Source organism: Pedobacter lusitanus (assembly GCF_040026395.1).
Classification (GTDB): Bacteria; Bacteroidota; Bacteroidia; order Sphingobacteriales; family Sphingobacteriaceae; genus Pedobacter; species Pedobacter lusitanus.
This window is the reverse complement of record NZ_CP157278.1, coordinates 2,710,556-2,768,226: the sequence shown is the minus strand read 5'-3', so window position 1 is coordinate 2,768,226 and position 57,671 is coordinate 2,710,556. Positions and strand designations below refer to the sequence as shown.

Annotated in this window: 51 protein-coding genes and 5 tRNA genes (2 of these 56 running past the window's edge); 36 read left to right on the top strand and 20 right to left on the bottom strand. The window is 38.3% G+C overall.

What is annotated here, in order from left to right; translation table 11 throughout:
- From PL_RS11740 to PL_RS11725, 4 genes are all read right to left on the bottom strand, one after another.
- A protein-coding gene (locus PL_RS11740; RefSeq protein ID WP_041883070.1) for a RagB/SusD family nutrient uptake outer membrane protein crosses the window boundary here: on the bottom strand, positions 1–189 show its 5' portion. 1,599 nt of this gene lie to the left of the window's left edge; only the first 189 of its 1,788 coding nucleotides appear in the window; its start codon is at positions 187–189; its stop codon lies off the left edge, out of view.
- A 27-nt stretch (positions 190–216) separates the two neighbouring features.
- Positions 217–3,771, bottom strand: a complete 3,555-nt coding sequence (locus PL_RS11735; protein ID WP_052496378.1) for a TonB-dependent receptor — start codon at positions 3,769–3,771, stop codon at positions 217–219.
- Positions 3,772–3,941: 170 nt separating this feature from the next.
- Entirely contained in the window at positions 3,942–4,991 is a 1,050-nt protein-coding gene (locus PL_RS11730) for a FecR family protein (protein ID WP_041883068.1), read from the bottom strand.
- A gap of 63 nt (positions 4,992–5,054) precedes the next feature.
- Positions 5,055–5,639 carry a sigma-70 family RNA polymerase sigma factor gene (locus tag PL_RS11725; protein WP_041883066.1) on the bottom strand — a complete coding sequence of 195 codons (585 nt, stop codon included), beginning with the start codon at positions 5,637–5,639 and terminating at the stop codon, positions 5,055–5,057.
- A 612-nt stretch (positions 5,640–6,251) separates the two neighbouring features.
- Between PL_RS11725 and PL_RS11720 the strand changes: the two genes are divergently transcribed.
- Both PL_RS11720 and PL_RS11715 read left to right on the top strand, forming a co-directional pair.
- The gene (locus tag PL_RS11720; protein WP_041883065.1) at positions 6,252–7,004 is read left to right on the top strand and encodes a hypothetical protein; all 753 of its coding nucleotides are present in this window, start codon (positions 6,252–6,254) and stop codon (positions 7,002–7,004) included.
- Positions 7,005–7,175: 171 nt separating this feature from the next.
- The gene (locus tag PL_RS11715) at positions 7,176–7,928 is read left to right on the top strand and encodes a hypothetical protein (RefSeq protein ID WP_041883063.1); all 753 of its coding nucleotides are present in this window, start codon (positions 7,176–7,178) and stop codon (positions 7,926–7,928) included.
- A gap of 44 nt (positions 7,929–7,972) precedes the next feature.
- Here the strand turns inward: PL_RS11715 and PL_RS11710 are convergent, their stop codons facing one another.
- The gene (locus PL_RS11710) at positions 7,973–8,245 is read right to left on the bottom strand and encodes a helix-turn-helix domain-containing protein (protein ID WP_041883062.1); all 273 of its coding nucleotides are present in this window, start codon (positions 8,243–8,245) and stop codon (positions 7,973–7,975) included.
- Positions 8,246–8,646: 401 nt separating this feature from the next.
- Between PL_RS11710 and PL_RS11705 the strand changes: the two genes are divergently transcribed.
- A complete protein-coding gene (locus tag PL_RS11705) occupies positions 8,647–10,173 on the top strand; it encodes a glycosyltransferase family 39 protein (protein ID WP_041883060.1) in 1,527 nt (508 codons plus the stop codon).
- Here the strand turns inward: PL_RS11705 and PL_RS11700 are convergent.
- Entirely contained in the window at positions 10,163–10,738 is a 576-nt protein-coding gene (locus PL_RS11700; protein ID WP_041883058.1) for a thymidine kinase, read from the bottom strand. The two genes, PL_RS11705 and PL_RS11700, sit on opposite strands and share 11 nt — an antisense overlap.
- 101 nt (positions 10,739–10,839) lie before the next feature.
- Here PL_RS11700 and PL_RS11695 point away from each other — a divergent pair, with 101 nt between their 5' ends.
- Positions 10,840–12,063, top strand: a complete 1,224-nt coding sequence (locus tag PL_RS11695; RefSeq protein ID WP_041883057.1) for a hypothetical protein — start codon at positions 10,840–10,842, stop codon at positions 12,061–12,063.
- On the opposite strand, the gene rodA is transcribed toward PL_RS11695, so the two are convergent.
- From rodA to PL_RS11645, 10 genes are all read right to left on the bottom strand, one after another.
- Positions 12,056–13,321, bottom strand: a complete 1,266-nt coding sequence (gene rodA, locus PL_RS11690) for a rod shape-determining protein RodA (RefSeq protein ID WP_041883056.1) — start codon at positions 13,319–13,321, stop codon at positions 12,056–12,058. The two genes, PL_RS11695 and rodA, sit on opposite strands and share 8 nt — an antisense overlap.
- A gap of 4 nt (positions 13,322–13,325) precedes the next feature.
- Positions 13,326–15,266, bottom strand: a complete 1,941-nt coding sequence (gene mrdA / locus PL_RS11685) for a penicillin-binding protein 2 (protein ID WP_041883055.1) — start codon at positions 15,264–15,266, stop codon at positions 13,326–13,328.
- Positions 15,266–15,781, bottom strand: coding sequence for a hypothetical protein (locus tag PL_RS11680; protein WP_041883054.1), 516 nt, complete (start codon positions 15,779–15,781; stop codon positions 15,266–15,268). The genes mrdA and PL_RS11680 overlap by 1 nt, the downstream gene beginning before the upstream one ends.
- Positions 15,771–16,610, bottom strand: a complete 840-nt coding sequence (gene mreC / locus PL_RS11675) for a rod shape-determining protein MreC (protein WP_041883052.1) — start codon at positions 16,608–16,610, stop codon at positions 15,771–15,773. The genes PL_RS11680 and mreC overlap by 11 nt, the downstream gene beginning before the upstream one ends.
- Before the next feature lie 105 nt (positions 16,611–16,715).
- Positions 16,716–17,738, bottom strand: a complete 1,023-nt coding sequence (locus PL_RS11670) for a rod shape-determining protein (RefSeq protein ID WP_037440490.1) — start codon at positions 17,736–17,738, stop codon at positions 16,716–16,718.
- Positions 17,739–17,822: 84 nt separating this feature from the next.
- Entirely contained in the window at positions 17,823–19,349 is a 1,527-nt protein-coding gene (purH, locus tag PL_RS11665; RefSeq protein WP_041883051.1) for a bifunctional phosphoribosylaminoimidazolecarboxamide formyltransferase/IMP cyclohydrolase, read from the bottom strand.
- 73 nt (positions 19,350–19,422) lie between these two features.
- On the bottom strand, positions 19,423–20,001 hold the full coding sequence (gene purN, locus PL_RS11660; protein ID WP_041883050.1) for a phosphoribosylglycinamide formyltransferase: 579 nt from the start codon (positions 19,999–20,001) through the stop codon (positions 19,423–19,425).
- Between the two features lie 297 nt (positions 20,002–20,298).
- Positions 20,299–20,880: a DUF4276 family protein gene (locus PL_RS11655; RefSeq protein WP_348621751.1), complete on the bottom strand. Its 582-nt coding sequence runs from the start codon at positions 20,878–20,880 to the stop codon at positions 20,299–20,301.
- Entirely contained in the window at positions 20,877–22,121 is a 1,245-nt protein-coding gene (locus tag PL_RS11650; protein WP_041878282.1) for an AAA family ATPase, read from the bottom strand. The genes PL_RS11655 and PL_RS11650 overlap by 4 nt, the downstream gene beginning before the upstream one ends.
- Positions 22,122–22,208: 87 nt before the next feature.
- Positions 22,209–23,609 carry an aldehyde dehydrogenase family protein gene (locus PL_RS11645; RefSeq protein ID WP_041878280.1) on the bottom strand — a complete coding sequence of 467 codons (1,401 nt, stop codon included), beginning with the start codon at positions 23,607–23,609 and terminating at the stop codon, positions 22,209–22,211.
- 426 nt (positions 23,610–24,035) lie between these two features.
- Here PL_RS11645 and PL_RS11640 point away from each other — a divergent pair, with 426 nt between their 5' ends.
- The 4 genes from PL_RS11640 (at position 24,036) to PL_RS11625 (ending at position 30,243) form a co-directional block, all read left to right on the top strand.
- On the top strand, positions 24,036–24,914 hold the full coding sequence (locus PL_RS11640) for a LytTR family DNA-binding domain-containing protein (protein ID WP_041878279.1): 879 nt from the start codon (positions 24,036–24,038) through the stop codon (positions 24,912–24,914).
- A gap of 97 nt (positions 24,915–25,011) precedes the next feature.
- On the top strand, positions 25,012–27,762 hold the full coding sequence (locus PL_RS11635; RefSeq protein WP_348621748.1) for a TonB-dependent receptor: 2,751 nt from the start codon (positions 25,012–25,014) through the stop codon (positions 27,760–27,762).
- 26 nt (positions 27,763–27,788) lie between these two features.
- The gene (locus PL_RS11630) at positions 27,789–29,093 is read left to right on the top strand and encodes a parallel beta-helix domain-containing protein (protein ID WP_052496044.1); all 1,305 of its coding nucleotides are present in this window, start codon (positions 27,789–27,791) and stop codon (positions 29,091–29,093) included.
- Positions 29,094–29,160: 67 nt separating this feature from the next.
- Entirely contained in the window at positions 29,161–30,243 is a 1,083-nt protein-coding gene (locus tag PL_RS11625; RefSeq protein ID WP_041878293.1) for an SO2930 family diheme c-type cytochrome, read from the top strand.
- 530 nt (positions 30,244–30,773) lie between these two features.
- On the opposite strand, the gene PL_RS11620 is transcribed toward PL_RS11625, so the two are convergent.
- Positions 30,774–30,989, bottom strand: coding sequence for an addiction module protein (locus tag PL_RS11620; protein ID WP_041878277.1), 216 nt, complete (start codon positions 30,987–30,989; stop codon positions 30,774–30,776).
- 364 nt (positions 30,990–31,353) lie between these two features.
- On the opposite strand from PL_RS11620, the gene rpsT reads away from it, so the two are divergent.
- From rpsT to PL_RS11580, 8 genes are all read left to right on the top strand, one after another.
- Positions 31,354–31,608 (top strand): 30S ribosomal protein S20, encoded by a 255-nt coding sequence (gene rpsT, locus PL_RS11615; RefSeq protein ID WP_041878275.1) that lies wholly within the window; start codon positions 31,354–31,356, stop codon positions 31,606–31,608.
- Positions 31,609–31,666: 58 nt separating this feature from the next.
- On the top strand, positions 31,667–32,365 hold the full coding sequence (radC, locus tag PL_RS11610) for a RadC family protein (RefSeq protein WP_041878273.1): 699 nt from the start codon (positions 31,667–31,669) through the stop codon (positions 32,363–32,365).
- Positions 32,366–32,447: 82 nt separating this feature from the next.
- Entirely contained in the window at positions 32,448–34,847 is a 2,400-nt protein-coding gene (gene pheT, locus PL_RS11605; RefSeq protein WP_041878270.1) for a phenylalanine--tRNA ligase subunit beta, read from the top strand.
- A 54-nt stretch (positions 34,848–34,901) separates the two neighbouring features.
- Positions 34,902–35,192, top strand: a complete 291-nt coding sequence (locus PL_RS11600; RefSeq protein WP_041878268.1) for a hypothetical protein — start codon at positions 34,902–34,904, stop codon at positions 35,190–35,192.
- Positions 35,193–35,223: 31 nt separating this feature from the next.
- Entirely contained in the window at positions 35,224–35,514 is a 291-nt protein-coding gene (locus tag PL_RS11595; protein ID WP_041878266.1) for a cell division protein ZapA, read from the top strand.
- Positions 35,515–35,769: 255 nt separating this feature from the next.
- Positions 35,770–37,332 carry a ribonuclease Y gene (gene rny / locus PL_RS11590; protein ID WP_200890686.1) on the top strand — a complete coding sequence of 521 codons (1,563 nt, stop codon included), beginning with the start codon at positions 35,770–35,772 and terminating at the stop codon, positions 37,330–37,332.
- A 66-nt stretch (positions 37,333–37,398) separates the two neighbouring features.
- Positions 37,399–37,923: a DUF962 domain-containing protein gene (locus PL_RS11585; RefSeq protein ID WP_041878265.1), complete on the top strand. Its 525-nt coding sequence runs from the start codon at positions 37,399–37,401 to the stop codon at positions 37,921–37,923.
- A gap of 364 nt (positions 37,924–38,287) precedes the next feature.
- Complete coding sequence (locus PL_RS11580; protein WP_041878263.1) at positions 38,288–41,599, top strand: TonB-dependent receptor; 3,312 nt, start codon at positions 38,288–38,290, stop codon at positions 41,597–41,599.
- A 106-nt stretch (positions 41,600–41,705) separates the two neighbouring features.
- Here the strand turns inward: PL_RS11580 and PL_RS11575 are convergent, their stop codons facing one another.
- Entirely contained in the window at positions 41,706–42,044 is a 339-nt protein-coding gene (locus PL_RS11575; RefSeq protein WP_041878261.1) for a HepT-like ribonuclease domain-containing protein, read from the bottom strand.
- Entirely contained in the window at positions 42,031–42,342 is a 312-nt protein-coding gene (locus PL_RS11570; protein ID WP_041878259.1) for a nucleotidyltransferase family protein, read from the bottom strand. Before PL_RS11570 ends, PL_RS11575 begins: the two co-directional genes overlap by 14 nt.
- Positions 42,343–42,545: 203 nt before the next feature.
- Here PL_RS11570 and PL_RS11565 point away from each other — a divergent pair, with 203 nt between their 5' ends.
- On the top strand, positions 42,546–43,685 hold the full coding sequence (locus PL_RS11565) for a DUF4369 domain-containing protein (protein ID WP_041878257.1): 1,140 nt from the start codon (positions 42,546–42,548) through the stop codon (positions 43,683–43,685).
- Between the two features lie 168 nt (positions 43,686–43,853).
- Here the strand turns inward: PL_RS11565 and PL_RS11560 are convergent, their stop codons facing one another.
- Complete coding sequence (locus tag PL_RS11560) at positions 43,854–45,605, bottom strand: lysophospholipid acyltransferase family protein (RefSeq protein ID WP_041878255.1); 1,752 nt, start codon at positions 45,603–45,605, stop codon at positions 43,854–43,856.
- 298 nt (positions 45,606–45,903) lie between these two features.
- Here PL_RS11560 and PL_RS11555 point away from each other — a divergent pair, with 298 nt between their 5' ends.
- The 19 genes from PL_RS11555 to rpoB all read left to right on the top strand — a co-directional run.
- Positions 45,904–46,794, top strand: coding sequence for a ComEA family DNA-binding protein (locus PL_RS11555; protein ID WP_052496042.1), 891 nt, complete (start codon positions 45,904–45,906; stop codon positions 46,792–46,794).
- Positions 46,795–46,796: 2 nt separating this feature from the next.
- The gene (locus PL_RS11550) at positions 46,797–47,324 is read left to right on the top strand and encodes an adenine phosphoribosyltransferase (RefSeq protein WP_041878253.1); all 528 of its coding nucleotides are present in this window, start codon (positions 46,797–46,799) and stop codon (positions 47,322–47,324) included.
- 161 nt (positions 47,325–47,485) lie between these two features.
- Positions 47,486–48,658 carry an acyl-CoA dehydrogenase family protein gene (locus PL_RS11545; RefSeq protein ID WP_041878251.1) on the top strand — a complete coding sequence of 391 codons (1,173 nt, stop codon included), beginning with the start codon at positions 47,486–47,488 and terminating at the stop codon, positions 48,656–48,658.
- Positions 48,659–48,831: 173 nt separating this feature from the next.
- Positions 48,832–49,026, top strand: coding sequence for a 30S ribosomal protein S21 (rpsU, locus tag PL_RS11540; protein WP_041878250.1), 195 nt, complete (start codon positions 48,832–48,834; stop codon positions 49,024–49,026).
- 152 nt (positions 49,027–49,178) lie between these two features.
- Positions 49,179–50,063 (top strand): tyrosine-type recombinase/integrase, encoded by an 885-nt coding sequence (locus PL_RS11535; protein WP_348621741.1) that lies wholly within the window; start codon positions 49,179–49,181, stop codon positions 50,061–50,063.
- Between the two features lie 15 nt (positions 50,064–50,078).
- Entirely contained in the window at positions 50,079–50,426 is a 348-nt protein-coding gene (gene hpf / locus PL_RS11530) for a ribosome hibernation-promoting factor, HPF/YfiA family (RefSeq protein WP_041878247.1), read from the top strand.
- Between the two features lie 175 nt (positions 50,427–50,601).
- Positions 50,602–50,674 (top strand) — tRNA-Thr (locus PL_RS11525).
- A 40-nt stretch (positions 50,675–50,714) separates the two neighbouring features.
- A tRNA-Tyr gene (locus PL_RS11520) sits at positions 50,715–50,797 on the top strand.
- Between the two features lie 19 nt (positions 50,798–50,816).
- A tRNA-Gly gene (locus PL_RS11515) sits at positions 50,817–50,889 on the top strand.
- A gap of 77 nt (positions 50,890–50,966) precedes the next feature.
- Positions 50,967–51,038 (top strand) — tRNA-Thr (locus PL_RS11510).
- 127 nt (positions 51,039–51,165) lie between these two features.
- Positions 51,166–52,353, top strand: coding sequence for an elongation factor Tu (tuf, locus tag PL_RS11505; RefSeq protein WP_041878245.1), 1,188 nt, complete (start codon positions 51,166–51,168; stop codon positions 52,351–52,353).
- A 120-nt stretch (positions 52,354–52,473) separates the two neighbouring features.
- A tRNA-Trp gene (locus tag PL_RS11500) sits at positions 52,474–52,544 on the top strand.
- Between the two features lie 13 nt (positions 52,545–52,557).
- Positions 52,558–52,755 (top strand): preprotein translocase subunit SecE, encoded by a 198-nt coding sequence (secE, locus tag PL_RS11495; RefSeq protein ID WP_041878243.1) that lies wholly within the window; start codon positions 52,558–52,560, stop codon positions 52,753–52,755.
- Positions 52,756–52,764: 9 nt separating this feature from the next.
- Positions 52,765–53,307 (top strand): transcription termination/antitermination protein NusG, encoded by a 543-nt coding sequence (gene nusG / locus PL_RS11490; protein WP_041878241.1) that lies wholly within the window; start codon positions 52,765–52,767, stop codon positions 53,305–53,307.
- A gap of 69 nt (positions 53,308–53,376) precedes the next feature.
- Entirely contained in the window at positions 53,377–53,820 is a 444-nt protein-coding gene (gene rplK, locus PL_RS11485) for a 50S ribosomal protein L11 (protein WP_037443979.1), read from the top strand.
- 23 nt (positions 53,821–53,843) lie between these two features.
- A complete protein-coding gene (gene rplA / locus PL_RS11480; protein WP_041878236.1) occupies positions 53,844–54,542 on the top strand; it encodes a 50S ribosomal protein L1 in 699 nt (232 codons plus the stop codon).
- 2 nt (positions 54,543–54,544) lie between these two features.
- Positions 54,545–55,066, top strand: coding sequence for a 50S ribosomal protein L10 (rplJ, locus tag PL_RS11475; RefSeq protein WP_041878235.1), 522 nt, complete (start codon positions 54,545–54,547; stop codon positions 55,064–55,066).
- A 67-nt stretch (positions 55,067–55,133) separates the two neighbouring features.
- The gene (gene rplL / locus PL_RS11470; protein ID WP_041878234.1) at positions 55,134–55,508 is read left to right on the top strand and encodes a 50S ribosomal protein L7/L12; all 375 of its coding nucleotides are present in this window, start codon (positions 55,134–55,136) and stop codon (positions 55,506–55,508) included.
- A gap of 153 nt (positions 55,509–55,661) precedes the next feature.
- Positions 55,662–57,671, top strand: partial view of a DNA-directed RNA polymerase subunit beta gene (gene rpoB / locus PL_RS11465; RefSeq protein WP_041882683.1) — the 5' portion only. It continues 1,794 nt past the right edge of the window; 2,010 of the gene's 3,804 nt are visible here — the first part of the coding sequence; its start codon is at positions 55,662–55,664; the stop codon falls past the right edge of the window.

The window sequence follows — 57,671 nt, the reverse complement described above, 5'->3', positions numbered from 1 at the left end:
GTTATTTCCCTGCATTCCATATAAGGCCGCATAAGAACCAATCAACAATGCATTTACACCGTTTTTATTTGCTACCAGTTCTTCAGACACAGAGCCCAGAGGAGGCTGCTGCAATGCCTTTTTACATGAATAAAATAGTTGTCCTGTAAAGACCATTACAGTTAACAAAATAAATGTAGATTTCTTCATCTTTATATTTTTTAAACCAAAGGGTGACTAAAAGGATAAGTTTAAACCTAATAAGAAAGTACGCTGACTAGGGTAAGAACCATCATCTACACCATAAGCAGTCTGCTGTCCTGTTTCGCTTGAAGTTCCTATTTCCGGGTCAACACCAGAATATTTGGTAATCGTAAACAAATTGGCTCCTGACAGATAAACTCTTAACTTATTGATTCCTATTTTCTGAAGTTTTACTGAATTGAAAGAATAGCCAATCTGTGCATTTTTCAATCTCAGGTAAGAACCGTTTTCTACGAAATAAGAATTCGGAACCGCATTGGTACCAAAGGAGTTTGCAGTTTCCTGAATAGGAGCTTTGGCATTGTGGTTTTGCGGAGTCCAGGAATCATATAAAGCAGTTTTGCTTTTGGCACCGCCGAAAGACGGATTAAAGTCTGTCCACCATTTTACCTGGTTCCAGATAGAGTTGCCCTGAACGCCATAGAAAAAAGCACTGAAATCCCAGTTTTTATAGGTTACACCCAGATTCAGACCATAACTGTAGTTTGGATTGGCATTGCCCAGAAATGTACGGTCATCAGCAGTAATACGGCCGTCACCATTCGTATCTGCATATTTAAAACGGCCTACACCTATATCAGTCTGATAAACATCACCAGGGTTACCGGTTGCAGCCTGTGCTTTCTGATTAGCCGCATCTACTTCCTGCTGAGAGTTCCAGAAACCATCAACCTTGTAGCCAAAGAACTGACTGATCGGATGACCTACAGCATTACGGATAATATTACTTCCGTCAAAGCGGCGGGAGTCTACATCGTAATAATCTGAACCCCCTGAAATCTTTTGAATTTCGTTATGATAAGTAGTAATAGTAGCAGTTGCATTCAGCTTCACTGTACTGCTTATTTGTGTATTACCAGATACCGAGATATCAAAACCATTATTTTTCATCTGGGCAATATTCACAAAAGGAACTTTTGCAGCACCCGCAGTACCTATCATTTCAGGATTATACAACAGATCCCGGATATTTTTGCGGTAATAATCAGCAGAGATATCAATATGTCCGCCAAATAAAGTCGCATCAAAACCAAAGTTAGAGTTGATGTTTTTCTCCCATTTGGCACCTGGATTACCAGTTTGATTCTGATAGAATCCGGAAACGATATTGTTTCCGCCGCCAATGGCATAATAAGAAGTACCTACAGCACTTCCAAAAGTCGTGAAGGAGTTACCGCCGCTTACATTAAGCTGATTTCCCATGATTCCGTAACCACCTCTGATTTTCAGATCGGTAATCCATTTTACATCTTTCAGGAAGCTTTCCTGAGAAACTCTCCATCCCGCACTTACAGCAGGAAACCATCCGTAAACATGCTCCAGAAATTTGGAAGATCCATCCCGGCGGATAGTTACACCCAGCAGATATTTATCGTTATAGCTGTAATCCACTCTTCCGATCAGAGAAAATAAAGTATTGGAAGTTCTGGCGCTGGTAGTTTTCATCGGGCCGCTACCTGTTGACAAATTGGTGTAATTCGGATCAAAAGAAAAATACCCCTGATTGGTGCCGGTAGAAACATGGGTGTAGTCTTTGAAAAACTCTGTCCCGACTACAGCTTTGATACGGTGTTTATCAATTGTTTTATTGAAAGATAGTGTATTGGTCCAGCTATAATTGTAGCCGTCCAGGGCGGATTCTGTATAAGAATTGAGGGTTGAGTTTTCTGCGTTCTCATAGGTAGGGTATACAAATGCACGGGTAGCACCAGAATAGTTCTCTCCACCAAACTGAGATCTTAAAGTCAGAAAATCAGTTAAATCGGCTTCTGCAAAGATATTACCAAAGAGCCTGTTTTGTTGTGATTTATTATCTCTGGTTCTTTCCTGCATAGCCACAGGATTATAAGCGTCCCCAAGATTACCACCATAAGAGCCGGCGTAGTTTCCCATAATATCTCTTACCGGTACAATAGGCTGTTCTCTGAACGCATGTCCGATTGCATTATCACCACTCAATCCTGCAATTTTTGGATTATTGGTAATGGAATAGGCCAGATTTTCTCCAACTCTGATTCGTTTGCTTATATTATACTGGCTATTTGAACGGATTGTATACCTTTTCAGATACGTATTGATCAGTGTCCCCTGCTGGTTGAAATAATTAGCTGAAAACAAATAATTCCCCTGGTCAGATCCGCCTGTTATGGCTACATTCTGACTGGTTATCGAAGCGGGCCTGAATATTTCATGATACCAGTCGGTTCCCTGCTTATTGGCTCTGGAAATCCGGTAAAAACTGTGGTATTCATTATCAGAAGTATAAAATGGTTTTAGTTTATAGAGTGAAGGATTTGTTCTCGGATCACCTTCTTTAGCCCCTGCAGGCAAGATATAATCCGGCAAAACGTAAGTAGGGCCGCTGCCATACAAAGAATCTGCAAAGTCAGTGGCTCCGGAATTGGTCATGGCCATGTGCTTGAGATCTGCCATTTCCTGAGGAGTCAGTACATTCCATACATTTCCTCCTTTAGGACGTTGTGTTCCGTAATAAGCATCATAGGTTACCGTTACTTTACCTTTTCCTTTTTTAGTGGTGATGACAATTACTCCGTTAGCAGCTCTTGACCCGTAGATTGAAGCCGATCCGGCATCTTTCAGTACCTGCATGGTCTCTATATCATTAGGATTAAGATCAGCAATGCTCTGTGTAGGTACACCATCGACTACATATAAAGGATTATTGTTTCCAAAGGTATTGACACCCCTGATTCTTACCTGAGGCTCTTCACCGGGTTGTCCCGAACCCAGTACAGTAACACCTGAAGCCTGTCCCTGTAACAGATTATTCACAGATGAGGTTGGCTGTTTGATCATTTCTCCAACATTGACTACAGCTACAGCACTGGTCAGATCTTTTTTTCTTTGCGTACCATAACCTACCACGACTACTTCTCCTAAAGAAGTAAGTTCTTCGATAAGCTGAACATTTAAAACTGTACGCCCGTTGAGCGGAATTTCTTTAGCTGTAAAACCAATATAAGAGAACACCAGTGTAACATCCGGTCCGGGAGCAGTAATTGCATAACTACCATTGGAATCTGTTGTGGTACCAATTTTGGTGCCTTTAATATTTACACTTACACCAGGCAGGCTTTCTCCCTTATCAGAAGAAACTTTCCCTTTGACAGTTATGAGATTCTGATTAGCTGATAAAAGTCCTGTATTTTCTTTTTCATAAAGCAGAATCTGGTTATCCTCTACTTTATAATAAATATTCAATGGATTTAAAGTTTCATCCAGGATCTGACCCAAACGTTTGTTTACTGCATTTACAGAAACCTTGCGCTGGGCTTTGATCACCGTTGAACTGTATACGAAATTGACGCTGGTCAATTGCTGTATCTCGGCCAGAATCTGTTTAATCTGGCCCTGATTGATATTAATAGAGATTTCTTTGTTCAATATCTCCTGCCCTTTGACATTCTTGGCGAATGAAGCACAGGTGAATAAAATACCAAGAAAAATTTGTGTCATGGATATCCGCATTGCTGTTTTGATTAAAGCAACAAATCGCTTTTTTTTCATACCTTTAGAAGTTTTTGTTCGTTAATGTGAAAATTTCGTACAGAGATAACTGGCTGGCAATGTTGGGGAACTTTGTCAGCCTCTTTTTTTTGGGAGGAATTTGGTTAGTAGAGTTTCAATTGGTTCATAGGCTGGTTGATTTTGGTTTTTAGGTTGGTTAGGTTGGCTGGTTATTTTGTTTTGATAATTATTTTAGTGCCTGATATTTCATAATGTGCCTTTATCGTATGACATAGCAGGTCTAATTTCTGATATAAATTCTGTTTGGAAATATCCCCTGTGAATGTATTGTTGTACAATTCCTGGTCTTCAATAATGATCCCTATTCCATAAGTTGCCTGTAATTGATTAAGGACTTCTGTCAATGGTGCTTCCTCAAATATGTATTTTGTCCTGAGATCTTTCTGGTGCCCGGCAGGAATAATCGGCATAGGATCTGCTACCAGAGTTGTCTTGAAATTATCATTGTCTTTAGTATAAATTGTGGTTTGATTTGGCGTCAGAACCACCTTTTTCTCCTCATTAAAAAGACGTTTAAGATTTAGCTGCTGATCTTCATTTCTGGAAACCATTACTTTTCCTGTTTTTACGATGACCTGCGTTTCTTCAGTAGATGGGTTGGTCTTAATGATAAAGCTTGTACCAACAACCCGGGTAATTACATTCTTATTGTAAACAAAAAAAGGGCGGTCAGGATTTTTGCTGATCAGGAAATACCCCTCTCCACCTAAAGCAACTTCGCGTGTTTTAGCAGAAAAGTGCTGCGGATAAGTTAAGGAAGATTTTGGCTGCAGTATGACCACACTGCCATCTTCCAGTTGGATTTTTAAAGGAGAAGAACCATTGTTTTTCTTTTCCAGCCTGTTTGCCTGAGACTGAAATCTGATATACTGGGGATTTTGATGATGATATAAAAACAGATATCCGGTGAAAAGAGTGAGTGCGGCAAGAGCGGCAGCAGCAAACCATAAAACCCGGGGCAGTTTTTTTACCCGGGGTGACTGTTGCATGGAACTTATGCTTTCTGTTTCAAGGCCGGTTTCGAAATTAATCCTGTCCCAGAGTTTCTGTTCAAGAGCAGGTAATTCGCTGGAATAGATCTGCTCCAGATCATCTCTGTCAAGCATGCCATACAATTTTTCAATCACAATCAGTTCCTCTTCAGAACATTTATTCTGTAGATATTTCTCTAATAAGGAATGAAGGGCTTGTCTTTTCATTTGGTGCCTTTAAACTATATGTAAGTTTAAAGACGTCTACCCCTAAAAGAAAATGAAATAAATTTAAAACCGGTGTAAAAAGACAAAACTGAGGAATACAAACAGGTATTCTTTTAAATGAAAACGCATACTCTTTATGGATTGCGTTATATGGTATTCTACCGCTTTTTCAGAAATATTGAGCTGTTGGGAGATCTCTTTGGTTGAACGGTTATCAATACGGCTTAATTTAAAAATCTCTCCCGTTTTTTTTGGCAGCAAAGCGATGCCCTGGTGGAGCGCTTTGGAAAGATCATTTACTAAAACTAAATCATCAGTGCTGCTGGCGATCGTTTGTTTCTGAACATTCAGATGATCCTGATATTTTTCTTTAACGAGCTGGGATTTGTAATGATTAATGATACTATACTTCAGACTTCCGAATAAATACGAATCCAGAGAATTGATGACGATGGTTTCTCTTCGTCTCCACAGATCTACAAATAAGTTCTGGGTTAGTTCCTCTGCGAGTTCCTTATGGTATATTTTGACATAGGCCGCCTTGTAAATCCCCATCCAGTAACGGGTATAAATTTCCTTAAAAGCCAGACCATCACTAGCTTTTAGTAAATCTACCAACACATTATCGGAGAGACCGGCGTATTTCATTCAAATTATATCTGGCAATAGTAAATGTTTAAAATTATTACCTGAATTTAAACAGGTTTTAAGTAGTTTCTAAAATTTAAATATCTTTTTTATTGGCTTCAACATTTATTTGTGTAATTATTTAATGAAACAGGAATATTTTTGTAGAAATATCAAATATAAAAAAATACATAACTGTTATGTCCTTAAGATCAGCCTGTTTCCCTTATGAAATTAAACAGATACCTGGGAAAAGCAATTGTTTTTAAGATTAAGCGCTTAAGTTAGTAATTAAATCAGTAATAATAAGAGAACAGTTAATGCTTTAATTATCAGGAACAGCGGCTAGGTAATATTTTTAACACATATGATAATTTAAAGAGTTTAACAACCTGTTGTTAGTCAGTAGGTTTATAAGTAAAAAATAACGACTTATAGAGTTAATTTTATTTTGATTTAGAAAAAATATGCCCTATGTTTCTGTGTTTTTAATCAAAACTATTATTTTAGAGGTTTAACTACCATACTGAACTAAAGAGAGCTATTTTTCAGGTTTTTGCAGACCGAATAAAGTTTCATCTTCTCTGAAGAAAGAAACCTGTTTTTATGTTTAAATCGCAATGAATAAAAAAGATGGAAACAAAAAGACAAATTAAACTCAACTATACTCAGGAATTTAAAATTGCCTGTAAAATAAATAATTTGAAACCAGAAGAATTGCTGCAGTACTTTATCAGCCACGTTTCTTTCTATGCGTTTATTGGTGGTAACATGGAAGCTCTTTATTTATGGGCTACAACCGTCTGTATTGACTTTAAAGAAGTATACGGAGGAGAGCCACAACCGGTTACTGATCATAAAATACAGGAAATTTCCTTAAAGTATATCAAGAAGCTGACTGCGTTAAATATGGATGACGGAGCTTATAAAACCCTGGAATATTATAATGGTATTTCCATTATGAAAGAATGGTCTGCTGAAATGCTTCCGTTTACTGATTATGAGTTGCAGATACAGATCAGTGATGAATCGTTTCTTGATCTGACATTTGACTTTAATTTGATTTGCAGAATGAACGGAAGCGATATAGAGGCACTGCTTCAGTATTTTATCAATAGGATTTCTCTGGCAAGAGAAAGAGCTTTAAATCTTCATCAGCATGTTAAAACTGATCCAAGTACAGCTTTCCTGTTATTACTGATCAGTAAACATGTAAGCTTCAGAAATAAAATTATGCCTCAGCAGGAAATGTATAAGAAATTTACCCTTCAGTTATTGAAACTTGATGAAAAACAGGAGGGAGAAAGTAATCTTGAAAATAAAATAAGAAATTATAATGTTTTTTATCTGGAGTGGTACAATGCGCTGAATAAGAATGTCAATTGATTAAATTTCTAATGGTCAGTTCCGGTTAATTTTCTACCTTGATTATCTGATGGGATATTCATCCGGTATAAGGTATCTTTTAGGCACTTAATCATAAGGTACAGCAAATCAATAAAATTAAAATCCTGTTCATGGACATGGTTGTGCCTGTGAAGAATAAAAATAAATAATATGGACTCAAAAGAACGAGTTAAGTTGACCTATACTGAAGATTTCAGAGTGGCCTGTACGATCAACAATCTGAAACATGAAGAGGTTTTGCAATATTTCATTAACAGAGTTTCTTTTTATGCATTTAACGGAGGCGAGATGGAAGCCGTTTCCCTATGGGCTACCAGTATCGTTGTTGATTGTAAAAATGAAGTTAACGGACAGATACAGGCGGTAACAGATAGAAAAGTAAAGCGCGTATCTTTAAAATATATTCTGATGCTGAGTGAACTGAATGATAATGCTTATTTATCTACAGTAGATAAGATGAAGGAGAGTTTTTTACTGATGAAAGAATGGGAAACAGATATGTCTCCGCTGGTAGATTATCCGGAATGTTTTCAGCTGGATGAAGAGCGTTCCTTATCACTTACATTTGACTTTAATCTGTTGTGCCGTATGAATGGTATCACAGCTGAACAGGTCTTGCAATATTTTATGGATAATATATCCATGGCACAGGAAAGGGCAGTAAATCTGATAGAGTTTGTAGAGACCAATTCATGTATGTCTCTTTTTGGTATGATGAGACTGAGTCTTGGTGATAAAAAGAACAGAATCCCAGTACATCAGGAGATTCATAAATGGTATGGGGATAAGCTGCTCTTGCTGGACGAAAGATTAAAAAAAGAGAATAACCTGGACAAAAGAATTACTGTTTACAGGGCTTTTTATAAAGAGTGGTATAACTCATTGAGAAAAAACATAAATTAACAGATTTGACCGGATGCTTAAAAGCCCTGACAAACCTGTTAATTTCAGCACTGTAGCTTTTTGTCCTTTTTTTCAATCAATGCAGTATTCGGAAGAAAATCTTTTGGGGATAATCCAAAGTGATCTGCGAATACATTGATGTGTTTCAGATTGTATTTTGCCGGGTTACCGCTGTTTTCCACATTACCAATAAAAGACGCTTTAACCCCGATGATGTAGGCAATATCTTCCTGCCTTAATTTCTTGTCAGCTCTTAATTTTCTGACGAAATCAACTACATGTTGTTCAATAAGATCGAGTTTTACCTTTCCTTCCATTTGCCGACTAAGTAATTTATATTCTCATTTATAATTTACACAAATAGGTGTAAATATAGCCTGTTTCTGTTATTTAAGTTAAATTATTGAAATTTGACAATATAATGTTGCTAATTTAAAACTATTTCAAATTTATTAATCTTATCCTTTTGTCTGCAGGATTTTTGTTTTTAACAATTCAGGCGTCTGTTTGAAATGGCCGGCACATAGTGAAAAAGCCATTTAACTGTTGAAAACAACAACAGTATAATATACTAAAAAAAACTTTAACTGTATAATACCGGCTAATTATTATAAAAATATCCATCGCAGTTAATTTTAACCATCAGAAACGTACAAATTAAGCTGATAATCACGTTCATTCACTATATTTGTTACATTACAAAGACCTCAAACTTTCAATGAATAAGACCATAGCTGGTTTATCGGCATCTAAACATCTGGATAGCCTTTTTGTTTCACTAATAGGCTTTATCCTGATCCTGATTTATACCAGACATTCTGGTGTGGGCATTTCGCCTGATTCTATTGTGTATGTAAGTGTGGCCAGGAATCTGAATGCCCATGGCATGCTCATCGATTATAACCTGAAGCCAACTGTCGATTTCCCTTTATTTTATCCGCTGTTCTTAGGTGTAACCAGCTTTATTTCCCGTATTGATCCAGTGGCAGCGGGGCCGTATCTGAATGCTTTGCTTTTTGCCATTATCATTTTTTGTACGGGTAAACTGATAGATTCATTTACTGGAACCAGCAGATACTATAAGCTCGTTATACTGCTTTCAATAGCTATCAGTCCATCCCTGTTTGATGTCTATGCTATGTTATGGTCAGAAACCCTGTTCATATTGCTGATAATCTTGTTTATGCTGGCCTTTACCAGCTATCTGAAGACTCGTTCAGTTGCCGGACTAATCGGATGTGCAATTATTGCCGGTTTAGCCTGTGTGACCCGTTATGCAGGTATTACTGTGATTGCAACAGGTTTAATGATGATGGTTTTTGACCGTTCACTGAACTGGAAGAAAAAAATATTTCATGGTGCACTTTTTAGCCTGGTTGCTATTGCCCTGCTGGCCGCCAATCTGTTTCGCAATGCGATGTATTCTGATTCACTGACCGGGCCGAGGGAATCCGGGATTACTTCACTGGGAGATAATATTTTTTATTATGGAAAAGTACTTTGCTCGTGGCTTCCCTTTGCAGATCAGTATCCGGCTGTCTATTCGGCGATTGCCATTATATTGTTTGTGATAATAGTTGTAGTCTATCTGAAACGGAGCTGGTTTGCGGTGAACTATGGTACTGCTGAAAATTGTTTTGCTGCTTTTTTCATTGTTTATACAGTCTTTATTATCGGGGTTTCCACACTTTCACATTTTGAACAGATCAATAACAGGTTTATATCCCCGTTATTTATTCCAATGCTGATCACTATAACCTGCTGGGTACCCGGTGTGCTAACCCGTTTGCCAGTTAGACAGCGCAGTATAGCTTTTGCAGCTGCAGGGTTGGTTATTCTTGGTTTTCAGGTTAACGAACTGCGGAAACTCTATGACATGTACCAGGAAGCCAGAGATTATGGGATAGCTGGTTATACCGATGATTCCTGGAAAAAATCTCAGACTGCAGAATTTCTCAGACAGCATCCTGAAATTTTCAAACCGGGATATGGGCTCTATTCCAATGCAGCAGAAGCTGCATATTTCAATGGCGGACTAAATGCTGTTTCGCTTCCGCATTATAATATTCCGGATGATATCAGTGATTTCTATAAGAAAAAAGGGATGTATCTGATTTGGTTCCGCGCCATAGAAGATCCTGATCTGATTACTTTATCAGCTTTACGTAAACGGGCCAGCGTTGTAAAGCAATATAGCTTTAAAGACGGAGACATCTATTTTGTAAAACCAGGTATTAATCCTTAGCGTGAAAACAGGCTCTGCATCTTGGTTCGTAACTTTCTTTTTCACCAAGCAGAATTTTAGCATCACTGGCTACCCTGCGAAAAGAGTACATAGCCGGACTACCACATCTGACACATACTGCATTAACCTTAGTAACCAGTTCTGCAACAGCCATTAAAGCAGGAACAGGACCAAAAGGTTTTCCGCTGAAATCCATATCCAGACCGGCAATAATTACTCTGATCCCTTTATTTGCCAGTTTATTACAAACTTCAGGCAGTTCATCGTCAAAAAACTGAGCTTCATCAATGCCTACAACCTGTGTATCAGCACTGAGCAGAAGGATTGCTGATGAATGTGTTACTGGTGAGGCTTCAATAGAATTGTAATTATGAGATACAACGGCAGTTTCATCATAACGTGTATCGGTTGCAGGTTTGTAAATCTCTACTTTTAACCGGGCAATCTCTGCACGTTTTAATCTTCTGATCAGTTCTTCCGTTTTGCCTGAAAACATAGAGCCGCAAATTACTTCAATGCTGCCACCATATTCTCCTCTGCTGTAATTTTGTTCGCTAAATAACATGCTGTATTCTGGGGTGTAATGCCCGGCGAATATCGAAATTTTGTAGTACTTTTGAGTGTTTAGTTATCAACATAAATCACCAATTCTTACGTTATAGTACTATGATGAACCAGGAGGACATATTCAAAAAGATAGGGCAGATACTTAATGAGTTAAATGATCAGTATCAGTATTTAGCTCAGAATCCCCGTGAACTCAATGAATTAGAGCTTGAACTTTTTCTGGCCAATGCCAGTTTTTTATCTGATCATGTCAATATCATTAAGAAGATAAACAGTGGTGTTACCCCGCGGATATTGTCAGGAGATACTGAAGCTAAACATCATAATCATATCGGAGATGATTCTTCGGTTCATGAGATATTACCCGCTAAACCTCATCTGGACGATATTTTCAAACCAGATAATGAACCTTCCAATTTTGAATTTATTCTGAACGAAAAACTCAACACAGATAAGTTTGAATTTGAAGAGAAACCTGTGGATGCCATATTTGACAGGCCATTAAGTAAAGAAGAAGAACTGATTATTGCGCAGAAGCAAAAACTGAGAGAAATGGATAGTCTGGGTGTGGAGCTACCAGAAGATGATGAGGTAGGACCGGAACCTTTTCTGGTGTCTGAACAGTTAGTGGAGGCCGAAGCTGAAGAAATTGAAACCGTTTCTCCGGTTGAAGAAGAAACGACAGCAGTTGCAGAAGAAGAAAAACAGGAAACCGGGCATACAGTACATGAAAACACCGCTGCTCAGGAACCTGCAGAAGAAGAGATTATTGCAGCAACTCAGCCGGTAGCTGAAACATCAGTTCCTGTAACCGCACATATACCGGTAATTGAGCACATACAGGAAGAAATCATAGAAGAACCTGCCGGAGAGCCGGAACCGGTAGCTGATTACAAGCCAGAGCCTGTCAGGGAACCAGCTCCGGTATTTGAATCCAAACCTGTTCAGGAAGAATTATTTGCACCGGTGCAGGGCTATACAGATAAAGAATCTGAAAAACCGGCAGCGAGGCCCACACTGAACGATATTTTGTCTGGTGGCAATACAGCCCGGAATATCAACACTGAAAGCAGCAGGGTGCAGATTAAGGACTTAAAACAGGCAATCAGTCTGAATGACAAGATGCGTTATATTAAAGATTTGTTTAACGGTTATAATCTTGCTTATGCGGAAGCGATAGATCTGGTTAATAAAATGCCTGATTTTAAAAGTGCCGATGAATTTTTACAGCGTAATTATGCCGTTAAAAATAACTGGGCAGCTAAGCAGGATACCACAGATCAGTTTTACGAATTATTAAATCAACGTTTTTCCGTTAAATAAAGCCCATTCTATTAGAATCCAGTTTCAGGAAAATAAATAGTAATACGGTGAAACTCCATAAAGAAGAACCTCCGTAGCTGATAAACGGCAATGGAATACCGATTACCGGGATGATACCTATGGTCATCCCTATATTGATAAAGACGTGGAAAAAGATGATACTTGCCACACAGTAGCCGTAAACCCTGGAAAATGTAGAACGTTGTCTTTCGGCCAGGTTAATTACCCTCAAAAGCAAAAAGACATAGAGTCCTATCACTACTGAGCAGCCCAGGAAGCCCCATTCTTCACCAATAGTGGAGAAGATAAAGTCGGTACTTTGCTCAGGTACATAGCCATATTTGGTCTGGGTACCTTCCAGAAACCCTCTTCCGGTCAGCTGACCTGCCCCGATAGCAATCTTGGACTGTATTACGTTATAGCCAGCCCCTTTGGGATCTGTTTTAAGACCCAGCATAATTTCTATACGTGTGCGCTGATGCGGTTCAAGAACCTTCTCATAGGCGACTTTGACTAAAAATAAATAGGCAATAGCAATAACAGTAGCCAGAATCATAGAGAACATCATCTTTTGCTTTCTGCGGTTCTGATAGATAAAGAATCCACCCACAGCTGCAATTACCGGAATCAGTATGTAAGACGGCACCAGAAAATCAGCAATAAACAAAACGATCATTCCCAGAAAAATCAGCAGGAAATAACCTGATAAGCCTTCCCTGTATAATGGAAACATAAAGGCCAGGAATACCAGTGCAGAACCAGTATCAGGCTGCAGCATAATCAGCAGCAACGGAAATCCTATAATCAGTCCGGCAAAGAAAATGGATTTAATGTCTGTGAATTTGGGATTGAAGTTACCCACATATCTGGCAATCAGCAGGGCCGTACCAAATTTAGCCAGCTCAGAGGGCTGGAGCCTGAAAGCGCCCAGAGGAATCCAGGCCTGGTTACCCGCTACTTTTCTGCCTACAACCAGCACTGCCATCAGCAGCAGCATCGTGATCCCATAAACCACAGGGGAGAATACACTGAAGAATTTAGCATCAAGCAGGAGAATAGAAAAACCGAGAATTAGTCCGGTAATGATATAAATGAGCTGTTTACCGTAATTACTGCTAAAATTAAATATAGCAGAAGTTTCAGGGTTATAAAGCGAAGCATAAATATTTATAAAGCCGATGGTACACAAAGCCGTATAAATCAAAATGGTGATCCAATCTACATTAAAGAAGAAGCGGCTGCCTTGTTGCGTACTCATTTGCTTAGTTAATAGTTGTTTTAGTAGTTATGATTTTATTTTCCGGTGAGGCTGGAAGGGCTGTTACCGGTTTAGCTGCGCTGTCAGTACCTTTAGGAGCCAGTTTAATTTTTGGCTTTGGTTCCTCCGGTAAAACAACAACTTTTTTCATCACTTCTGACTGTGCCAGCCTGCTGCCTGAAATTTTACGGGTCAGGTATTTTTCTGTAATATAACTTGCAATAGGGGCGGCATAAACTCCACCAAAACCAGCATTCTCTACAATTACAGCAATGGCTATTTTAGGATTGTCGCGTGGGGCGAAACCAATAAACACAGAGTGATTTTTTCCGTGAGGGTTTTGTACCGTACCAGTTTTTCCGCATAAAAGAATATTGGGTATGGCAGAGGCTCTGGCTGTACCATATGGTGCGTTTACTGCATCCTGCATTCCATCAATTACCGGCTCAAAATGAGCGGCATCAATATCCACCCAGTTTTTAACCAGGTATTCTTTTTTTACTTCTTTCTTTTCACCTATACCTTTAACCAGGTGAGGTTTGATATAATAACCTCTGTTGGCAATGATGGCCATGATATTAGCCATCTGTAAAGGTGTGGCACTCATCTCTCCCTGTCCGATAGCCAGTGAGATTACGGTTGTGTATCCCCAGTGTTTTCCAAATCTTTTGGTGTATTCTTCAGAAGTAAATAATCTTCCTTTACGCTCAAAAGGCATATCCAGGTCAAGTTTAGAACCCAAACCAAATTTCCGCACTTTTGCCGCCCAGGAATCATATGCTTCTATTTTATTCTTGAATTTCTTCTGTGTCATCAGCTTCTGAAATACATAGCAGGCATAAGTATTACAGGATCTTGCCAGTCCTTTGCGAAGTGCTATATTTCCATCAACGTGTTCACAGCTGACAAAGTGATTTCCAGCCCAGTATCCGCCCGGGCAGTTAAACGTTGTATTCGGGTCGATTACACCTTCCTGTAAGGCGATTAAATCATCAAGAGGTTTAAAAGATGATCCCGGAGAATAATAACCTGAAAGCGGCCTTACGTTGAATGGCCTGTTCGGAGAGCGGAAAATATCCATGTAATTGTTGCCCTGTTGTCTTCCTACCATCAGATTGGGATCATATGTAGGGCTGCTTACAAATGCGAGTACTTCGCCTGTAGCCGGTTCAATTGCTACAATACTACCTACTTTATTTTTTAGTAATTGCTCCCCTAATTTCTGAATTTCAATATCCAGAGAAGAAACCAGGGTTTCACCCGAAATTGCCAGTGTGTCAAATTTACCATTCAGATAACTTCCCTGAGGAACATTACGCGCATTGTAAATCGTATTCTCTACGCCTCTTTCACCACGAAGTACATCATTGTACTGGCGCTCCACACCAGATTTTCCTATATAATCTCCTGGACGGTAATAACCTTCACTTTCTTCAATATCTTTATCTGAGACTTCTTTTACATATCCAAAAAACTGTCCGGCAACACTATCAGGATAATGTCTTACCGTTCTGTTTTGCGTCTCAAAACCGATAAACCTGGAAAGTCTTTCCTGTAAAGCAGCATAAGTCTGCACGGATAGCTGTTTTTCAAAAACTGAACGCTGGTATTTAGACTGGTTTCGGGCCTTGTTGAAACGTTTATGAAAACCAGCCATATCAATACCAATAATCTTGCATAAAGCCAGCGTATCGAATGGTTTGACTAAACTAGGGGTGACCATCAGGTCATATACAGGTTCATTTTGTACCAGGACCTTGTTGTTCCGGTCAGTAATTACCCCACGTGCAGGGAAAGTATATTTTTTACGGAGGACATTGCTGTTGGCAGAGAGGAAATAACGGTCGCTGGCTACCTGTATATAAAAAAGTTGTCCTATTAAAATAAGGGCAACTACTATAAACAGACCTTGTATGATATATTTTCGGTTGAAAAGATTCTCCATTAGCGCATTTTTCTATTATAGAAGATGAATTCTATCAAAATAACAGTGAATAGGGTAAAGATACCGCTAAACAGGCATCTTAACAAAGTATAGGAGAGTTCTGTTAATTTAAAAGCTTCTAACAAGAAAAGCACAAGATGGTGTGAGAAGGTACATAGCAGGGCATACAGGCCAAACCATTTAAATCCCATATTACCCAGAGTAGGTTCTGGTTCATCAAAATTGTCCCGGCTTACAGTAACAGATATAAATAAAATCCGCACAAAGACCAGCATCACACAGGCAGCTGTATGTACACCTAAGGTATCATAAAAGGCATCCAGCGTCAGTCCTGTACCAAAGGCGATCAAATATAAAACAGGATTGGGTGTGCTGAATGGCAGCAGCAGTAAAAACAGAATATAAGTGAAAGGAGTTGCCAGATCATAAAAACTGAAATTCCTTAACAAAAGAATTTGTATAGAAAGCAGAATAAACCACCTTAAGATATTGATTAATATGATTCTACTGTTCATTCGGCAATTTTGATTCTAGCGCTTTTTCTTCTTCTGAAAATTTATCCTTGATTACATAAACATACTGTAAAGTACTGAAATCATTGAAAAGATTAATCTGGATAGTCAGGAAATTATCTCCTGTTGAGATCCCTCTGTTACTGATTGTTCCTACCTGTATTCCAGGAGGGAATGATCCAAAACCTGAGGTGATGACCGTATCCTTTAATTTTACTTTGAAATGGTTGGGAACATCTTTGATAAAAGCAGTTCTGTAATCTGAATTCCTGTCTCCCCATACCAGTGAGCCCAGTGCTTTTGTTGATTTGATGCTTACACTGATTTTGGCATCTTTATTTAACAGGGACTCTATAGTGGCCAGGTGAGGGGAAACATCACGAATAATGCCCACTACACCTCTGCCGGCAGAGATGACGGCCATACCGCTTTCTATACCATCCAGGGCTCCTTTATTTATGGTGATAATATTATTTCTGAGCGTGATAGAGTTTTTGATTACTCTGGCTGCCAGATAGGTGTACTGAACATGTGTGGCAGTATCTTTAACCACGGTGTTTTTAGCGCTGTCAATATTTTTTAGCGCTAAAAGGGCAGTATTCAATTTTGCATTTTCCAGTGCAAGACTGTCATTTACTGTACCCAGATTCATGTATCTTTTAAATACATTTAATTTTTCATAGGCATGCCCTACAACCTCATTTGTTGAGTTTAGGGTCACACTCCTTTGGTAAGCATTATTTTTAACAGTCAGGATGATACCAATGGTAAAAAAAATGACAAACAGGAAAAATGCGTTGTATCTGTTAATGAAAATCCAAAGGTTACGCATATTTCTTCATTCTGTATTGAAATACAGCCCTCATCTTTATTTTAATGATAAAATGTGAGCAGTTTTGAAGCTGCTCACATTTTTATGCTGTATGTAATGATTAATTTATTGCATTAAAAACTTATAGCCACCGATATTTTTCAGGGCAATACCTGTACCACGAACAACCGCACGTAAAGGATCTTCTGCCACGTGTACAGGAAGTTTGGTTTTAGCTGCCACACGTTTGTCCAGTCCGCGCAATAGTGCACCACCACCGGTAAGATAAATACCAGTCTGATAAATATCAGCAGAAAGTTCCGGAGGAGTAATCTCTAATGCTTTCAGAATTGCTTCTTCAATTTTAGAGATAGACTTGTCAAGACAGTGTGCAATTTCAGTATAGGAAACCGTAATCTGTTTAGGTACACCTGTCATCAGATCTCTTCCCTGTACTGCGAAATCAGCTGGCGGATCTGATAGTTCCGGTAAAGCAGCACCAACTTCAATCTTGATTTTTTCTGCTGTACGGTCACCAATCATAATATTATGCTGACGACGGATATAATTGACGATATCCGAGTCGAAGTTATCTCCCGCAACGCGGATAGACTGATCGCAGACGATACCTGATAGTGCAATTACAGCAATTTCAGTAGTACCACCACCAATATCGATAATCATATTTCCCATTGGTTCTTCTACGTCAATACCTATACCTACCGCAGCAGCCATTGGCTCGTGTATTAAATAAACCTCTTTGGCGCCTGCAATTTCAGCTGAATCTCTTACCGCACGTTTCTCTACCTCAGTAATTCCTGAAGGAATACAGATTACCATTCTTAAAGAAGGAAACATCCAGCCTTTTCCACCATTCAGCATACGGATCATTCCTTTGATCATAGCTTCTGCGGCATTAAAGTCGGCGATAACACCATCCTTTAATGGTCTTACGGTACGGATGTTATCGTGGGTTTTACCCTCCATCTGCATCGCCTGACGGCCTATTGCGATAATTTTATTTGTTTGTCTGTCAAAAGCAACTATTGAAGGCTCATCAACAACCACTTTATCATTGTGTATTATCAGGGTGTTGGCGGTGCCTAAATCGATGGCAACCTCTTGTGTGAACCAGTTAAATAAACCCATTTATAGGTGATAAGTTATTATTAAAAAATCTGTATACTATTTAATGTAAAACTACGTCTTTTTATTTTATTCGCAGATAAAAAATTAGTGCTTAAAATGTCTGATACCAGTGGTTACCATTGCAATACCTTTTTCGTTTGCCATGTTAATGGAATCAGCATCTTTAATTGAACCACCCGGCTGCAAAACAGCTGTAATGCCTGCTCCGGCTGCAATTTCAACACAGTCAGGGAAAGGGAAAAAGGCGTCTGAGGCCATTACCGATCCGATTAAGCTAAAATTAAAAGCATCCGCTTTTACAATTGCCTGTTTCAAAGCATCAACTCTTGAAGTCTGCCCAACACCACTCGCCAGTAAAGTGTTGTTCTTTACAAACACAATTGTGTTCGATTTAGTATGTTTTACAATTTTATTTGCAAAGAAAAGATCTTTAAGCTCGTCGGCTGATGGTGATTTTTCAGTTACAGTAACCATTTGATCAGGTCCTTCAACGATTAAATCCTTGTCTTGCTCAATTACGCCATTCAATAAAGTCTTGAATTGTTTTTTACCTAATTCAACAGCATTACGCTGCAGAATTACTCTGTTCTTTTTTGCTCTGAACAGTTCCACTGCTTCAGGCTGATAAGAAGGGGCAATTAAAACCTCAAAGAATAATTTATTAATTTCTGTAGCTGTAGCCAGGTCAATTTCGCGGTTTGCGATCAGTACACCACCAAAAGCAGATACAGGATCACAGGCCAGCGCATCATCCCATGCTTGTCCGATTGTTTCTCTCGAAGCAATACCGCAGGCATTGGTGTGCTTTAAGATAGCGAAAGTAGGTTCAGTGAATTCATCAATCAGACTTACTGCCGCATCAACATCAACCAGGTTATTGTAAGAAAGTTCTTTTCCGTTTAATTTGGTGAACATTTCATCAAGATCACCGTAAAAAACACCTTGCTGATGCGGGTTTTCTCCGTAACGTAAAGTTTTAGCGGTATTAATGCTTTGTTTAAATAAAGTAAGCGGCTCTTCCGTATTGAAATAATTGAAGATCGCAGTATCGTAGTGAGAAGAAGTATGAAATGCTTTTTTAGCATAAGCTTTACGCTGTGCTAAAGTAGTTTCTCCGTTTTGTTCTTCTAATTGTTGTTGTAAGGTAGCGTAATCATCCTTTGAGGCCAGAATTACTACATCATTAAAGTTTTTTGCAGCAGCTCTGATCAGGGAAATACCGCCAATGTCAATTTTTTCAATGATTTCTGCTTCAGAACCACCAGCTTTAAGTGTTTCTTCAAAAGGATATAAATCAACGATAACCAGGTCGATTTCAGGAATTTCATATTCCGCAATCTGGGCCTTGTCTTCATTCAGGTTTCTGCGGTTTAAGATACCTCCAAAAACTTTTGGATGCAAAGTTTTAACCCTACCGCCTAAAATTGACGGGTAACCTGTCAGATCTTCAACAGCTGTAACAGGTAAATTCAAGTCTTTAATGAACTGTTCTGTTCCACCTGTAGAAAACAATTGAACACCTTGCTGTGCAAGCAAGCGAACAAGTGGTTCCAGGCCATCTTTGTAATATACTGAGATTAAAGCGTTTTTGATCTTTATTTGTTGACTCATTGGGTGTGATTTTTGAGCCGCAAAATTATGATTTTTAAGCGATAAATTTTAGAGAGAAATGATAAAAAACACCTTATTTTTTTATCTTTTTTAAAATACTCTCGACGATTCTTGGATAATGCTGGTGTTCAAGCTGTTGCCCCTTGAATTTTACCATTTCCAAATTGTCATCTTTATCAATTTTATATTTGGCCTGATAGATATATTCCCCTTCATCATAATTTTCATTTACATAATGAATAGTGATACCGCCTTCACTCTCACCTGCAGCCAGTACTGCTTTATGTACATGATCGCCATACATCCCCTTACCGCCAAATTTAGGTAATATAGCAGGATGAATATTGATAATACGGCCGGGATATTCCGCAATCAGATTTTGAGGGATAAGCCAGAGGAAACCTGCAAGAACAATCAGGTCTATGTCCAGGTTTTTTAACAGATCAATAATTGAGTCTGTCTGGTAGAATTCTTTTCTGTCAAAAATATGTGAAGGAATTTCAAAATTATCTGCACGCTGTAAAACGTATGCATCAGGATTATTGGTTAATACCAGCGCAATTTCTACTTCGGGACTGTGTTTAAACAGTTCCATGATTTTCTGGGCATTGGAACCCGAACCGGAGGCAAAGATTGCTATACGTTTTTTCATTAGTTACTTATTGTTATTTAATGGTATTCAAGCTGGCTTCGCCGGTTTTCATTAGTTACTTATTGTTATTTAATGGTATTCAAGCTGGCTTCGCCGGTTTTCATTAGTTACTTATTGTTATTTAATGGTATTCAAGCTGGCTTCGCCGGTCTTCATTAGTGTTTATTGTTTATATTGGTATTCAGGCTGGCTGTTTAGCTGAATCCATATCATTGGTTTTTTGTCAAAAATAGTATTTTGAGTATTGAATGAAAGGCTTTACTGATAATATATTCATTTTTTAACCTAAGTAGCTGATTATTTTGATTTAATTTTCAGTTTTTCATCAAATTGTGATATGAAGTCTCCGAAAAAATCGCATCTCTTTACGACAAGATCAAAATTAAGGGCTTCGAAGATTTCCGGACAGTGAGATTCTTCAAATCGTTTGCGTCCTTTGAAAGTAGCTCTCTTTAATTCTTCTTTAGGGTTTGAAATCATCATGGGGTTTTTATCTGCTTTGATTACAGTCCCATATTTTTTGTTAAATGTTTCGATATCTCCAAAAATCATTGCCTCCAGTTCCCATATATTTAAGAGAAAGATATTCTGATTTCCACACACCTGATCTAGAGAGGAGAACCAATCATTTTTAGCTTTTATCAAGTCTTTTTGAGTATGTAAACCGTCCAGATCACGAATGAACAGAATGAAATTGCATTTATGCTCGGACATTTCTAATCCAACAGCTCTTTTCGTTTTTACGCTATCCAGCTGGTGGCCTTTGATGCGTTTCAATAATGGTTGGAAATGTACATGGCCACTATATTTTTTATTCAGTAATATCTTCAAAGAAGATGTGTCATTCGGGTCTTCGCCTACAAGTCCTACTTTAATCATTCTTCCAGATCTGAGAGTAACCAGTAATCACTTAAATAACCTACTTCATTCATGTAGGTTATTGCTTTTTGTATCTGCTCAGGTGTGAGGTGGTTTAATTGTGTCCCTTTTTCACGATCGTAAACAGCAATAAGTATTTGATCCAGTTCATTTTGTCCCAGGTGGTCGAGAGCTTTTGGAGAGTGAGTGGATAATATGATTTGTTTATGTGACGACTGTTCTTTGATAAATTGCATTAACAAGTCAAACTGATGCGGATGAATACCGAGCTCAGGTTCTTCTATCAGGATTAACCCGCTGTCTTTTTCTGTAATTTCTGTAATTATAAAAAATAGCCTTTTTGTTCCATCGGATAATTGTGACCATGGTAACCAGTGCTCATTGATTAAGAATTCGAGTTTAAGATTCTCTACAAGGATAGTTTTCTCATCGTTATAGACGGCTATGTTTTTATTAAATCTTAGTCCCTTGATAGGGGAAAATTGAATAAGGTTGTTGATTGTATTCTCTGGGAAAGTTAGATTCTTTAAAAACCATTGTGGCTCTAATATCTGGAAAGTTGCCTCCCGATCAATATTGTCATTTTCTTTTGAGTAGTCGATTAATGATTTACGTATCTCAACGAATAAAAATTGACTTCTATAGAAAACGCTACTTAAAAAGGTACTTTGTATATTAAATTCCCAAAAAGAATTGTATATGGGAATCTGTAAAGAGGTTGCCGTGGAGATTCCTGCTAGTTTATCTGGCAGGTTGAACCTGACATAAAGTGAAGTGAAAATATCATAATTTGTTTTTGAAAAAAAAGTGTGTAAATATCGACCGATCGTAAGTTGTTTCCCATTTAGCTGAATGGAAGGTGTATTGGTTATGTCATCTTCACTGTCAAATATGAGGCTATTGTTGACCGTTAAACGCTGGCTGTACTGATCTTCTGGAATTAGAGATTCTTCTTCATGAAATGCCTGTTTGGCTATCTTATTTATATCAAAATCAAACGAATTACCTATTTTGTCATTTAGATTTAAAGTAGCTGATTTGAAAACCAGACCAGATCTGTTATAAAATGAGGTAATAGCACTATCCAGAAATTCGAAAAAATTGGATTTTCCAGCTCCATTTTTCCCGATAATAATATTCAATCCCGGATTCAGTTTTACCGTTAGATCTTCAATGGATTTAAACCCCTTAAAATGTAATTTGTTGAGAAATAAAGAGAACCGGTTTTTGTTTTCTGGCATTGATATTATAGTTTTTTACAAATTTAAAAGATTGCTTACCAAATTTACTAATTATAGAGAGCAATGCCCAAATTTAAATCTATTGTCCTACATCAGTTTTTCCAGCATTTTTAAAATCCATCCTTTTTTATCGTAAGGCGGATAGATCATTCCGGACAGGTTTGCTTTTGACTGAAAGACAACAGCTCTTTCGTGCGAAAATGTTTTGAAGCCAAAAATACCATGACAGCTGCCGGTTCCGCTTTCATTTACTCCTCCAAAAGGCAGATTGGGATTGGAAATATGAATAAGTACATCATTAACGCAGGCACCGCCAGAACTTGTGCTTTTTAGCAGATGTTTAATATTCGATTTGCTTTCACTGAAAATATACAGGGCCAGAGGTTTACTTTTTTCGTTAATTATTCTGACAGGGGTTTCCAGATTGGTATAGGGTATGACAGGCAGTACAGGACCAAATATCTCTTCCTGCATGATCCTGCTGTCGAAATCAACATTGCGGAGTACCGTTGGATAGATCGTATGTTCTAATATCACAGAGTCTCCTCCCCAGGCAATTTCGGCACCTTTTTTTACCGCATCCCTGATCAGGCCGGTTAAACGGTCAAAATGTCTCATGTTAATGATTTTTGCATAAGCTGATTCGTTGGCCTGCCCGTTTTTATGGAGGAACATATCCTCTGCGGCTGATTTATAGTGTGTTATGAATTCTTCTATTTTAGTTTCATGAACAAAAACATAATCAGGTGCAATGCAGGTCTGTCCGGCATTGACCAGTTTGCCCCAGGCTATTTTTTCTGCTGCATTTTTGATTCCTGCGGTTTCGTCTATAATCACCGGTGATTTGCCACCCAGTTCAAGAGTAACAGAAGTAAGATGTTCTGCTGCTGCTTTCATGACGATTTTCCCGACTACAGTGCTTCCGGTGAAAAAAATATGATCGAAAGGAAGAGTCAGCAGTGTTTTAGAAACAGAGTCGTCACCTTCAAAACAGGCGACTTCATTTTTATTAAAGACTTTTCTGATAATTTTTGCAATGACGGCACTGGTTGCGGCACTGAATTCTGAGGGTTTTAAAATCACGCAGTTACCCGCAGCAATAGCTGAGGTGAGTGGACTCATCAGGAGCTGGAACGGATAATTCCAGGGAGAAATAATCAGACAAACACCTTTTGGTTCATAGTAAATTCTGTTTCTGGCCAGCAGGCTTGCAATGCTTTTACCTGCATATTTGGGCTGCATCCAGTTTCTCAGATTTTTGATTGCAAAATCTATTTCACTGTAGGTGAAAATGAGTTCTGTAACGGCAGCTTCAAATTTGCTTTTTCTCAAATCCCTTTGTAAAGCGGCGTAAACTTCTTCTTCATGTTCTGCTATGGCGGATTTTAATAAGTGTAATTTATCAATCCGCTCCGTAGCCGTACTCAGTCTGAGTGTGTATTTGTTTTTTTGCTGAGCCTCAAAAACAGAATTGATGATTGATGTCATTGCTCTGGAGTTATTGTTAAGAGAACGTTAAGTTATATAATAATTCTGGCGGTTAAGCTGAATTTACGAAAAGGAAGACAATTCTGGATAAGGGGTAGATCAAAACTGAAAAAGAAAGGAATAACAATAGTATGAAATAAGACATTCGTTATACACTCATTATAATTGAAGCGGTGTTGATACGGTATTGAAACGGGGTTGAAGCGCCTCGACCCGTATCAACCCCGTATCAACCCCGTTTCAATACCGCTTCAACATTAGCCAGTCTATAACCCGTTTTCTATGCATATCTAGCCTGATTACCATACCGTACTTATTTCAATTACCTCAGATACGTTATTGACCGTGCTTGTAATAAATTTTAAAAGGCTATACCGGTTAATCTGAAAAATGATTAAATTGAATGTCTGTATTTATCCCTGCCACATGTCTGTAATCATATCTTTAAGGATTAGTTCTGTATTTAAAATGGCTCTGGAAAGTCGTTTTTCTTTATTGAATACCTCCAGAGAAAAGAATATATTTATCCTGATCACATTTGTGTTCAGTCTGGTTTTTGTGGATACATTCATTCCTTTTAATATCGACAAGTGGTATGATTTAAGCCAGCTGTCATTATTTGAAATTGTCTGTGCATTTTCAATCTTCGGAGCTTTAACCCTGGTTTTTACGCAATACGGATTAAGGAAATGGCTGCATCTGAACAAGCTGACCTGTTCTCAGTATGTGTTATGGGTGATTGGTGAAATGATGATTTTATCAACCGTTATGCTGGCAATTGACTGGCTGCTCAATAAACATCCGGACTTAACTGTCAATTATTATCTGATCACCTTTAAGTATACCTTGCTGATCGCTATTATTCCCTATGTAATTTCTCTGCTTGTGCTGTTTGCATTGCAAAAGCATCAGCTTGCCCGGCTCCTCTCCAAATTGAAAGATTCCGCGCCGCTTTCAGCTTATATGCCAATAGAAGATGAAAAGGGAAAGGTTGTTTTAACACTGCATCCGGATCACCTGTTACTCGTTAAATCAGAAGATAATTATGTGGATGTTTATTATTTGCTGGGTGGAAAAGTGAAAAAAGAACTGGTGCGGACTACACTGAAGAAGATTGAAGAACGATCTGATTATCCGGGGCTGATCAGAGTTCACCGTTCTTATGCTGTTAATGTAAAACATGTTTCATCCTCCAGGAAAACAGCCAAGGGTTATCTGCTGCAATTTGATGTTTTACCAGATCTGCAGATTCCGGTATCAGCTACTTATCAAAAACAATTTTCGGCTTTCCCATTCACCCCATAATAGGGGTATTTCGTCCCAAAATGGCTTGCAGGCGATAGGATTGAAGGTGAGGTGATCTATATTGCGATTACCAAATCTAATCCTAAATTGACTGAGCATGAAAAAAAACGTGTTATGCTTGCTGTTGTTCTCCACTTTTATTTTTGCTGATTTAAAAGCGCAGGTCATCAGAGGGAATCTTAAAAACGAGGTCACCGGGGAACCTGCCTATGCTGTATCTATTCATGTGAAAAATTCGACTGAAGGTACTTATTCCGACGATCGGGGAAGATTTCAGTTAACTGTGAAAAAGAAGCCTCCCATTACACTGCTTATTTCTTCTATAGGTTTTGAAGCAAAAGAAGTGCTGGTGCAGAATTTTAATGCTGTGCTTGAAATCACACTCAAACCCACCTCGATATTAGGGCAGGAAGTTGTGGTGTCTGCAAGCCGGGTTGTACAGAAAAAACTATCCTCTCCGGTTACCATTGAGCAAATCAACAGCAAGGAGATCTCAGGATCGCCACAGCTCAATTATATGGATATGATACAGGGGCTGAAAGGGGTGGATGTAACTGTGTCGGGTATTGGTTTTACGAGTATCTCTACCAGAGGCTTTAATACCAGCGGGAATACGAATTTCACACAAATTGTAGATGGAATGGATAATCAGGCTCCGGGACTCAATTTTCCGCTGGGTTCTGCGATCAGTTTAACACAGCTTGATGTAGATAATATTGAAATACTTTCGGGGGCTTCCTCTGCATTGTACGGCTCAAGAGGGTTAAATGGTACGATGGTCATGTCGGGTAAAAATCCGTTTAAATATCAGGGACTAAGTGCGCTGATAACGCAGGGAATTAACCATGTTGGCGGGGGGAACAGTAAAGATCCTGTAGGCGTGTCTCCTTATTATGACTGGACTATCCGCTATGCGAAAAAGGTCAGCGAAAAACTGGCTTTTAAGGTCAATGTTCAATATACACAGGCTAAAGACTGGGTAGCGACAGATTCTACCAATAAAAATGGAATCGGAACAAGGTTTACTGACCCCAATTATAATGGGGTAAATTATTATGGTGGAGCGACCTCTACAGATATTAACCCTTTTTTACAGGGGGCTTTAGCTGGAAATCCTGCGCTGGCGCCAATAATTGAACCCTTACTGGCTAAACCTAATTATATTTCCAGAACAGGTTATCCGGAATATGGCTATCTGGATAATAAAGCGAGAATGCTAAAGCTTAATGCTGAGCTCAGGTATAAGATTAATCCAAAACTGGAAGCTATTTTATCAGGTACTTATGGTACGGGGAATGTGGTTTATACCAATGATACCCGTTATCAGCTTAAAGATTTTAAAGTAGGGCAGTACAGACTGGAGTTGAAAAGTGACAGGTGGTTTGTCAGGGGATACACGACGCAGGAAAATTCCGGGCACACGATTATTGCCGGGCCAACCGCCCAGTATATCAATGAAGCCTGGAAGACAAGTTATGATGGTAATACGGGTGGCTGGTATCCGGAATATACCTCCGCACTGTTAGGTGCACTGGCGGGTGGGGCAGCATTAAATGATGCACACCTCGCTGCCAGAGCTTTTGCTGATCAGGGCCGGGTGGCACTCGGCAGCCCGGAATTTAATGCGCTAAAGGATAAGATTACCGGTACGCCTGTTTCTGAAGGCGGGACACTGTTTCTGGATCGCAGTAAACTGTATAATGCAGAGGGACAGTATAATTTTTCAGAGCTGGTAAAGTTTATGAGTGTGATTGCCGGAGTGAACTGGAGACTGTACAGTTTAGATAGTAAAAACACCCTTTTTCCGGATAAGGATAAACCTATTCATGTAAAAGAATATAGTGCATACCTCCAGCTGGCAAAGAAAGTAGCTCAGGACAGGCTGAATATCAGTACCTCTTTCAGATATGATAAAAACACTTTGTTTTCTTCTCCTAAGGTGACCTCGAGGGCATCTTTGGTTTATGAGGTTGCCAAAGAGAAATTTATCAGATTCTCTTACCAGAATGCATATAGTTTCCCTTCCAATATTCAGGCTTTACAGAATACACTGAATGGTTATAATAGCTATGCTTCGGGCGGATCTTCTTTTTTATTAAATGACACTTATCATTTTGATAAAAATCCTCCCTATACGCTGGAAAGTGTTTCTGCTTATCAGCAATCCGGCGACGCTACGGTCTTAAAGAAGTTTGCCTACAGTGATATTAAACCTCAGTCTGTAAATGCGTTTGAACTGGGGTATGCAGCATTGATCGGGAAGAGGGTATTGTTTGATGTATTAGGGTATTTCTCTACCTGGAAGAACTTTATCGGTTATGCGAATGTAGCGAATACGCCGGGTACGAATGATGTAACAGCTTTTAAAGATCATAGTACGTATGTGCAGTACAATATCGCTTTTAATGGTGGTCAGACAGTGAATACGTATGGTTATGCGGCGAGCGTAAGTGTTGACCTGTCACATAACTTTATGGCAAAGGTCAATTACTTCTCAGATCATCTGAAAAATAAGAATGATACTCAGGTTAATAATTTTAATACGCCAGGTTATCATATCAATATGGAGTTTGGGAATAATGGCTTTGGTAAAAAAGAGGTCTGGTCTTTCAGCACAGCGCTGCGTTATAAACCAGGTTATTTCTATGTAGTGACCGGAGGTCTGGCTGAAGGTCAGGTGCCCTCTTCAGCTGTAATTGATGCTCAGGTAAGTTATAAATTGATAAAAGCCCGTTCGGCGATAAAACTTGGAGCAACGAATATTACCAATAAATACTATTCTACAGGGGTTGCCAATCCGAATATCGGGGCAGTGTATTATATGACCTATGCTTATAACGTATTATAAAATGATAAACCAATAAATCTGCTGATATGAAACATCTATTTCCAATAAGTTTTCTCTTTTTACTGGTGGGGATTACGCTGCAATTCTCCTGTACCAGCCCGTCTGCTGTTCAGCAGGAGTATAAAATAAGTCTGAGTTTTAAACCTGGCGAAGAAGCGAAAATCGCCGAGGCTCTTTTGTCTGTAAAAGATAGTACCCGGATCTTCCTGAAAAAGGGATTATATAAGTTTGATAACTTAAGTATTGCCCAGGTCAGTCATGTCAGCATACAGGGAGAAGGGTATGGGCAAACTATTCTTGATTTTTCTCAGCAAAGTCAGGGAGGAGAAGGTATCAGAGTCACTAATGTAAAGCACTTTACCATTGACGGTATGACGATCAAAGATTCTAAGGGAGATCTGCTGAAAATCAACAAGAGCCGTGATGTGGTCATTACCAATCTCCATGCGATATGGAGTAAAGCTGATTCTACAAGCGGAGGTTATGCGATATATCCGGTAATGTGTAAAAATGTATTAATTGAGAACTGCTATACGGAAGGATCTTCGGATGCCGGGATTTATGTAGGACAAACGGACAGTGCTATTGTCAGAAAGTGTAAGGCAGCTAAAAATGTAGCTGGGTGTGAAATTGAAAATACGTCTCATGCACAGGTTTATGACAATGAATTTTATAACAATACTGCGGGTTTCCTGGTATTTGATTTGCCGGATCTTTCCAAAAGAGGCGGACACGTCAAAGCCTATAATAACTATATACATGATAATAATTTCAGAAACTTTGCTAAGTCAGGAAGTTTTGGAACTACATGGGGAGTGGGAAATGCTTCTCCGGGTTCGGGAATTATCATCCTTGCTGCTTCTGATATTGAGATTTATAATAACCGTATTATTAATAATAACTCTTCGGCTATTATGATAGCTTCAGGATTTGCTATTGATACTAAGGCGGGAGAAAAGATAAATGCTAATTACTATCCGGTTCCTAAAAACATAAATATTCATGATAATACAATTGCAATGGGAGCCGCTTTTCCAGAACCTGCTTATGAACATCGTATTGGAAAAACATTGATTGCTATAGAACAGCAATTGAACAGGCTTGATCCGGGCAGGAAGAACAAACGGATACCACTGATCATGTATGATGGAATTTCGAGTAATATCCTGACAAAAGGGGTTGCTTTGAATCCGGATTCGATTTGTATCAGGCAGGCAGGAGATAATGTGTTCGTCAACGCTGATTTTCTGAATATAGCTAATCCACAGCATTGGAAGCCTGACACAAACAGGAAGCCGTTTAGCTGCGATCTGCCGGTGGAAGGACATTAAGTATGGAATTGTTCTTCAGGAGAAACGGATTTTAATGATAAGCGGAATTTTTAATCAAATGATAACAATGCGTAAAACTTATATTTTTAGCAGTTTGCTCCTTTTGGTGATTTTATTTTCCCTGTTCGGGGAGCAGGGCTGTAAGAACAAACCGGCTCAAAATACTGATCCATCCGGCAGGATCGGATTTCAATTTAAAGAAAAGCTATCTGAATACGGTTTTTTTAAAGGTAAACTAAATGCGCTCAACCCCCGGGATGGTGTGCTGAGCTATGAGCTTAGTACACCATTATTTACCGATTATGCAGTTAAAAAGCGGTTTATAGTGTTACCGAAGGGAAAGGCAATTAAGTACACCGTTAAAGGTGTGCTGGATTTTCCGGACTCTACAATTATCATTAAGAATTTTGCTTATGTCAATACAGTGCATCAGCAGGTTATGATTGAAACGCGGTTACTGGTCAGAGATCCTGCAGATAAAAGCTGGAAAGTGATGAATTATCTGTGGAATAAGGAACAGACGGATGCAGTTAAGCATATCACTGGTGCGAAAGTCCCGGTAACTTTATTAGATAATGATAACAATAAGTTATTTACCAATTATCAGGTGCCTAATACGAATGATTGTAAAAGGTGTCATATTAAAGATGATGTGCTGATTCCAATTGGTCCTAAAGCAAGAAACCTGAATTTTACTGTTCCTGGTGCGAAAGAAAACCAATTGCTGGCATGGGCCGGAAAAGGAGTCTTGACGGGTTTACCTGCAATCGCTGCGGTAGCGCAATTACCAAACTGGGCGGATGCCCGGCATTTTACTGTCACACAGCGGGCAAGAGCTTATCTGGATGTCAATTGTGCGCATTGTCATACCAAAGGCGGGGATGCTTATAATACAGGCTTGTTCCTGGAATACGAGCAGAATAACCCTGATCATCTGGGTATAAAGAAGGCACCTGTTTCTGCTGGCGGTGGTGCGGGAGGGCTTGATTATGATCTGATACCCGGTGATGCGGGGCATTCTATTCTACTTTACAGGATGAACAGTACTGAGCCGGGGACTGCGATGCCGGAGCTTGCCCGTACGGTTGTGCATAAACAAGGGGTGAAGCTGATTCGGGAGTGGATACACAGCATGGCGAAAAAACCTTAAACAAATGCTTCTTGCTTTTTGTTTTGTCCTGAATGACATAATGGTATTTACTTAAGCGATTGATCAACCACCTAATATGTTTTCTCTGCAATATCCAGACTTTGTTCCTATTCCTTTTTTAAGGGGAGGTGATTCGCGAATGGATAAATAGTTTGGCGAAAGAATCTTAATTTATTTTGTGTTAATATTTGGACGTATTTTGAGGTGAAATCAATATGTTTATGGTTTTCTTGCTGGCAATTTATCCCATATTTTGGGGCTTCGACTAGTATGGAGCAGTGCGAAAACCACTACTGTTTCATCTTCAGTTAAGTAGTGAACCATGAAAGGGAATTTCTTAATCACCATACATCTTACATTGTTATAACGCACAGTATAGATCTCAAAAGTATTATTTAACTTATTGATCTGCTTTATAACTTGTTTTTGAAAACGTGTTCCTAAACCGTATGATTGGTATTTATACCAGTCTGTTGCCTTTTGAATATATTTAACGCCTCAGGAAAGACCTTGATTTTGTAAGATGGCATTTATGATTTGAGATTTTTTGATGCAACATCCCAGTCCAGTAAAATTTCGGGATTGGCCTTGTACTCGGAAATCCGTTCATTTACTATATTCTGGTGCTCTATTGGAATCGTTATATCTTCAGCCCAGATTACCTCATTGAGTTCCAGTTTTTCAGCAGGTGATAGTTGTTTCACCGCATCTATTAGTTGTCTAAATGATAATTCTACAGCGATCATAGTATTTTTCTTTAAGCCGATAACAAAATTACCTAATTTTTTCTAGAAAGTGTTTAAAAGAAAAATTCTGTGAACTCTAAGATTACAGTGTATTAGGGATGACAAGTTTGTGATGATGAAATATGTGCTCAAAAGCTAAATGATATTTTTGGAGGCTCTTTTGATTATCATCAAATATCTGAAACTTAAATCTTCTAGTCCACTGTGCATCAGATTACCCGATAATCAAGATTATTTAAAATATTTGTAATAACGTTTTGCATATTAAAAACATAAGTTCTATATTTGCAGTCCGAAAAAAGGATAAACAGGGTTTGGTTTAATTATCAGGCCTTTATATATAAAAATATTATTATACTAGAAAATGGCAAATCATAAATCATCTTTAAAAAGAATCAGAGCAAACGCTACTAAACGTTTACGTAATAGATACCAAGCAAAAACTACTCGTACTTTTGTTAAAAGATTACGTGCATCTGTAGATAAAAAATCAGGTCAGGAGTTATTGCCTAAAGTGATTTCTATGTTAGATCGTTTAGCTAAGAAAAATGTTATTCACAAAAATAAAGCTGCAAACAACAAATCTAAGTTAACTAAATTTGTTAACGGCTTAAAATAGTAATAGCTTTACAATATTGTAAACGGGATAGGCTTTGGCTTATCCCGTTTTTTTGTTTATGGTAAAATATGAACAAAAACTGGGTATTAAATCTTTAGCACTGGCCGATCGGCCACGTGAAAAACTAATGTTTAATGATAGAAGACATTTGTCTGATGCGGAATTGATTGCAATCCTGATCCGTTCTGGGAATAAAACTGAAACATGTGTTGAGGTTGGGCAACGTATTCTTTTAAACTATAATCATGATCTTGATATATTAGGGAGAACATCTGTACAAGATCTGACACTGTTTAAAGGAATAGGGGAAGCTAAAGCGATATCGATTATTGCAGCACTGGAACTTGGCCGTCGCAGAAGAGAGCTGGCACCTGTAAAGTTAACACAAATACATTCTTCAATTGATGCGTTTGATTTGCTCCGGCCTATGCTTGCAGACCTTGATCATGAAGAGTTATGGATGCTGATTCTAAACAAAGCCAATTGTGTGATTGGTAAACATATGATTAGTACGGGAGGACAGGCCAGCACCACTGTTGATCCTAAAATCATCTTTGAAAAGGCAATTACAATGAAAGCTGCCTATATCATCCTTGCACATAACCATCCTTCAGGTAATTGTCAGCCCAGCAGAGAAGATATTGCTGTTACCAAAAAACTGGTGGAAGCAGGAATGTTACTGGATACGCCGATACTCGATCATCTCATTATTACGAATACCAAATTCTGCAGTATGGCCGATCAGGAAATTATTTAATGTCAATTCCTTATGTTTCTGTCCTAATAAATATACTGCAAAGCATTATTTTATATCTTTGCATTTTAGAAGAAAAAATAACATGAAGATATCATATAACTGGCTTAAACAATTCGTACAAACTGACCTTAACCCACAGGAGCTTTCATTGATACTGACCAATATTGGTCTGGAGGTAGAAAGCCTTGAAAAAGTACAGCCGGTGGTAGGCGGTCTGGAAGGATTAGTGATAGGTCATGTGCTTACATGCGTTCCACACCCTAATGCAGACAAGCTGAGGGTTACTACGGTAAATGTTGGAGCAGCGGAAGCCATACAGGTTGTATGTGGTGCACCAAACGTAGCAGCAGGACAAAAAGTTGTTGTGGCTACTGTTGGTACTACTGTTTATCCGAATGAAGGTGAACCTTTTAAAATCAATAAATCAAAAATCAGAGGTGAGGTTTCTGAAGGAATGATTTGTGCAGAAGATGAAATTGGTCTGGGAGGTTCTCATGCAGGTATAATGGTACTGGCAGAGGATGCTGTCGCAGGACAGCCGGCTAAAGACTATTTCAAAATGGAAGATGATTATCTGTTTGAAATTGGATTAACGCCAAACAGAGCTGATGCAGCTTCGCACTTGGGTGTTGCGAGAGATCTGGCGGCCTATCTCAAGATTGTTTTAAAAATGCCGGAGATCAGCTCTTTTAAAACAGCTAATGAAAATCTAACTATTGCAGTTGAAGTAGCAGATACAGTTGCCTGCCCAAGATATAGCAGTGTATCAATTAGCGGGGTAACAGTTAAATCTTCTCCGGACTGGTTACAGGATAAATTAAAGGTAATTGGTATCCGTCCGATTAATAATATAGTTGACATTACCAATTATGTACTTCACGGTTTAGGTCAGCCGTTACATGCTTTTGATGCAGATCAGCTGGCAGGTAAAAAAATCATTGTGCAGAAGGTTGCTGAGGGTACTCCGTTTGTTACTTTGGATGGTATTGAACGCAAACTGTCCGCAGAAGATCTGATGATCTGTGATGCAGAAAAACCAGTGACTATTGCGGGTGTTTACGGAGGTAAGAATTCGGGTGTGAGTGCTGAAACTAAAAATATCTTTTTAGAAAGCGCTTACTTCAATGCCGTGTCTGTACGTAAGACGGCAAAAAGACATACTTTGAAAACTGATGCTTCTTTCAGATATGAGCGTGGTACCGATCCTGAAATGACAGTTACTGCTTTAAAATATGCTGCTTTATTGATTCAGGAACTGGCAGGAGGAGAAATTTCTTCTGTGGTTTCAGATCTATATCCTCAGCCGGTTGCTCCTTTTGATGTAGAAGTAACCTATAAAAATATTACCAGGCTGATTGGTGCAGAAATTCCTGATCAGGAAATCAGAGACATTATTACTTCACTGGGAATAACTGTTGCAGCTGAAACAGCTGAAGGTTTATCTTTAAAGGTTCCGACTTTTAAAGTGGATGTTACCCGTGAATGTGATATTACTGAAGAGGTGTTAAGGATTTATGGCTATAATAATATTGAAATTCCGACTAAGGTGAATGCTTCACTTACCTTTGCCGCCAAACCAGACAGAGAGCAGACCCAGCATGTGATTGCTGATATGTTAACTGCCAATGGTTATCTTGAAATCTGGTGTAATTCACTGACTAAAGGAGCTTATTCTAAAAATACAGATGAAGTGGTGCGGATCTTAAATCCTTTAAGTTCAGATCTGAATGTGATGCGTCAGAGTTTACTGATGCCGGCACTGGAAAGTGTTGCTTATAATCAGAACAGAAAAAGTGGTGATGTGAAGTTTTACGAGTTTGGCAAAACTTATCATTTGATAAATGAAAAATATGTTGAACGCCCAAGATTAATGCTGGTACTTTCTGGTGCTGATTATGCAGAACAGTGGAATCAAAAACCTGCTCCGGTAAGTTTTTATAGCTTAAAGGCTGCGGTTGATGCAATTATCGGCAGATTGGGAATCACCAATTACCAGACAGAAGAAGTGAGTGATGAAAACTTCGCTTTTGGATTGAAATATTTCAGAGGGCCGCAGACTATTGTAACCTTTGGTGCGGTAACAGCAGCAGATAAAAAACTGACTGATGTGGATAAGGATGTTTATTATGCAGATTTTGACTGGGCTTTATTGCTGGATATCGTTAGAAAGAATAAGATTATCAGTAAAGAGATTCCTAAGTTTCCTGCAGTGAGAAGAGATCTTTCCATGCTGGTAGATACTGACGTAACTTTTGATGCTTTGAAGACCATAGCATTTAAAACAGAGAAGAAATTACTGAAAAATGTACAGATCTTTGATGTCTATGTAGGTGATAAATTACCTGAAAACAAGAAGTCTTATGCATTGAACTTTACTTTGCAGGATGACCAGCAGACTTTGACTGACAAGCAGATTGATGCAGTTATGCAAAAGATTATCGCTAACTTAGCCCAAACTGCCAAAGCAGAGATAAGAAAGTAATTTTATTTGTTACTTTTAGGAATATTATAAATACTATAAATTTTTAAATAAAAGATGTCTTCGGTTGCAGAACAATTAGATTCAGTATTACTTAAAGCGGCTCGGCTTATCGAGCTCTGTAATGCATTACAAGAGGAAAATGAGTTGTTGAAGCAGGAAAATTCATCTGTTAAGTTAGCCTTGAATGCTGCAAAAACCAGGAACTCAGATTTGGATGAAAAGATGAGGGTACTTAAATTGGCAAAGAGTATTGAAGGAACAAGCGAAAAGACACTTGATATAAAGCAAAAAATTAACGATTTTGTGCGTGAAATCGATAAATGTGTAGTGTTGCTTAAAAAATAAGGATTACACGAAATTGAAACAAAGCTAAGAAATGGGAGAAATCTCGATAAAAATAACTATCTCTGACCGCATTTACCCTTTAAAGGTGAATATGGAAGAGGAAGAAATTGTAAGGCGGGCAGCCAAAATTATCAATGAGCGTATAAAGGACTACCAGGAAAATTATGCGGTCAGAGATAAACAGGATTTGCTATCTATGGCGGTGCTGCATTATGCAACAGCGGTATTAAGGGTAGAAAATAAAGTGCAGGATCAAGATACTGCAGTAGCTGAAAAAGTTGAAGAATTAGATAGTTTACTGAACGATTTTTTTACCAAATAGAATCGTTCTTTAATTTCAAAAGCGTAAAAGAGATTTAACCGTTGTTAAGTTTTTAGTTTCATTGTTTCGTTACTCTAAATACAGGCAGGTGGCTGGGATCAGCTGTTGTTGAACATTGCATGTATTTAAAACGGTAAAACAGGAAAATAAAATTTAACAACGGTTTTTTTTTGACTAAGATTTAAAATGGTAATGAGAGACCTGCATGAGCATACATTAGGTTATGTTTATGCATGTTTATATATATAAATTAAAATGGAAATAATAGGAATAATAGGATATGTACTGGCCAGCTTAGTTGTTGGTATACTGGTGGGCAGATATTTGCTGCGCAGCCTGTTAAAAAAACAGGAGATCGCCGCACAGACAAAGGTGAAGAAAATTTTAAAAGAGGCTGAGAGTAATGCTGAGATTTTAAAGAAAGACCGGTTACTGGAAGCCAAAGAGAAGTTTTTACAATTGAAAACGGAACATGAGCAGGAAGTAAATGCTAAAAACAACCAGGTTAATCAGCGTGAGAACGCCATCAAACAGAAAGAACAATCTGTGAACCAGCGTCTGGAAAACATGAACCGCAAGGAACAGGAGCTGGATAACAGCAGAAAAAACCTGGAAAAACAAACTGATATAGCGATTAAAAAACAGGAAGAAGTTGATCTGCTGAAAAATCAGCATGTGAAGCAACTGGAAACCATCGCTGGTTTAAGTGCTGAGGAAGCAAAAAATCAGCTGGTTGAAAATATGAAGCAGGAGGCCAGAACACAGGCAATGATACAGGTAAAGGATATCGTTGACGAGGCCAGACTGACAGCAACCAAAGAAGCTAAAAAAGTCGTTATACAAACTATTCAGCGTACTGCTGTGGAAGCTGCAATTGAAAATACCGTATCTATCTTTCATATTGAAAGTGATGAAATCAAAGGCCGTGTAATCGGGCGTGAGGGAAGAAATATCCGTGCACTTGAAGCTGCTACAGGTATTGAAATCATTGTAGATGATACTCCTGAGGCGATTATTCTTTCGGGTTTTGATCCGGTAAGAAGAGAGATTGCCCGTTTGGCTTTACATCGTCTGGTAACTGACGGACGTATTCACCCGGCCCGTATTGAAGAGGTCGTGGCAAAAACCAAAAAACAGATTGAGGATGAAATTGTAGAGATCGGTGAACGTACTGTAATTGATTTGGGTATTCATGGTCTTCACCCGGAGTTAATCCGGATGGTAGGACGTATGCGTTACCGTTCTTCTTATGGACAAAACTTACTGCATCACTCTCGTGAGGTAGCTAATTTCTGTGCTACAATGGCTGCTGAATTAGGCTTAAATGCGAAGATGGCCAAACGTGCTGGATTATTACATGATATAGGTAAGGTGCCTGATGATAATCCTGAATTGCCACACGCTATTTTAGGAATGCAGCTGGCAGAAAAATATAAAGAGCATCCTGAAATCTGTAATGCTATTGGTGCTCACCATGATGAAATCGAAATGACTTCTATGATCTCACCGATTATACAGGCTTGTGATGCGATTTCCGGTGCCCGTCCTGGTGCAAGACGCGAGGTGGTTGAAAGTTACATCAAACGTCTGAAAGAACTGGAAGAACTGGCTCTTTCTTACCCTGGTGTAGAGAAAACTTTCGCTATTCAGGCTGGTAGAGAATTAAGGGTTGTAGTGGAAAGTGAAAGAGTAACCGATCAGCAGGCTGAATTGCTGGCTGCGGATATTTCTAACCGTATCCAGACCGAAATGACTTATCCTGGTCAGATCAAGGTTACAGTAATCAGAGAGACACGTTCAGTTGCCTTTGCTAAATAGGCAGCTCAATAAATATTATTACCGGAGCGATAGATTATTCTATCGCTTTTTTTTTATTTTTATAGTATGAAGAATCAAAAATCCCAGGTGGGAAACCCGGCACAGAAAAAGGAAGTGGATGTATTATTTGATACTTATTCAGAAAGTCATCAGAATCCATCTAATGAACTGATACACTGGATCTGTGTGCCTTTAATTGTATTCAGCCTGCTTGGACTGATCTGGGCAATTCCTTTTCCTTATCTTGGTTTTCTCGGAAAGTATAATGGGTATATCAACTGGGCTTCTTTTGTTATTGCCTTTGCAGGGTATTACTATTACCGTCTTTCGCCGGTACTTTCTTACCTGATGATCTTACTGATATTTGCAGCCGCCTTTTTTATAGTGCAGCTGGAGCAATGGGCAGCAGCTGGCGGCCCCTCACTCTGGCTGGTTTGTACAGTGATTTTTGTGCTCTCGTGGGTGGGTCAGTTCATCGGTCACAAAATAGAAGGAAAAAAGCCCTCATTTTTACAGGATGTTAAGTTTTTGTTAATCGGTCCGATTTGGTTATTGCACTTCATCTGCATTAAGGTTGGATTAAAATATTAATTTTATACGTTTTAGCTAAGTCGCTGCGCAAGTGACTTAAATCTAATGTCTGACAGACATGAAAAACAAGGCCACTAAGTAATCAATAGTGGCCTTGTTTTTACAATATATCTGAATTTTGGCCGACTTAACGTAAGCTTAATATTGAGTAAACACTATTTTAAGACGTTCTGTAAGTCTGGCGAAATATTCTTTTAGCCACCTATACCCCTTTAAAGGGGTCTAATGACTCATTTTAACTTGTTTTTAACCCTGTTTTAATTCATCTATAATTTGATATTAACTCATGGGCTCATTAATGTGAAATTAATATTAACGTCATATTGCTGCCCTAGTTTTACAAAAAAAAACAGAAGCAAGAAAAATGAAAAAATTTCTAACAATTAATCTTTCCTGTGTATTACTTACTTTCCTCCTGTTTATGGGGTTAGGTGTAAATGCTCAGGTAACGACATCAAGCGTTAATGGTAAAATTAAAGATGCAAAAGGACAGACTATTCCCGGCGCAAGTGTTTTAGTTTTACATACTCCTACCGGAACTAAGTATGGTGCTGTTACAGGATCAGATGGTTATTTCCGTATTACTAACTTAAATCCTGGAGGACCTTACAAAATTACTGTTACTTATGTAGGTTACAATAAACAGGAAAAAGAGATCAACAGCCTTGGTTTAGGTACTGATCAGCGTTTGGACTTCACTTTAACAGACGAAGGACAACAACTGAGTGAAGTTACTGTTAAAGGTAAAAGAGGTGGCGTTAAAGTTGGCGCAGGTACACAGATTGGCGAACAGCAAATCAAAAATATGCCTACTGTAAGCAGAAGCTTAACTGACTTAACCCGTACAACTCCACAGGGTAGTAAGGATAACTCTTTCATGGGAACCAACTTCAGATACAATAACGTAACTATTGATGGTGCGATTAATAATGATGCAATTGGTTTCAGTCCTTCATTAGGTGGTCAGAGCGGAAGTTCTGGTATGCCAGGTAGCAGTACAAGAACAAATCCGGTATCGATTGATGCGATCCAGGATGTTCAGGTATTATTAGCTCCTTACGATGTTAAGATTGGTAACTTTACTGGTGGTAGTGTGAACGCAGTAACGCGATCTGGTACAAATGATGTATCAGGCTCTGTTTACGGTTATGGTCGTAACGCTAGCTTAATTGGTAAAAATAAAACCGGTGACGGTTCAAAAATGCCTTCTGCTTTCCACGATTACCAAACTGGTTTCAGATTAGGTTTCCCGATTATTAAAAATAAATTATTCTTCTTTACCAATGAGGAGATTACACGTCGTCAGGATCCTGTGATTTTGGCAGCAGGTTCTCCGGATATGACTGTGCTTACATTGGATCAGGCTCAGAAAATCTCTGATCTGATGAAAAATAAATATGGTATTGATGCTGGTTCTTTCGGTAACTATAATATCTATGCCAGATCAAATAAATTCTTTAACCGTGTGGATTGGAATATCAATGATAAAAATCAGTTGACTATCCGTAACAACACGATTACATCTACAGCAACTAACTTAGAGCGTGACCAGTCAAACTTTAGATTTGGTGGTATTGATTATAAACAAACAAATAATCAGAGTTCTACTGTTGCTGAGTTAAAAAGCAGAATCAACAACGATATGTCTAACAGTTTAGTTGTTGGTTATTCAAGTATTCATGATTACAGAACACCAACTTCTAATCCTGCTATACCACAAATCGAGATCAGTGGTGCAAACGGCGGAACGATATTTTTAGGTACAGACCGTGAAGCGAGTATATTCAATATGAAACAAAAGACATTTGAATTTACCGATAACTTTACTTTAACTAAAGGAAAACACACGTTTACTTTTGGTACACACAATGAGTTATACAATATTACCTATGGTTTCGTGAATGCATGGAACGGTCGTGTAGCTTATGGTAGTGTTGATGATTTCTTAGCTGGTAACCCTAATCGTGTACGTACTAACTATAATTATGCTGACAATACAAGGGATAACATTATGGCTAACCCTCCAGCACAATTCAAGTTAAATATGTTTAGTTTATATGGTGAAGATCAATGGCAGATATCTGATCGTTTCAAATTAACTTATGGCGTGAGATTTGATTTAGCTGATATGCCAAATAAACAACCTTTAAGTTCAAAAACTACTGGTTCTCCTGTTGATGCTAACTACGGAAATACTTATACTTATACTAAGCCAAACGAGATCAAAAATGATTTCTTTGGTCAGATTCAAATCTCCCCTCGTGTTGGATTTAACTTCGATGTATTTGGTGATCAGAGTTTGATTATGCGTGGTGGTAGTGGTTTATTTACTGGTAGAGTTCCTTTCGCCTGGTTGGGATATGCTTACTACAACAATGGGGTAACTTATGGTGCATATGATAATAAATCGTCACAGGTTGCATTTACTCCGGGAAGTGATCCTATCAGAGATGCTTTAAATGGAAATGGTGAAGCTGGATTTGTTTCTCAGCAAAAAGATTCAAAAGGAAATATAATCAACGTAAAAGATGCTAATGGAGCAACTCAGGTGGATTTAATTGATAACAACTTCAAAATGCCTAAAACATGGAGAAGCAGTTTGGCTTTTGATTATAAAACTGAGAACCAATGGAAATTTACGGTAGAAGGTATTTATACTAAAGTTATCAATGATTTGAAATTCCAACAGATCAATATTACTGATAACCCTACTTATATGGTTTATGATACACAACATCAACAACCAATCTACGGAAAGACTCCAATCAATCCATTATATACTAATGCGTACTTACTTTCGAATACAAGTAAAGGATACCGTTATAGTGTAACAGGTCAAATCTCGAAATCTTTCCCTTTTGGACTGGATGTAATGGCTGCTTATACTTATGGACAGTCTAAAGATTTAACAAACGGTATCAGAAACTCGATGGAGTCTAACTGGCAGTTAAACCAGGCTTTAAGCCCTAACAACCCTCAGCTGGCTACTTCTAACTTTGATATTCGTAACCGTATCGTATCAACTGTTAATTATAGATTTGCATGGGATAAAGCAAATAAATATGTGTCTACATTCTCTCTGTTCTATAGTGCACAGTCTGGTTCTCCTTATTCGTATGGATTCCTGAATACAACAATCAATGGAACAGGTCAGAATGTAAGTTTAGCATATATTCCTAAAGTTGGTGAAACGGTAAACTTCTTTAAAGATATTCCTGCTAAACCAGCAACTGGTACGGCTCCAGCGGTGCCAGCAGTTTCAGCGGCAACACAAGCAGCAGCATTTGATTCATACATTGATGGTGATAAGTATCTTAAAACAAGAAGAGGTAATTTCACAGAAAGAAATGCAGCACGCACACCATGGAATACACAATTGGATTTCCGTTTTGCTCAGGATATAAGAATTATAGAAAGTGGTAAACATAAGCACACTTTAACGTTTACTTATGATATCGTTAACTTAACCAATTTGTTAAACAAAAACTGGGGAGTTCAGTATTTCTCTCCTAACACTTATAACTCAATGGCTAGTATAGGTCTGAAACCAGGAACAGCAGGTACTGCTACTACTTATCCAACTTATACTTTCGATCAGAAAAACACAAGTAACTATTCAAAAGACTTCTTTGCATCGAGATTCCAAATGCAATTTGGTTTGAGATATAGCTTCTAATTATAGAAACTCAATTTTAAAGAGTATAAATTTGAAAGCCCTTGCCTATTAATTTAGGTAAGGGTTTTTTGTTTTGAGGATATTGATGAAGTTTATGTTTGAAAATTTAATTCGCTGAAATGATTTCAGCAATATCATTTTCCAGATCCGGCAGCTTAGAAATTATAATATCCCAGACAATATCATAGTCTATCCCAAAATATACATGTATTAAGTGATTTCTGGTCGCAGTAATTTTCCGCCATTCAATGTGGGGGTATAATATCTTAAATTCGGGGTCAACTTTTGCACTTGCTTCGCCGATTATTTCCAGACTTCTTACAATTGCCCTTGAAAGAACAGGATCATTAATTACAGTTGTTTTGTCTTTTTCTTTTGTTGAACTCAGTACAAAGGAGACTTCTTCAAGAATATGTTTGAGTAATTCAATATTAGAAGGGAACATATTCTGCCTGATTTAGAATATGCGGGCCAATATATTTGCTTAGAGATTGGGGAGTTATCACTTCAACCTTTCTGCCTAACAGATCTTCCAGAAAGAAAGAAAGCTCCATGAAATTATCATAAGTCTTTAGTTGAGGATCGAACTCAACTAAAAGATCAACATCACTATCTGCATGTAATTTACCAGTGATAAAAGAGCCAAAAACACTTAAGTTCGACACCCCAAAAGATCTTAACTTTTGACCATTGGCCTTGAGTAAGGAAAATAAGGATTGTTTATTTTGAACTTTTGTCTGCATATTCAAAGTTAATCAAAAGATTTCACTTAAATAAAAGTCCATCTGTCAGTATAAGTCTTTCTTAATCAATGTCGATAATTAAAGCTGGTATTCCGGGTGGTTGCTGTTAGAATTCTAAATAGGTTATAACCCAATCTAATCTGCTATATTGGCCCGGAAATGAAGATTTACTCATTTGATATATAGATAAGGTTACAGATTTGATGAAGCGCATAATTTTAAGTTTATTAATAGTTAGTACAGGAGCAGGAATGGTATCTGCTCAGCAAAAGGGATTTACAATCAAAGGGAAAATCATGAGCCTGAATGCTCCGGCAAAAGTTTATCTGGATTCTTATGGAGCGAAAGTTTTTGACTCTACCGAGGTAAAAGACGGCGTTTTTCAATTTAAAGGAACAGTAAAAAAGCCAGGGCTGGCCTATTTAAGTTTAGACAGAAATGGTGTTGGAAAGGATAGTATTGATCTGGAGGACAATACTGATGAACTGGGCTTTTTTTTAGACAATTCAGAAATTCATGTGGCTGCTCAGGATTCTTTAATACGGGGAACGGTAACGGGCTCTAAGATCAATGATCAGTACATGGCTTATAACAAGTTTATAGGTGGTACTGTTACAGCCGCCTATAAAAATTACCGGAACAGAATTTCTCCTTATTTATGGCGTTCATATCCTTTTACCAAAGAATTTGACGAATACATGTATAAATTCAAAACCGGGCGTTTTGAAAAACAGTTGCAGTTTATTCATGAGAATCCGGATTCTTTTTTTAGCCTGTATGCCCTGACCGATATTATAGATATGGGCGAAGGAAAAGATATGAAGAAAACAGGTGCTGCCTACAGATCCATTAATGCCGGATTCCGTAACACGGAGCAGGGGCAGCGGATAGGGAGATATATTCAGGCAAAGAGCCAGGGAGCTGTAGGCACAGCTGCACCTGATTTTACCTTATACGATGTCAACGGTAAACCGGTTACTTTATCTGCTTATCGTGGGCTTTATGTAGTGTTATATTTCTGGGTAACCGGTAACAGTCTGATTAAAGCTGAAAACTATAGAATGACTAAAGCAGCCGAACTGTATAAAAACAAAAAATTTAAAATTATCAGTATTGCTCTGGACCCTGAGAAAAAGAAAAAAATCTGGGTAAAAGAAGTCAAAGAAAATAAGCTGCCCTGGGTACAGGTCTGGGGCCTGAAATCCGGGCCGCTAGCTACAACTAAGCTTTATGGGAATTTAGGTACTCCGGTAAGTATTGTGGTGAACCCTGATGGAATAATCGTTTTAAAAGATCTAAATGGTGCAGAGCTGCAATATCAGTTAGCGGAATATATGAAATAGGTGATGTGTTATTAATGTATAGAAATGTTTAATACAGATAACTAATCCTTAATCATGACTTAACATCGGCCTTCTATATTTGTGGTGTAAATATTTGGTTAGTATTTATCAAGTTTAGGTTTAGTTGATAACAAAATAGCCCGGGTGGATGTCCGGGCTATTTGTTTTTTAAAAGTTTTTACCAATTTTCTCCAGCATCTCTGGCGGAATACTCTGCATATCTACGACAAGAAAACCATCCAGGCAATCTGAAAATTTAGGATCTATATTGAAACAGATAATCTTTGCATTCAGGTTAAGGTACTGTCTTAGCAGAACAGGGATCTTAATATGTGTATTTTCAATATCAGATATTAATACATCAAGATCTTTTAATGAATCACTGCTTTCTATAAGGAGGTCTTTATCTATTGCAGATAAATCAGCCTTGAATTTATTTCTTGGTCTTACATATTGCCCAAGTTCATAATCGAAATGGTTCTTGGTGATAAAGTCAACAATCAATGATTTGGAAAACTTGGAGAAGTTATTACTGATACTTACCGGACCAAACATATAACGGTATTGCGGATTATCCAGAAGATATTTTAAAATACCTTTCCATAATAAGAACAGGGGTAAAGCTTTTTGCTGATATTCTTTACGGATCCATGAACGTCCCAATTCAATTCCCTGCTGTAAAACAGGATAAAACGGCTCTTTTATTTTAAAGAGTTCAGAAAGATAAAATCCTCTTTTTCCCAGTGTATTTAAAATCTCATCACCTTTACCAATGCGGTAAGCACCAACAATATTCTGCAGGTCTTTATCCCATATAAATAAGTGATGATAATAAATATCATAGTTATCCAGGTCTATCTTTTTATTGGAGCCTTCTCCTACTTCTCTGAAAGTGATTTCTCTCAGGCGGCCTATTTCTCTTAATACATTTGGAATATTAGCCGATGGACTGATATAAACTTCATAGTTTTTTTCTGACCATACACGGTAAGCTTCCAGCTGATCAATTTCTTCAACGATACTTGCTCTGGAAGTTTCTTCAATGATAGGTTCCGGCGTTTTCCTGATCTTGAAAAGATTGATCGGATTAAACAGTTTTCTTTCCTGCTCTATACTGGTGCCCAGGGCATAGGTACGTGCGCGTAAAAAGTCTAAAAGTTTATTGGTATTGTTACGGTAAGAAATATCTTCGATATCGATAGGTTTGCCAATTCTTACTTTAATTTTTAATCCTTGCTTATTTAAAAATTCGGAAGGTAGTTTCGCCGTACGCAGGGTAGGGTGAATGAAACTAAGAATATTGAACAGTACACCATTATTACCATGAAAATAAATAGGGACTACGGGTACTTTGGCCCGGGCAATTAGTTTCCCGACTACCGGATGCCATAAGCGATCTGTGATCTCCTGTTTGTCAAGACTAAAAGTTGACACTTCACCTGCAGGAAAGATTCCGATAGGAATACCATTCTGCAAAAGATCGAAAGTAGCCTTTAATCCACTGATGCTTGAAGAATGCTGTACATTTTCAAAAGGATTAACCGCAACAAAAAATTCGTTCAGATTCGGTATTTTTTGAAGAATAAAATTAACCATCACCTTGGCTTCAGGACGCACGGTACATAATAGCTTTACCAATGCAAGTCCTTCTACTCCGCCATATGGATGATTTGCAATTGCAATGAAACCACCTGTTTTTGGAATGTTCTTCAGGTCATCTTCATCGAAATCAATAGATACCCCGATTGTTTCCAGTATTTTATCTACAAACTCTAAACCATTAAAATGCTGGTTTTGAGAGAAAACTTTATTGATATCATTTAATTTCATTACTTCCATCAGCAAATCTGCCAGTCCCGGAACACCGAGCTTATCAATTTTAGTAGCCTTAGCAAATTCTTTGGTTGTTATGATCTTCATATCTGTTTTTAAAAGAGGGGGATTGAGTGCATGTTGATGATATAAGCTAAAACATGTAACTGAATCAACCTCAAAAATAAGATTTATATTCTTAGAGCCTGTTTAAATTTATAGATTAATTTAATCGGGCAGTATTTTTTGATGATAACCTGTTAAATATTTTTCAGCTGATCTGCCTTGTTTAATGTTTTTTTGGATATGTGGCTGTTTTTGGAAGAGAAAACGCTTTTTTAAATGATTTGTCCTGATTAAGCAATTTTAACCAGTTTATTAAATATCAGAAGTACATTACCTGCCAATGAGGAAGTGGCTGATTACTTATTTTAATTTTTCTAAACGGGAATATAATGGATTACTGGTTATGATTGTACTGATAGGGATCATCAGGATTATGCCTTTGGTCTATAGTTTTTTTGTTGAAGAAAAATGGGATATTCAGGCAGAAGCATCAGCCATTAATCAGTTAACGCTAATGAGAACTGACCGGGTTACCGCAAAAAGGGCTAAATATCCGGTTGCGCCATCCAGAATAACGAGCCTGTTTAATTTTGATCCCAATCGGATAGGAGCTGATGAATGGCAATTGCTGGGGCTGTCGGCTAAACAGGCTGCTGTAATCTTGAGGTACAGAGAAAAAGGAGGCAGGTATTTCAAAAAGGAGGATTTGAAGAAAATGTATGTAATCAGCCCGGAAATGTATGAAAGACTTATACCTTATATAGATATACCACAAACATCAGAAAAAGAGAGTTACAGGTACCCGGTAAACAGTCATCCTGCAAAGCAGAAAACAGTATCTGTCTTTCTGAATACTGCAGATACCTTACAATTGATGGAGTTAAAAGGTGTGGGGCCGGCTTTTGCCAGGAGAATTTTTAATTACAGGCAGCGTCTTGGAGGCTTTTATAAAAAAGAACAGCTGCTGGAAGTCTATGGACTGGATAGTTTAAAGTATAATGAAATTAAGGATCAGCTGATCCTAGATGACCAGGCACTGACAAGAATTAACCTGAATACAGCATTGTTTGATGATTTGAAAAATCACCCCTATTTAAAGTATAAACAAGTCAATGCGATCATTCAGTTTCGAAAACAACACGGAAATTATGGTAATATTGCAGACTTAAAAAAAGTGGCTATTTTATCTGCTGAAACTATAGAGAAGTTAGCCCCATATATTTCTTTTTAATCATGATTGAGAAAAAAATAAAACAGATTGTACGCGATGTGAACGATTTTCCAAAAGCTGGTATCGTTTTTAAGGATATTACTCCGATTTTAAAAGATGCGGTTTTGTGCGGTGAGATTACAACTGCGCTTGCCATGCAGCTTTCAGCAGTTAAGATCGATGTGGTAGCAGGTATTGAAAGCAGGGGGTTTTTGTTTGGAATGGCATTGGCTAATTTATTGAATGTCCCTTTTGTACCTATCCGCAAAGCTGGAAAATTACCTTATAAAACTATACAGCAATCTTATGACCTGGAGTATGGAAGTGCTACACTGGAAATGCATGAAGATGCAATTCTGCCAGGACAGCATGTACTGATCCATGATGATTTACTGGCTACCGGAGGTACAGTTGTTGCAGCTTCTAAATTAATTGAAAAGCTGGATGCTGTTGTTGCAGGGTATTCATTCATTATAGCACTCGATTTCTTAAATGGAAAAGATAGGCTAAAACCCTTTTCTGCGAATAATTTCGCCCTTGCTTCTTATTAGAACCTAAAATATTTGAAATAAATTTCCTGGTGTTTTAAGGCGCCTGAACTTGTGCTGTACTGTAAAATGAACTAAATACTATTTCGTTCTGTTTCCGGGCAAATATTCAATTGCTGGTTTGAGTTTACATTCTCTATACTTGCCGTATTCAAATATAAAACATGCAAGACACGTTAGCACAAAATACAGGTTTCAATTTCAGTACTTCAGAAAATCAACTGATGATCAGAAGTATGGTTAAAGATTTTGCGGAGAAGAATATCCGTCCTCATGTAATGGAATGGGACGAGGCACAAACTTTTCCTGTTGAGGTTTTTAAGAAATTGGGTGAGCTGGGAATGATGGGAGTATTAGTCCCTGAGGTTTATGGTGGTTCGGGATTCGGCTATCAGGAATATGTAGATGTAATTGTAGAAGTAGCTAAGGTCTGCGGATCTGTTGGTTTATCTCTGGCTGCACATAATTCTTTATGTACAGGACATATTCTTGCTTTTGGAACGGAAGAGCAAAAACATAAATGGCTGCCTAAACTGGCAACTGCAGAATGGATCGGGGCATGGGGATTAACTGAGGCTAATACCGGTTCTGATGCATTAAGAATGATGACTACAGCTACTTTAGATGGTGATCATTATGTGTTAAACGGTGCGAAAAACTGGATTACTCATGGTAAATCTGGTGATATCGCTGTAGTTATGGTACGTACTGGTGAAAAAGGAGACTCCAAAGGAATTTCAGCTATTGTAGTTGAACGTGGAACTCCGGGTTTTTCAGCAGGTAAAAAAGAGAATAAACTGGGGATGCGTGCATCTGAGACTACAGAAATGATATTTGATAACTGCCGTGTACCGGTTGCCAATTTACTGGGTAATGTCGGTGAAGGTTTTAAGCAGGCGATGAAAGTGCTGGATGGCGGTAGAATTTCTATTGCTGCGCTGTCACTGGGGATTGCGAAAGGAGCTTATGAAGCTGCACTTGCCTATGCTCAGGAAAGACATCAGTTTGGTCAGCCTATATCAAGCTTCCAGGCCATTAGTTTTAAGCTGGCCGATATGGCTACTGAAATTGAGGCTGCTGAGTTATTGATCAGACAGTCTGCAGATTTAAAGAATCGTGGACAAAAAATGACTAAAGAATCGGCAATGGCTAAATACTTTGCGTCAGAGGTTGCAGTAAGAGCAGCAACAGAGGCTGTACAGATTTTTGGCGGTTATGGTTATACAAAAGACTTCCCAGTAGAGAAGTTTTACCGTGACAGTAAATTATGTACAATAGGAGAGGGAACTTCCGAAATCCAGAAAATTGTAATTGCCAGAGAAATATTAAATAAATAATAGCAACCTAAATCTAAAACAGCTATTATCAACAAAAAAGACATATTCTAACCAAATATATTTTACCAATCCAGTGTGTGCAAATACACTGGATTTTTTTTGTGCTTGTTTTATAAGGTTTTATGTTTTATCTTTGCGATCCTTAAAACAACGAGAGGAGGTATTTTAACGTTATGATCATAATTAATATTAAAGACGGCGAATCACTTGATAAAGCCCTTAAACGTTTCAAAAAGAAATTTGAAAAAACTGGTGTATTGAGAGAACTACGTAGCCGTCAGGCATACGAGAAAAAATCTGTAGCTCGTCGTACATTAGTTAAGCACGCGATTTATAAAGAAAATATGCACCTTGAAGGAAAGATCTAATTCTATTCTTTTAAGTTCTTAAATATTTAAAGCGCCGGTGGATTTTTTCACCGGCGCTTTTTTTTGCATAAAATTCCGTACATTCACTCTTAGAGCCGGCTTAGCTTCTTCTTTGAATTTAAACGGCTTTGACAGGATAACAATTGTAATTAATGTCTGTAGAATCCTACCTAAACTATCTTCAGCACGAGAAGCGCTATTCTCCGCATACTGTAACCGCCTACCGGACGGATCTGGAGCAGTTTGATGAATTTATTAAACAAACTTATGAGATGAAGCCTGAAGAGGCTAAATACGTACATATCAGAGATTATATCGTGCATCTGATGGAAGATGAAGTTGGTGCTAACTCAATTGGAAGAAAATTATCGAGTCTGCGTGGGTTCTATAAATACCTTTATCGCCGGAAAATTATTCTGACCAGTCCAATGTCTTTGATCAGGGCACCTAAAACACCTGAACGGTTACCGGTGTTTATAGATGAAGATAAACTGGATCATTTACTGGACTCGGGGGAATACTTCGATACAACTTTTCCTTCGGTACGTGATAAAATGGTTATTGAAATGCTCTTCGGTACAGGTATGCGTTTGGCTGAACTGCTCGGATTGAAAGAAACAGATATAGATTTTTATCAGGAATCTGTAAAGGTTTTGGGGAAAAGAAAAAAAGAAAGAATTATTCCTGTCACCAAACAGCTTATTATTCAGCTTAAAGAGTATATTGAGTTGAAATCGTTACAGAAATTTAATAACAAAACGGAGGACTTATTCGTTACTAATAAAGGAACAGCAGTTTACCCGGTCTTTATATATAAGATTGTAAAAAGTTATTTGACATATATATCTACACAAGATAAGAAAAGCCCCCATGTACTGCGTCATTCATACGCAACCAGCCTGCTGAACAGGGGAGCTGATTTAAATGCGATCAAGGAGTTGCTTGGGCACGCCAGTCTGGCAGCAACCCAGGTTTATACGCACAATTCTATAGAAAGATTAAAAACAATATATAAACAGGCCCATCCAAAGGCATAAAAAAAGGAGGACAACATGAAAATTACAGTTCAATCAATCCATTTCAATGCAGATCACAAATTATTAGACTTTATTCAAAAGAAAGTTGATAAGCTGGAGCAGTTCCACGACCAGATCATAAGTGGGGAAGTTTATTTAAAATTAGAGAACGTAGACGATGAGGCTAACAAAATAAGTGAAATAAAACTGATGGTTCCAGGCGGAATATTGTTCGCAAAGGAACAATGCAAGTCTTTCGAAGAAGCGACGGATTTGTCAATTGAGTCACTAAAAAAGCAAATCACAAAACATAAAGAAAAAAATAGAATAAAAGTTTCTGAGCTTAAGGCGGTATTAAACGCTGATGAAGTATCTGATTATTAGGGTTCTATTTTTTGGAATTTTAAATATAAAACCAGCGGAATATATTCTGCTGGTTTTTTTTTCAAAATAGTTTTGCAACTATAAAATATTCTTGTAGATTTGCATTCCAATTCGGAACAGGGGTTAACCCATAAAGAGTTGGTTTGTTCTGTGAATGTTTAATAAATAATAATAAGCCTCCTTAGCTCAGCTGGTAGAGCAACTGACTTGTAATCAGTAGGTCATTGGTTCGATTCCGATAGGAGGCTCTTCTAAACCTGCATTTTATATGTGACGGTTTGAAGAAATGGGGGGATACCAGAGTGGCCAAATGGGACAGACTGTAACTCTGTTGTCGCAAGACTTCGAAGGTTCGAATCCTTCTCCCCCCACTTTATAATAATAATAAAAGCGAAAGTAGCTCAGTTGGTAGAGCGATAGCCTTCCAAGCTATAGGTCGCGAGTTCGAACCTCGTCTTTCGCTCTTGATTCAAAGAGCAGTCGGTATGAAGGTCACAGTTTAAATGCCGGACCGGTATTAAAGATTGTGATTGGACAAAAGCCGACGTAGCTCAGCGGTAGAGCACTTCCTTGGTAAGGAAGAGGTCATGGGTTCAAGTCCCATCGTTGGCTCAGGAATAAAGATAAAAAAGCTTTGTTAAATCTGTTTTTATATGCAGAATCAACAAGGTTTTTTGTATTGAATTGTATCAAAACAATAATTAAAAATAAAAGTTAACCTACTAATAAGTATAAAAACATGGCAAAAGAAAAGTTTGACCGCAGCAAGCCGCACTTAAACATCGGCACTATCGGTCACGTTGACCACGGTAAAACAACCTTAACAGCAGCTATCACTAAAGTGTTATCTGATGCTGGTTTATCTGAGGCGCGTTCATTTGATTCGATTGACTCTGCTCCAGAGGAAAAAGAAAGAGGTATCACTATTAACACTGCACACGTTGAGTATTCAACAGCTAACCGTCACTATGCACACGTTGACTGTCCAGGTCACGCGGATTACGTGAAAAACATGGTTACAGGTGCGGCGCAAATGGATGGTGCTATTATCGTTGTAGCGGCTACAGATGGTCCTATGCCACAAACTCGTGAGCACATTCTATTGGCTCGTCAGGTAGGTGTACCTTCATTGGTGGTTTTCATGAACAAAGTGGATATGGTTGACGATCCTGAATTACTAGAATTAGTAGAGATGGAAGTTCGTGAATTATTATCTTTCTATGATTTCCCAGGTGATGATATCCCAGTTATTCAAGGTTCTGCTTTGGGTGGATTAAACGGTGATGCTAAATGGGTTGCTAAAATCATGGAATTAATGGATGCTGTTGATAGCTACATTCCAATTCCTCCACGTTTAACTGACCTTCCATTCTTAATGCCTGTTGAAGATGTATTCTCGATCACTGGTCGTGGTACTGTTGCAACTGGTCGTATTGAGCGTGGTGTAATCAACTCTGGAGATCCAGTTGAGATCTTAGGTATGGGTGCAGAAAATCTTAAATCAACTGTAACAGGTGTTGAGATGTTCCGTAAGATCCTTGATTATGGTGAAGCTGGTGATAACGTAGGTTTATTATTACGTGGTATTGAGAAAACTGATATCCGTCGTGGTATGGTTATCTGTAAACCAGGTTCTGTAACTCCTCACACTGATTTCAAAGCTGAGATCTATGTATTATCAAAAGCTGAAGGTGGACGTCACACTCCATTCTTTAACAAATACCGTCCACAATTCTATTTCCGTACCACAGACGTTACTGGAGAGATCACTCTTCAAGAAGGAACTGAAATGGTTATGCCAGGTGATAACGTTACAATCAATGTTAAATTGATCAACGCAATCGCAATGGAAAAAGGACTTCGTTTCGCTATCCGTGAAGGTGGTAGAACAGTAGGTGCTGGTCAGGTAACTGAAATTGTAAAATAATTACCTAATACCTTCGGGTGTTAAGCGATTAAATAATATTACAAAGTACTCGGACGTTATAGTCTGGGTACTTTGTTCTAAAAAAATGTTATATTGACCTTAAGGGGTTGATTCTTATACACGGGAATAGTTCAACGGTAGAATAGAGGTCTCCAAAACCTTTGATCAGGGTTCGAATCCTTGTTCCCGTGCAAAAACTTAGATATGGCTAGCATAGTTCAATTTATTAAAGAATCGTATGAGGAAATGACCCAGAAGGTTACCTGGCCTACATGGGGAGAACTGCAAAGTTCTGCAGTGCTGGTTTTGGTGGCTTCATTTATTATTGCAGTAGTTATTTTTGCAATGGATAAGGGGTCTACTTTTATTTTAGATACTTTTTATAAATCACTTTCTAATTAATAGAACTAGATGAACGATCAGCTAAAATGGTATGTAGTTAGGGCGGTAAGCGGAAAAGAGAAGAAGGTGAAACAATACATCGATTCAGAGATCAGTCGTTTAGGTTTTTCTCATCTTGTTCCGCAGGTATTGATCCCTATGGAAAAATACTACCAGATGAAAGAAGGAAAGAAGATTGCAAAAGAACGCAACTTTTATCCTGGTTATGTTTTGATTGAAGCAACTTTGGACGGAGAGTTAGAACACATTATTAAAAATGTGAACAGCGTTATCGGTTTCTTAGGGGATAAAGGTGGAAATCCTGTTCCTATGCGTCAGGCAGAAGTTAACCGCATACTGGGTAAAGTAGATGAAATGAGTCAGCAGGGTGAGACCATGAATGTGGCTTACTATGTTGGTGAGAACGTCAAAGTAATGGACGGTCCTTTCAATGGCTTTACAGGTGTGATTGAAGAGGTTAACGAAGAGAAGAAAAAACTAAAAGTAATGGTTAAGATTTTCGGAAGGAAAACTCCTCTGGAACTTAACTATATGCAAGTAGAAAAAGAGTAGAATAAAGATCTTAAATGTTACGTGCTTCCAACATTTTAACATTGAGTATTACAATTAACAAATCAGAAAATGGCAAAAGAAGTCAGTGCGCTTGTTAAATTACAAATCAAAGGAGGAGCTGCAAATCCATCGCCACCAGTAGGACCTGCATTAGGTGCTAAAGGTGTTAACATCATGGAATTTTGCAAGCAATTTAATGCTCGTACCCAAGATAAGCCTGGTAAAGTATTACCTGTTGTAATTACTGTTTATGCTGACAAGTCTTTCGAATTTATCATCAAAACCCCGCCGGTTGCTATCCAGTTAAAGGATGCTACTAAATTAGCGAGTGGTTCTGCTGAGCCCAACCGTAAGAAAGTTGGTTCGGTGACTTGGGATCAGGTTAAGTCAATTGCTGAAGATAAAATGACTGATTTAAATGCATTCACTATCGAGTCGGCAATGAGTATGGTTGCCGGTACAGCACGCAGTATGGGAATCACCGTTAGCGGCGATGCACCCTGGACAAATTAATTAACAAAAAACAGTTTACAACAGTGGCTAAATTAACAAAAAATCAACAAAAGGCACATGCTAAACTAGAATCTGGTAAAACGTATTCTTTACAGGATGCGGCTGCTTTGGTAAAAGAAATCACTACTACTAAATTTGATGCTTCGGTTGATATCGACATCGCTTTAGGTGTTGATCCGCGTAAAGCGAATCAAATGGTACGTGGTATCGCTACTTTACCACACGGTACAGGTAAAACTGTACGTGTATTAGTTCTTTGTAATCCTGATAAGGAAGAAGAGGCTAAAGCAGCAGGTGCAGATTTCGTAGGTTTAGACGAATATGTTGCCAAGATTGAAGGTGGATGGACTGATGTTGACATTATTATCACTACTCCTGCTTGTATGGCAAAAGTAGGTAAACTGGGCCGCGTTTTAGGTCCACGTAACCTTATGCCAAACCCAAAATCAGGTACTGTAACTAACGAAGTTGGTAAAGCAGTTACTGATGTAAAAGGCGGTAAAATTGATTTTAAAGTTGACAAAAGTGGTATCATTCACGCTTCGGTAGGAAAAGTATCATTCCCAGCAGAAAAAATATATGAAAATGCATTAGAAGTTCTTCAAGTAATTTCTAAGCTGAAACCATCTGCTGCTAAAGGAACTTATTTTAAGAGCATTCATGTTTCTTCTACAATGAGTCCTGGAATCGCAATCGAAACTAAATCAGTAGCAGGGATCTAATTATGAACAGAGAAGAAAAACACGAAGTAGTTTCGGCTCTTCAAGAGAAGATGCAGGAATTCGGCAATTTTTATATTGCTGATACATCAAGCTTATCTGTTGAGAAAATTAACAACATCCGTCGCAAATGTTTCGAAAGCGGTATTGAAATGCAGGTTGCTAAAAATACTTTAATCAGAAAAGCGATTGAAGGATTGGACGGCGATAATTCAAGTATTTTTGAAGCATTAAAAGGCCAGTCAGCATTATTATTCTCAAAAACAGGTAATGGTCCAGCTAAGCTGATCAAAGCTTTGAGAAAAGGTTCTGACAAACCAGTATTGAAAGCGGCGTTTATCGACACAGCTATCTTTGTTGGAGATAATCATTTAGATGCATTAGTAAGCTTGAAATCAAGAGAAGAGCTTATTGGAGACATCATTGGCTTGCTACAATCGCCAGCTAAAAATGTTATCTCAGCACTTAAATCTAGTGGTGGTAAAATCGCAGGAATTGTTAAAACTCTTCAGGAAAGAGAAGGTTAAGGAACACCTTATAAGTTTCATATTATTATAAATTATTTTTCACGTCAAATTTTAAAAACTCTATAAAATGGCAGATTTAAAAGCGTTTGCTGAGCAATTAGTAAACTTAACAGTTAAAGAAGTTAACGAATTAGCTCAAATCCTTAAAGACGAGTATGGTATCGAACCAGCTGCTGCTGCAGTTGCTGTTGCAGGTCCTGCTGGTGATGCTGCTCCTGCAGCTGAAGAAAAATCTACTTTCGATGTTATCTTGAAAGAAGCTGGTGGTTCTAAATTAGCAGTTGTTAAGTTAGTAAAAGACTTAACTGGATTAGGTTTGAAAGAAGCTAAAGATTTAGTTGACGGTGCACCAAAAGAATTAAAAGCTGGTGTTGCTAAAGACGAAGCTGAAGCTTTGAAAAAACAATTAGAAGAAGCTGGAGCTGTAGTTGAGATTAAGTAATCACTTAATTTTAATATAACTTTAAACATAGACTCCGACTGTACAGTCGGAGTCTATACCTGTTTATATACATTTCATCTAAGTTTGGTTGGTGAGATGTTCACGGCAAACCAAACAAATAGTTTATTCTTAAACTAAATTAACTTTAGTACCTTGGCAAATAAAGTCGACCAAAGAGTAAATTTTGCACGTAGTAAGCACATCATAGATTACCCGGATTTTCTAGATGTACAGTTGCAATCATTCAGAGAATTTTTCCAGATAGAAACTACTTCAGACAACCGTCATACAGAGGGCTTGTTTAAAGTGTTTGCTGAAAACTTTCCAATCACAGATTCCAGAAATATTTTCGTTTTGGAATTCCTTGATTATTTTATTGACCCGCCGCGTTATGATATACCTGAGTGTATTGACCGTGGGTTAACTTATAGTGTCCCATTAAAGGCAAAGTTGAAATTGTCTTGTAACGATGCGGAACACGAAGATTTTGAAACTATCATTCAGGATGTATATCTGGGTACTATTCCATATATGACCCCTAAAGGTACATTCGTAATCAATGGTGCAGAGCGTGTAATTGTTTCTCAGTTACACAGGTCTCCGGGTGTGTTCTTCGGCCAGAGCCGTCACACTAACGGTACCAAGCTTTATTCTGCCCGTGTGATTCCTTTCAAAGGATCCTGGATCGAGTTTGCTACTGACGTAAATAACGTCATGTATGCTTATATCGACCGTAAGAAAAAGTTCCCTGTTACCACGTTATTACGTGCAATTGGTTACGATTCTGATAAAGACATCCTTGAATTGTTTGACTTAGCCGATGAGGTTAAGGTTAGCAAATCCGGTTTGAAAAAATATATCGGACGTAAGCTTGCTGCGAGAGTTTTAAGAAAATGGGTTGAAGATTTTGTAGACGAAGATACTGGTGAAGTAGTTTCGATAGATCGTAACGAAGTGATCTTAGACAGGGATACTGTTTTAGAAGACGAGCATATTGATATGATCATTGACGCTGGTGTTAAAACTATTATCTTATCTAAAGATGATGGTGCCAGTCAGGCTGATTATACTATTATATATAATACATTACAAAAAGATACTTCAAACTCTGAAAAAGAGGCTGTTGAAAACATCTACCGTGCTTTGCGTAACGCAGAACCACCTGATGAGGAAACTGCAAGAGGTATCATTGAGCGTTTATTCTTCTCAGACAAACGTTATGACTTAGGAGATGTTGGTCGTTACCGCATCAACCGTAAGTTGAAAATGGATACTCCTGATCATGTTAAAGTATTAACAAAAGCAGATATTATTGCAATTGTAAAATACCTGATCAAATTAATCAACTCTAAGGAAGAGGTCGATGATATTGACCACTTGTCAAACCGTCGTGTACGTACAGTAGGTGAGCAGTTATATGCTCAGTTTGGTGTAGGTCTGGCGCGTATGGCACGTACAATCCGTGAGCGGATGAACATTCGTGATAATGAGGTTTTCACACCTACAGACTTAATTAATGCCCGTACTTTATCGTCGGTTATTAATTCATTCTTTGGTACAAACCAGTTGTCACAGTTTATGGACCAGACAAATCCTCTGGCAGAGATTACGCACAAACGTCGTCTTTCAGCCTTAGGCCCAGGTGGTCTTTCCCGTGAAAGAGCTGGTTTCGAGGTGCGTGACGTTCACTATACCCACTACGGTAGATTGTGTACGATTGAAACACCAGAGGGACCAAACATCGGTTTGATTTCATCTCTTTGTGTTCACGCAAAGATCAATACATTAGGATTTATAGAAACTCCATACAAGATCGTAAGAGACGGTATCGTTGCTGTAGACGAAGATGTAATCTATCTTTCTGCTGAAGATGAGGATGGTAAAACTATCGCACAGGCAAACGCTGCTTATGATGATAAAGGTAATTTCACCACTGCACGTGTTAAAGCACGTTATGAGGGTGACTTCCCGATTATTGAGCCTGAGAAATTAGACTTAATGGACGTGGCTCCGAATCAGATTACTTCGATTGCTGCTTCATTGATTCCTTTCCTTGAGCATGATGATGCGAACAGAGCCCTGATGGGTTCCAACATGCAACGTCAGGCCGTACCATTGTTACGTCCTGAAGCTCCGATTGTTGGTACTGGTCTTGAAGGTCGT

Bases quoted from the DNA above. Each gene is read 5' to 3' on its own strand.
- PL_RS11735 (WP_052496378.1), bottom strand. From the start codon at position 3,771: ATGAAAAAAAAGCGATTTGTTGCTTTAATCAAAACAGCAATGCGGATA.
- PL_RS11730 (WP_041883068.1), bottom strand. From the start codon at position 4,991: ATGAAAAGACAAGCCCTTCATTCCTTATTAGAGAAATATCTACAGAAT.
- PL_RS11725 (WP_041883066.1), bottom strand. From the start codon at position 5,639: ATGAAATACGCCGGTCTCTCCGATAATGTGTTGGTAGATTTACTAAAA.
- PL_RS11720 (WP_041883065.1), top strand. From the start codon at position 6,252: ATGGAAACAAAAAGACAAATTAAACTCAACTATACTCAGGAATTTAAA.
- PL_RS11715 (WP_041883063.1), top strand. From the start codon at position 7,176: ATGGACTCAAAAGAACGAGTTAAGTTGACCTATACTGAAGATTTCAGA.
- PL_RS11710 (WP_041883062.1), bottom strand. From the start codon at position 8,245: ATGGAAGGAAAGGTAAAACTCGATCTTATTGAACAACATGTAGTTGAT.
- PL_RS11705 (WP_041883060.1), top strand. From the start codon at position 8,647: ATGAATAAGACCATAGCTGGTTTATCGGCATCTAAACATCTGGATAGC.
- PL_RS11700 (WP_041883058.1), bottom strand. From the start codon at position 10,738: ATGTTATTTAGCGAACAAAATTACAGCAGAGGAGAATATGGTGGCAGC.
- PL_RS11695 (WP_041883057.1), top strand. From the start codon at position 10,840: ATGATGAACCAGGAGGACATATTCAAAAAGATAGGGCAGATACTTAAT.
- rodA (WP_041883056.1), bottom strand. From the start codon at position 13,321: ATGAGTACGCAACAAGGCAGCCGCTTCTTCTTTAATGTAGATTGGATC.
- mrdA (WP_041883055.1), bottom strand. From the start codon at position 15,266: ATGGAGAATCTTTTCAACCGAAAATATATCATACAAGGTCTGTTTATA.
- PL_RS11680 (WP_041883054.1), bottom strand. From the start codon at position 15,781: ATGAACAGTAGAATCATATTAATCAATATCTTAAGGTGGTTTATTCTG.
- mreC (WP_041883052.1), bottom strand. From the start codon at position 16,610: ATGCGTAACCTTTGGATTTTCATTAACAGATACAACGCATTTTTCCTG.
- PL_RS11670 (WP_037440490.1), bottom strand. From the start codon at position 17,738: ATGGGTTTATTTAACTGGTTCACACAAGAGGTTGCCATCGATTTAGGC.
- purH (WP_041883051.1), bottom strand. From the start codon at position 19,349: ATGAGTCAACAAATAAAGATCAAAAACGCTTTAATCTCAGTATATTAC.
- purN (WP_041883050.1), bottom strand. From the start codon at position 20,001: ATGAAAAAACGTATAGCAATCTTTGCCTCCGGTTCGGGTTCCAATGCC.
- PL_RS11655 (WP_348621751.1), bottom strand. From the start codon at position 20,880: ATGATTAAAGTAGGACTTGTAGGCGAAGACCCGAATGACACATCTTCT.
- PL_RS11650 (WP_041878282.1), bottom strand. From the start codon at position 22,121: ATGCCAGAAAACAAAAACCGGTTCTCTTTATTTCTCAACAAATTACAT.
- PL_RS11645 (WP_041878280.1), bottom strand. From the start codon at position 23,609: ATGACATCAATCATCAATTCTGTTTTTGAGGCTCAGCAAAAAAACAAA.
- PL_RS11640 (WP_041878279.1), top strand. From the start codon at position 24,036: ATGTCTGTAATCATATCTTTAAGGATTAGTTCTGTATTTAAAATGGCT.
- PL_RS11635 (WP_348621748.1), top strand. From the start codon at position 25,012: ATGAAAAAAAACGTGTTATGCTTGCTGTTGTTCTCCACTTTTATTTTT.
- PL_RS11630 (WP_052496044.1), top strand. From the start codon at position 27,789: ATGAAACATCTATTTCCAATAAGTTTTCTCTTTTTACTGGTGGGGATT.
- PL_RS11625 (WP_041878293.1), top strand. From the start codon at position 29,161: ATGCGTAAAACTTATATTTTTAGCAGTTTGCTCCTTTTGGTGATTTTA.
- PL_RS11620 (WP_041878277.1), bottom strand. From the start codon at position 30,989: ATGATCGCTGTAGAATTATCATTTAGACAACTAATAGATGCGGTGAAA.
- rpsT (WP_041878275.1), top strand. From the start codon at position 31,354: ATGGCAAATCATAAATCATCTTTAAAAAGAATCAGAGCAAACGCTACT.
- radC (WP_041878273.1), top strand. From the start codon at position 31,667: ATGGTAAAATATGAACAAAAACTGGGTATTAAATCTTTAGCACTGGCC.
- pheT (WP_041878270.1), top strand. From the start codon at position 32,448: ATGAAGATATCATATAACTGGCTTAAACAATTCGTACAAACTGACCTT.
- PL_RS11600 (WP_041878268.1), top strand. From the start codon at position 34,902: ATGTCTTCGGTTGCAGAACAATTAGATTCAGTATTACTTAAAGCGGCT.
- PL_RS11595 (WP_041878266.1), top strand. From the start codon at position 35,224: ATGGGAGAAATCTCGATAAAAATAACTATCTCTGACCGCATTTACCCT.
- rny (WP_200890686.1), top strand. From the start codon at position 35,770: ATGGAAATAATAGGAATAATAGGATATGTACTGGCCAGCTTAGTTGTT.
- PL_RS11585 (WP_041878265.1), top strand. From the start codon at position 37,399: ATGAAGAATCAAAAATCCCAGGTGGGAAACCCGGCACAGAAAAAGGAA.
- PL_RS11580 (WP_041878263.1), top strand. From the start codon at position 38,288: ATGAAAAAATTTCTAACAATTAATCTTTCCTGTGTATTACTTACTTTC.
- PL_RS11575 (WP_041878261.1), bottom strand. From the start codon at position 42,044: ATGTTCCCTTCTAATATTGAATTACTCAAACATATTCTTGAAGAAGTC.
- PL_RS11570 (WP_041878259.1), bottom strand. From the start codon at position 42,342: ATGCAGACAAAAGTTCAAAATAAACAATCCTTATTTTCCTTACTCAAG.
- PL_RS11565 (WP_041878257.1), top strand. From the start codon at position 42,546: ATGAAGCGCATAATTTTAAGTTTATTAATAGTTAGTACAGGAGCAGGA.
- PL_RS11560 (WP_041878255.1), bottom strand. From the start codon at position 45,605: ATGAAGATCATAACAACCAAAGAATTTGCTAAGGCTACTAAAATTGAT.
- PL_RS11555 (WP_052496042.1), top strand. From the start codon at position 45,904: ATGAGGAAGTGGCTGATTACTTATTTTAATTTTTCTAAACGGGAATAT.
- PL_RS11550 (WP_041878253.1), top strand. From the start codon at position 46,797: ATGATTGAGAAAAAAATAAAACAGATTGTACGCGATGTGAACGATTTT.
- PL_RS11545 (WP_041878251.1), top strand. From the start codon at position 47,486: ATGCAAGACACGTTAGCACAAAATACAGGTTTCAATTTCAGTACTTCA.
- rpsU (WP_041878250.1), top strand. From the start codon at position 48,832: ATGATCATAATTAATATTAAAGACGGCGAATCACTTGATAAAGCCCTT.
- PL_RS11535 (WP_348621741.1), top strand. From the start codon at position 49,179: ATGTCTGTAGAATCCTACCTAAACTATCTTCAGCACGAGAAGCGCTAT.
- hpf (WP_041878247.1), top strand. From the start codon at position 50,079: ATGAAAATTACAGTTCAATCAATCCATTTCAATGCAGATCACAAATTA.
- tuf (WP_041878245.1), top strand. From the start codon at position 51,166: ATGGCAAAAGAAAAGTTTGACCGCAGCAAGCCGCACTTAAACATCGGC.
- secE (WP_041878243.1), top strand. From the start codon at position 52,558: ATGGCTAGCATAGTTCAATTTATTAAAGAATCGTATGAGGAAATGACC.
- nusG (WP_041878241.1), top strand. From the start codon at position 52,765: ATGAACGATCAGCTAAAATGGTATGTAGTTAGGGCGGTAAGCGGAAAA.
- rplK (WP_037443979.1), top strand. From the start codon at position 53,377: ATGGCAAAAGAAGTCAGTGCGCTTGTTAAATTACAAATCAAAGGAGGA.
- rplJ (WP_041878235.1), top strand. From the start codon at position 54,545: ATGAACAGAGAAGAAAAACACGAAGTAGTTTCGGCTCTTCAAGAGAAG.
- rplL (WP_041878234.1), top strand. From the start codon at position 55,134: ATGGCAGATTTAAAAGCGTTTGCTGAGCAATTAGTAAACTTAACAGTT.